General features: G+C 63.0%; 40 protein-coding genes. 16 read left to right on the top strand and 24 right to left on the bottom strand.

Annotated features, from left to right (window positions below; genetic code table 11):
• Positions 1 to 280 precede the first annotated feature (280 nt).
• Positions 281 to 1,156 (top strand): GNAT family N-acetyltransferase, encoded by an 876-nt coding sequence (locus tag RWT78_RS09005; RefSeq protein ID WP_314675425.1) that lies wholly within the window; start codon positions 281 to 283, stop codon positions 1,154 to 1,156.
• Positions 1,157 to 1,879: 723 nt separating this feature from the next.
• Here RWT78_RS09005 and RWT78_RS09010 read toward each other — a convergent pair.
• Entirely contained in the window at positions 1,880 to 2,113 is a 234-nt protein-coding gene (locus tag RWT78_RS09010) for a hypothetical protein (RefSeq protein ID WP_314675426.1), read from the bottom strand.
• 611 nt (positions 2,114 to 2,724) lie between these two features.
• Here RWT78_RS09010 and rsmG point away from each other — a divergent pair.
• The 4 genes from rsmG to RWT78_RS09030 all read left to right on the top strand — a co-directional run bounded on the left by rsmG (position 2,725) and on the right by RWT78_RS09030 (position 6,469).
• Entirely contained in the window at positions 2,725 to 3,405 is a 681-nt protein-coding gene (rsmG, locus tag RWT78_RS09015; RefSeq protein ID WP_019746204.1) for a 16S rRNA (guanine(527)-N(7))-methyltransferase RsmG, read from the top strand.
• An 81-nt stretch (positions 3,406 to 3,486) separates the two neighbouring features.
• On the top strand, positions 3,487 to 4,488 hold the full coding sequence (locus RWT78_RS09020; protein ID WP_003942510.1) for a ParA family protein: 1,002 nt from the start codon (positions 3,487 to 3,489) through the stop codon (positions 4,486 to 4,488).
• A gap of 1 nt (position 4,489) precedes the next feature.
• Positions 4,490 to 5,530: a ParB/RepB/Spo0J family partition protein gene (locus RWT78_RS09025; RefSeq protein ID WP_054188731.1), complete on the top strand. Its 1,041-nt coding sequence runs from the start codon at positions 4,490 to 4,492 to the stop codon at positions 5,528 to 5,530.
• A gap of 255 nt (positions 5,531 to 5,785) precedes the next feature.
• A complete protein-coding gene (locus tag RWT78_RS09030; protein ID WP_003942495.1) occupies positions 5,786 to 6,469 on the top strand; it encodes a hypothetical protein in 684 nt (227 codons plus the stop codon).
• 20 nt (positions 6,470 to 6,489) lie between these two features.
• Here the strand turns inward: RWT78_RS09030 and RWT78_RS09035 are convergent, their stop codons facing one another.
• From RWT78_RS09035 to nox, 4 genes are all read right to left on the bottom strand, one after another.
• Positions 6,490 to 7,680 carry an N-acetylmuramoyl-L-alanine amidase gene (locus RWT78_RS09035; RefSeq protein WP_003942558.1) on the bottom strand — a complete coding sequence of 397 codons (1,191 nt, stop codon included), beginning with the start codon at positions 7,678 to 7,680 and terminating at the stop codon, positions 6,490 to 6,492.
• Between the two features lie 128 nt (positions 7,681 to 7,808).
• Positions 7,809 to 8,132, bottom strand: coding sequence for a thioredoxin (gene trxA, locus RWT78_RS09040; RefSeq protein ID WP_003942530.1), 324 nt, complete (start codon positions 8,130 to 8,132; stop codon positions 7,809 to 7,811).
• Between the two features lie 38 nt (positions 8,133 to 8,170).
• On the bottom strand, positions 8,171 to 9,178 hold the full coding sequence (gene trxB, locus RWT78_RS09045) for a thioredoxin-disulfide reductase (RefSeq protein ID WP_166502879.1): 1,008 nt from the start codon (positions 9,176 to 9,178) through the stop codon (positions 8,171 to 8,173).
• 131 nt (positions 9,179 to 9,309) lie between these two features.
• Positions 9,310 to 10,521, bottom strand: coding sequence for a 4,4'-dithiodibutanoate disulfide reductase (gene nox, locus RWT78_RS09050; protein WP_314675428.1), 1,212 nt, complete (start codon positions 10,519 to 10,521; stop codon positions 9,310 to 9,312).
• A 98-nt stretch (positions 10,522 to 10,619) separates the two neighbouring features.
• On the opposite strand from nox, the gene RWT78_RS09055 reads away from it, so the two are divergent.
• Positions 10,620 to 11,186, top strand: a complete 567-nt coding sequence (locus RWT78_RS09055; protein WP_314675429.1) for a helix-turn-helix domain-containing protein — start codon at positions 10,620 to 10,622, stop codon at positions 11,184 to 11,186.
• 9 nt (positions 11,187 to 11,195) lie between these two features.
• On the opposite strand, the gene RWT78_RS09060 is transcribed toward RWT78_RS09055, so the two are convergent.
• The 5 genes from RWT78_RS09060 to RWT78_RS09080 are packed head-to-tail and all read right to left on the bottom strand — an operon-like array spanning position 11,196 to position 19,582.
• Positions 11,196 to 11,912, bottom strand: coding sequence for a hypothetical protein (locus RWT78_RS09060; protein WP_314675430.1), 717 nt, complete (start codon positions 11,910 to 11,912; stop codon positions 11,196 to 11,198).
• Positions 11,913 to 11,965: 53 nt separating this feature from the next.
• Positions 11,966 to 12,592, bottom strand: coding sequence for an RNA polymerase sigma factor SigM (gene sigM / locus RWT78_RS09065; RefSeq protein WP_007729129.1), 627 nt, complete (start codon positions 12,590 to 12,592; stop codon positions 11,966 to 11,968).
• Between the two features lie 47 nt (positions 12,593 to 12,639).
• Entirely contained in the window at positions 12,640 to 16,662 is a 4,023-nt protein-coding gene (locus tag RWT78_RS09070) for a lipid II flippase MurJ (RefSeq protein WP_314675431.1), read from the bottom strand.
• Entirely contained in the window at positions 16,659 to 19,013 is a 2,355-nt protein-coding gene (locus RWT78_RS09075) for a DUF6049 family protein (protein WP_208690014.1), read from the bottom strand. The genes RWT78_RS09070 and RWT78_RS09075 overlap by 4 nt, the downstream gene beginning before the upstream one ends.
• Positions 19,010 to 19,582: an NUDIX hydrolase gene (locus RWT78_RS09080; protein ID WP_314675432.1), complete on the bottom strand. Its 573-nt coding sequence runs from the start codon at positions 19,580 to 19,582 to the stop codon at positions 19,010 to 19,012. The genes RWT78_RS09075 and RWT78_RS09080 overlap by 4 nt, the downstream gene beginning before the upstream one ends.
• A gap of 111 nt (positions 19,583 to 19,693) precedes the next feature.
• Between RWT78_RS09080 and RWT78_RS09085 the strand changes: the two genes are divergently transcribed.
• The gene (locus tag RWT78_RS09085; RefSeq protein ID WP_003942535.1) at positions 19,694 to 21,145 is read left to right on the top strand and encodes a CCA tRNA nucleotidyltransferase; all 1,452 of its coding nucleotides are present in this window, start codon (positions 19,694 to 19,696) and stop codon (positions 21,143 to 21,145) included.
• On the opposite strand, the gene RWT78_RS09090 is transcribed toward RWT78_RS09085, so the two are convergent.
• Genes RWT78_RS09090 through RWT78_RS09105 form a run of 4 tightly spaced genes read right to left on the bottom strand, consistent with a single transcriptional unit; the run spans position 21,129 to position 25,700 of the window.
• Positions 21,129 to 22,436: an MFS transporter gene (locus RWT78_RS09090; protein WP_003942464.1), complete on the bottom strand. Its 1,308-nt coding sequence runs from the start codon at positions 22,434 to 22,436 to the stop codon at positions 21,129 to 21,131. The genes RWT78_RS09085 and RWT78_RS09090 overlap by 17 nt on opposite strands.
• Positions 22,437 to 22,459: 23 nt before the next feature.
• A complete protein-coding gene (locus RWT78_RS09095) occupies positions 22,460 to 24,097 on the bottom strand; it encodes an acyl-CoA dehydrogenase family protein (RefSeq protein WP_314675433.1) in 1,638 nt (545 codons plus the stop codon).
• On the bottom strand, positions 24,081 to 24,704 hold the full coding sequence (locus RWT78_RS09100) for a TetR/AcrR family transcriptional regulator (protein ID WP_314675434.1): 624 nt from the start codon (positions 24,702 to 24,704) through the stop codon (positions 24,081 to 24,083). Before RWT78_RS09100 ends, RWT78_RS09095 begins: the two co-directional genes overlap by 17 nt.
• Positions 24,705 to 24,758: 54 nt before the next feature.
• Entirely contained in the window at positions 24,759 to 25,700 is a 942-nt protein-coding gene (locus RWT78_RS09105) for an NAD-dependent epimerase/dehydratase family protein (protein ID WP_314675435.1), read from the bottom strand.
• Between the two features lie 134 nt (positions 25,701 to 25,834).
• Here RWT78_RS09105 and RWT78_RS09110 point away from each other — a divergent pair, with 134 nt between their 5' ends.
• Both RWT78_RS09110 and RWT78_RS09115 read left to right on the top strand, forming a co-directional pair.
• Positions 25,835 to 26,530 carry a TetR/AcrR family transcriptional regulator gene (locus RWT78_RS09110; protein ID WP_003942494.1) on the top strand — a complete coding sequence of 232 codons (696 nt, stop codon included), beginning with the start codon at positions 25,835 to 25,837 and terminating at the stop codon, positions 26,528 to 26,530.
• Positions 26,531 to 26,583: 53 nt separating this feature from the next.
• Positions 26,584 to 27,189, top strand: coding sequence for a YqgE/AlgH family protein (locus tag RWT78_RS09115; RefSeq protein WP_003942572.1), 606 nt, complete (start codon positions 26,584 to 26,586; stop codon positions 27,187 to 27,189).
• A 28-nt stretch (positions 27,190 to 27,217) separates the two neighbouring features.
• On the opposite strand, the gene RWT78_RS09120 is transcribed toward RWT78_RS09115, so the two are convergent.
• The 3 genes from RWT78_RS09120 to RWT78_RS09130 all read right to left on the bottom strand — a co-directional run bounded on the left by RWT78_RS09120 (position 27,218) and on the right by RWT78_RS09130 (position 29,610).
• On the bottom strand, positions 27,218 to 27,382 hold the full coding sequence (locus RWT78_RS09120) for a hypothetical protein (protein ID WP_181991988.1): 165 nt from the start codon (positions 27,380 to 27,382) through the stop codon (positions 27,218 to 27,220).
• 73 nt (positions 27,383 to 27,455) lie between these two features.
• Positions 27,456 to 28,436 carry a bile acid:sodium symporter family protein gene (locus tag RWT78_RS09125; protein ID WP_003942582.1) on the bottom strand — a complete coding sequence of 327 codons (981 nt, stop codon included), beginning with the start codon at positions 28,434 to 28,436 and terminating at the stop codon, positions 27,456 to 27,458.
• A gap of 4 nt (positions 28,437 to 28,440) precedes the next feature.
• On the bottom strand, positions 28,441 to 29,610 hold the full coding sequence (locus tag RWT78_RS09130; RefSeq protein WP_314675437.1) for an MFS transporter: 1,170 nt from the start codon (positions 29,608 to 29,610) through the stop codon (positions 28,441 to 28,443).
• Between the two features lie 162 nt (positions 29,611 to 29,772).
• Between RWT78_RS09130 and RWT78_RS09135 the strand changes: the two genes are divergently transcribed.
• Positions 29,773 to 30,468, top strand: coding sequence for a FadR/GntR family transcriptional regulator (locus RWT78_RS09135; RefSeq protein ID WP_314675438.1), 696 nt, complete (start codon positions 29,773 to 29,775; stop codon positions 30,466 to 30,468).
• Here the strand turns inward: RWT78_RS09135 and RWT78_RS09140 are convergent.
• Both RWT78_RS09140 and RWT78_RS09145 read right to left on the bottom strand, forming a co-directional pair.
• A complete protein-coding gene (locus tag RWT78_RS09140) occupies positions 30,437 to 31,396 on the bottom strand; it encodes a DUF1648 domain-containing protein (protein WP_314675439.1) in 960 nt (319 codons plus the stop codon). The two genes, RWT78_RS09135 and RWT78_RS09140, sit on opposite strands and share 32 nt — an antisense overlap.
• A 5-nt stretch (positions 31,397 to 31,401) precedes the next feature.
• Positions 31,402 to 31,893, bottom strand: coding sequence for an SdpI family protein (locus RWT78_RS09145; protein ID WP_314675440.1), 492 nt, complete (start codon positions 31,891 to 31,893; stop codon positions 31,402 to 31,404).
• 101 nt (positions 31,894 to 31,994) lie between these two features.
• Here RWT78_RS09145 and leuS point away from each other — a divergent pair, with 101 nt between their 5' ends.
• Positions 31,995 to 34,841 (top strand): leucine--tRNA ligase, encoded by a 2,847-nt coding sequence (gene leuS / locus RWT78_RS09150; protein ID WP_314675441.1) that lies wholly within the window; start codon positions 31,995 to 31,997, stop codon positions 34,839 to 34,841.
• Between the two features lie 426 nt (positions 34,842 to 35,267).
• Positions 35,268 to 36,773, top strand: a complete 1,506-nt coding sequence (locus RWT78_RS09155) for an MFS transporter (protein WP_042451764.1) — start codon at positions 35,268 to 35,270, stop codon at positions 36,771 to 36,773.
• 66 nt (positions 36,774 to 36,839) lie between these two features.
• On the opposite strand, the gene RWT78_RS09160 is transcribed toward RWT78_RS09155, so the two are convergent.
• The 5 genes from RWT78_RS09160 to RWT78_RS09180 are packed head-to-tail and all read right to left on the bottom strand — an operon-like array spanning position 36,840 to position 41,808.
• Positions 36,840 to 37,358: a hypothetical protein gene (locus RWT78_RS09160; protein WP_007729094.1), complete on the bottom strand. Its 519-nt coding sequence runs from the start codon at positions 37,356 to 37,358 to the stop codon at positions 36,840 to 36,842.
• 18 nt (positions 37,359 to 37,376) lie between these two features.
• Positions 37,377 to 38,840 (bottom strand): aldehyde dehydrogenase family protein, encoded by a 1,464-nt coding sequence (locus RWT78_RS09165; protein ID WP_314675442.1) that lies wholly within the window; start codon positions 38,838 to 38,840, stop codon positions 37,377 to 37,379.
• 31 nt (positions 38,841 to 38,871) lie between these two features.
• On the bottom strand, positions 38,872 to 40,248 hold the full coding sequence (locus tag RWT78_RS09170; protein ID WP_099696898.1) for a glutamine synthetase family protein: 1,377 nt from the start codon (positions 40,246 to 40,248) through the stop codon (positions 38,872 to 38,874).
• Positions 40,245 to 41,018 carry an SDR family NAD(P)-dependent oxidoreductase gene (locus tag RWT78_RS09175; RefSeq protein WP_063315354.1) on the bottom strand — a complete coding sequence of 258 codons (774 nt, stop codon included), beginning with the start codon at positions 41,016 to 41,018 and terminating at the stop codon, positions 40,245 to 40,247. The genes RWT78_RS09170 and RWT78_RS09175 overlap by 4 nt, the downstream gene beginning before the upstream one ends.
• The gene (locus RWT78_RS09180; RefSeq protein ID WP_314675443.1) at positions 41,002 to 41,808 is read right to left on the bottom strand and encodes a gamma-glutamyl-gamma-aminobutyrate hydrolase family protein; all 807 of its coding nucleotides are present in this window, start codon (positions 41,806 to 41,808) and stop codon (positions 41,002 to 41,004) included. The genes RWT78_RS09175 and RWT78_RS09180 overlap by 17 nt, the downstream gene beginning before the upstream one ends.
• Positions 41,809 to 41,994: 186 nt before the next feature.
• On the opposite strand from RWT78_RS09180, the gene RWT78_RS09185 reads away from it, so the two are divergent.
• From RWT78_RS09185 to RWT78_RS09200, 4 genes are all read left to right on the top strand, one after another.
• Positions 41,995 to 42,717, top strand: coding sequence for a FadR/GntR family transcriptional regulator (locus RWT78_RS09185; RefSeq protein WP_021332595.1), 723 nt, complete (start codon positions 41,995 to 41,997; stop codon positions 42,715 to 42,717).
• A gap of 98 nt (positions 42,718 to 42,815) precedes the next feature.
• Entirely contained in the window at positions 42,816 to 44,246 is a 1,431-nt protein-coding gene (locus RWT78_RS09190) for an APC family permease (protein WP_314675444.1), read from the top strand.
• Between the two features lie 54 nt (positions 44,247 to 44,300).
• On the top strand, positions 44,301 to 44,981 hold the full coding sequence (locus RWT78_RS09195; RefSeq protein ID WP_042924305.1) for a hypothetical protein: 681 nt from the start codon (positions 44,301 to 44,303) through the stop codon (positions 44,979 to 44,981).
• Positions 44,982 to 45,046: 65 nt separating this feature from the next.
• The coding region (locus RWT78_RS09200; protein WP_314675446.1) for a nuclear transport factor 2 family protein at positions 45,047 to 45,240 on the top strand (194 nt) is incomplete at its 3' end.

Here is a 45,240-nt window from a genome sequence, read left to right on the forward strand (position 1 = left end):
CGACGGCGCTGCGCCGTCGCGCCGAGTGGTTTTCCTCCAGCACTGACACTCCCCCCCTTATAGATTGCGGGCCCCGTATTTTCCGGGGCCCGCTTTTGTGTCCGAGAGTGTTTCACGTGAAACCGAATCCGGCGCCACGGTGAAGGTCAGGTGCCTATCGTTGTCGACACGGCCGATCTCTATTTCGGAACCTGTCGTCAATGAAGCGTCGTGAAGGGAAGCAATCTTGCTGATACGACCCGCGACACGGGCCGAGCTGGAAGAGCCCGTGGGGTTCGCGATGAACGATCCGGTCGGGTTCGTCGACGCTGACTCGCTCCGGGAAGAGGTGGCGGCCGGACGGCTTCGTCCGGAATGGAGTTGGTTCGCCGTTGACGGCTCCAGGATCGTCGCGCGTGCCCTGTGGTGGGGGCGTGAGGACAGTGAGCGTCCGCTCGCCCTTGATTTCCTGCACGTGCTGGCTGACGTGCCGGATCGTGCTGCGCTTGCCGCCGAACTCATGTCGCGGGCGCACACCGAGTTCCATGCGAAACCTGAGTATGTGCTGGTCGTGCCGACCGCCGGGCAGGACGCGAATTCCGCCGTCGCAGACGCCGTGTCCTGGCGTCGTGAGGCGGCCCAGGCAGCCGGACTGACCGAGATCATCGAGCGGCTGCGTTTCGAGTGGACGCCTGCGGCCGGTGTGCCCGCCCCCACCGAGCGTCTGATTTTCCGTCCCGCCTCCGATGAGGAGTTCCTTGCGGTGTTCCAGCGGGTCGTTGTCGGCAGCTTGGACGTCGCAACGCAACGAGGCATTGCGGCTACGGACATCGTCAGCCAGGCCCGGGATGATCTCGAGTTCTACCGGTCGTGCCCCGGCGAACGATCGTGGTGGCGGCTGGCGGAGACCATGGACGGGACGCTGGTCGGCTTCGCGATCCCGTCCGCGACGCCCTACCACCGCAACGTCGGATACCTCGGAGTAGTGCCCGAGCTACGCGGGTGCCGCTACGTGGACGACATCCTCTGCGAGATCACCCGCTTTCACGCAGCCGATGGCGCCAATCGCATCACCGCGACCACGGACGTACCCAACACACCCATGGCCGCGGCGTTCAAGCGGGCGAACTACCAGGTGACCGAGGTCAGGATGGTGTTCGAGGCCCCGGCGGGCTGATCCGGGCCTCAACCGGAGGTTCGCTGCCGTCGTGCCGGCGCGGGCCTTTCTGTCCAGCTTGTCCGACGGTGTACGGGGTGACGCGGAGACCGCCGTGTACCAGGGGGTAAAGGTGGCCAGGTTCCAACTCGGCCCACATATCCTGCTGCAACGGTGTCGTACGAAAATAGAGGTCTCCAGATCCGGTCACCCGGTCGAGGAAGTGCCACCATCGGTTGCGCGCGCACGGCCGACTTGGCGCATTCGGCGGTACGCTCGGTCACTTGCATCGTCACCGGAGCCACGGGGAAGTCGGAACAGAGGAGGTCGGCAGCGACCGAAACTTCGATCCCGAACGTCTCTCACAGGCGGGCGGCGATTCTTGAGAGGCGTCATGCTCAGCTTCATGATTGCCTTCTTGGCTGTCGGCGGGGCACTGTGCATGTTCGGATATTCGATCGACAACATGCCGTACTACATGTGAGCCCCTCCCCTCCCCCAGCGGAAATAGTCGGCCCTTCGTTTCACGTGAAACCGGATCGATGGTTGTTGCCCCGAGCCCTCGATCTCCATCCCAGATTGGTATTGGATGTCTACTGGATGGCGATCACGACCCAATGGCTTCTGGTGTGCCATCGTCAGCGCGAACCCCAACCTGACGGATGCGGTCGTGAACCAACTTCAGCCCGTCACCGTTTGCTTGCTCGATCATCGCGATCTGTGGGGCTTCGGCGCCTAGATCGCCTAGATCGGATCGTCTTCGGATATTTCGAATGTCGCGAACGGTTCGTCGTGCGCCGGAGTCGACGATCGTTCCGGAGATGCCAACTGGCGGATCTCGTGTTCGAGTCCCACCCAGTGTCGAGCCGGCATGGAACGACGGTGCAGTTCGATGAAGAAATTTATGTGGTGCGGATTGCTCAATGCATCTGCGACGGAGTCGAGGGCGAGCCCAATGCTGCGGAGTGCGTTCACCATCAGTCCACAGGAGAGGGTGAACTCTCCGATGCGCATCCTGTGGAGCGAAGCTTCTTGGATTGATTCGCGGTTTGTGATGCCAAGCCTCCGGCGTCCCGCAACAGGAGTGTCGAGCCGACGGATGTATGGCTCGCAACGTCCGGCGATGAGATACCGAAGCTGTCCGAGTTCTGGAATCGAAGTCTGTTTTCCGAGTCGACCTACAGAGAGGATCTGACTGACCGAGTCCGTTCTGCAGTCGGTCGCCGGCGATCTTTGCAACGACTTTTTTACCGAAAATTGGTCTTTTTGGGTCAGAATTCCATCCATATAACTACCCATGGCAGTTTCGTCACTGTGATGATACTAAGAATTGCGCTCCTATCTGCATTCGATCGCCCGGCTATGTTTCACGTGAAACGCGTCAGAATTGGAAGATTTTTCAGCGCAATGTTTCACGTGGAACGTGAACCCCTCCCCTCCCCCGCTTGAATTTTGGGCCGAATACTTCCCAAAGAATGAACGAGTCGGCAGACTCACAGCGAGTCGGTGTGCAGAAGCGAACACATGTCGGCTCCAGAGCGGATAATGATTTCGGTCTTGATTGTTGATTTCGCGGTTTACGCGGGAGGATGTTTCACGTGGAACAGAATGGTGCGGCGTCGGTTGACTGGGACGAACAAGAGACTGCGCGCGCAGTGTTCGGTGACAGATATGAGATCGCGGAACGGTACTACCAATCCCTTGCAACGGATGGTGTCGAGCGCGGGCTCATTGGTCCCCGTGAGGTTCCCCGACTGTGGGAGCGTCACCTTCTCAATTGCGCCGTCATCGGTGAGTTGATTGCCGAAGGCGAGTCGGTTGTGGACGTTGGAAGCGGCGCCGGCCTACCCGGTATCCCTCTCGCAATCGCCCGCCCGGACTTGAAGGTGACTCTGGTCGAACCGTTGCTTCGACGCTCGGTGTACCTCGCGGAGTTCATCGAGTCCAACGGTTTGGACGTATTGGTTGTCCGAGGGCGAGCCGAGGAATCGGGTGTTGTGAAGGAAGCGGGCGGCGCGGATGTAGTCACCTCGCGAGCTGTGGCGCCTCTCGAGAAGCTCGCACGTTGGTCCCTCCCACTCATTCACGAGCACGGCCGAATGTTGGCACTCAAGGGTTCGAGCGCCGCCGAGGAGATCGAGCGAGACCGTACGGCGCTCACCAAGTTGGGCGCAGGTAAGTTGGAAATACTCGAATGCGGAGCCAAGATTCTCCGCACCCCCACTGTTGTGGTGAAGGCCGAACGTCTCCCGAAGCGCCGCCAGCGTTGATGATTTACACGCATGCAATCGAGAGCAATGTACAGATGATGAGAGCACCTAGTGATCGATTCCCAATCGAAGGAGCAGTCAATGTCGGGTCGATCTGAATCCGCCGTTTCACGTGAAACACCGAAGCAGCACACGAGTGCGGGTGCGGATCAGATCGTCAACGACGACGACAATTTCACCGCCCCCTACGCGGCGATCTCCTCGGAGGAGACCCCCATCGGGGCGGCCGCGCATCGAGCGAGCCAAGTGCTTCATCCCCATTCGGTGACGCTGCCGAAGCCGGCGTTCCGCCGCGTGATCACCATCGCGAACCAGAAGGGTGGCGTCGGCAAGACGACGACCACGGTGAACCTTGCGTCGGCGCTCGCTCTTCAAGGGCTCACTGTCCTTGTGGTCGATTTGGACCCTCAGGGCAACGCCAGCACCGCTCTGGGCGTCGTCCATACCTCGGGCACCCCGTCGAGCTACGAGCTGCTCATAGGCGAAGTGAAGGCCCCGGAGGCGATCCAGACCAGCCCGCACAGTGAGCGCCTTCTCTGCATCCCGGCAACGATCGATCTGGCGGGCGCCGAGATCGAATTGGTCTCCATGGTTGCCCGCGAGAATCGACTCAAAGGCGCGCTCAACGACAAGGTTCTCGCAGAGCTTGACGTCGACTTCGTCCTCATCGACTGCCCGCCCTCGCTGGGACTGCTGACCGTCAACGCGATGGTCGCTGCCAAGGAAGTTCTGATCCCGATCCAGTGCGAGTACTACGCCCTCGAGGGGGTCGGTCAGTTGCTCCGCAACATCGAACTCGTCCAGGCTCATCTCAACCCGGATCTGCATGTCTCCACCGTCCTTCTGACGATGTACGACGGGCGCACCAAGCTGGCCGACCAGGTCGCCGAAGAAGTACGCAAGCACTTCGGTGAGGCCGTTCTGCGCGCTGTGATTCCGCGCAGCGTGAAGGTGTCCGAGGCTCCCGGATACGGGATGACAGTTCTCGACTACGACCCGGGTTCGCGTGGCGCCATGAGTTACCTCGACGCCGGCCGTGAACTTGCCGCCCGCTCTGCCACCACGACGACCCAGGAGCAGTGAGATGAGTCAAGCACGCAAAGGTGGATTGGGCCGCGGCTTGGCTGCTCTCATCCCCACTGGGCCGGCCACGGCGCCGGGTCTGGGATCGGCTGCAGCGGACGTCGTAATCGGCGTCGACAAGCGCAACCCCTCCCCTCCCCCACCGACCAAAGCGGCCCCGAAAACGCCGAAAGCCACCAAGGCGTCGGCTGCGAAGGCTCCGGTGGAAGCTGAGCCGGAGACCGAACTCGAGCCGACCGGCGCGGTCTATCTCGAGATCGAACCGAGCCTGATCGAGACGAACCCGAAGCAGCCTCGCAGCGTTTTCGACGAGGAAGCACTCGCGGAGTTGGTTCACTCGATCCGCGAGTTCGGCTTGATGCAGCCGATCGTGGTCCGTCGTCACGGTGACAAGTACCAACTTGTCATGGGTGAGCGTCGCTGGCGCGCGAGCCAGGAAGCCGGGCTGGAGAAGATTCCGGCGATCATTCGTGAAACAGATGACGACTCGATGCTGCGCGACGCGCTCCTCGAGAACATCCATCGAGTGCAGTTGAACCCCCTCGAGGAGGCAGCGGCGTATCAGCAGCTGCTCGAGGAGTTCGAAGTCACCCACGAAGAATTGGCCAATCGGATCGGACGTTCGCGTCCCGTCGTGACCAACATGATTCGTCTGCTGAAGCTGCCGGTGGCGGTTCAGCGTCGCGTTGCGGCCGGTGTACTTTCGGCCGGCCATGCTCGTGCACTGCTGTCCCTCGAGGCGGGTGCCGACGCTCAGGAGGTCATGGCGGCGCGCATCGTCGCGGAAGGAATGTCTGTTCGCGCGACGGAGGAAGCAGTCACTCTCGCCAACCGGGCGGATAATGAGATCGCTCCCCCACAGAAGCGCAAGCCCATCGTGATGCCGGGTCTGCAGGATGTGGCCGAGCGATTGTCGGACTCGTTCGACACTCGGGTGACAGTCAGTCTGGGCAAGCGGAAGGGAAAGATTGTGGTCGAATTCGGTTCGGTCGACGACCTACAACGCATCGTCGGAATGATGGAAGCACAGAAATCCAAGTAGAGAACTCGGATGCCCGTTTGGTGACGTAATCATGATGACCGGGCACACCACCTATTTTCGTCACTGTGACAAATCTAGGTGGTCCGAGCTTCTCGAAATCTTGAACCAGGACGAAAGATGTTGAACAGCAATACATTAGGGCGATCATCTCTCGTGCCACTGCCGACATGTCGTAGCTGGCCTATCCTGGAGAAGAGAAAAGCGGCGGGCGAGCATCAAAACCGCTTCGGGGACCTACGGAGAGTGAGTTAGTCAGTGTCGACTCACGTCATCACCTCTCTCACACTCGACAGCCTCGATCAGCTTTCCGCCCATGCGCGCCGATGCGTGTTCTGGGAGATGGACCCGGGCGCGCTTCACGACGCCCGAGGATTCTGTGATCAGGAATTCGAGAAGGAAGCCTGGCTGTCGATGGTCATGCTCGAGTGGGGTTCGTGCGGACAGGTCGCCGTCCGCGACGGAAAGCCGCTCGGCAGTGCGTTGTACGCCCCTCCCCGCATGATCCCGCGCGCGCAACTGTTTCCCACCAGCCCGGTCAGCTCGGACGCAGTGCTTCTCACAAGCCTTCGCCTCGAGCCCTCGGGCATAGAGGAAGAACTAGGGCCGAGCCTGCTGGCCGCTGTCGTGACAGATCTGGTCCGACGAGGAGTTCGTGCGCTCGAGGCATTCGGTATCCGTAGCGGCGACTTGGGGCCAGCTTCCGACGTGGCCAGTGCAACGGCAGCTCTGGAATGTTCACCCGCAGAATGCATGATCAGTGCCGAGTTCCTCGAGGACTACGGTTTCGAGGTCGTGGCACCGCACCATCGTTATCCGCGCCTTCGTCTCGAACTCAATCGAGATCACGAATGGAAAGTCGACGTCGAAGAAGCCCTCGACCGTCTACTGAAGGCCGCAGCTCTCGAAATGGTGGAGATCAGCGAACTCGCCAGAGTGTGAGCAGGTGCCGACCGCAGGACCTACGAAATGCGGTCGGCTACCGAAAGTTCTTCTGCGAGAAGCTCGGCGAAGGTGAAGGTGCCGGTCGGCTGATCGTCTTGACCCAGTAGGTACAGCCGCTTGACCGAGATCAAGATGGCTTCGGCGATGGTGTCACGCATCCGCGGATTCGTCAGTACCGCAACGTCGGACGCGTTGGACAGGTAGCCGAGATCGATCTGTACCGTCGGCATGTTGGTCAGGCGCAACAACTCCCACGTTCGACCGTGAGTTCTGCAGTCCCGCAACGGAGTTCGCGCAACGATCTCGCGCTGAACGAAACCGGTCAACACCTGCCCGATCATCGAGACCGAACCGTGCGAATTTCCGAAGTGGAAGCTCGCGACGCCGTTCGCCGACGGGCTCGAGTTGCTGTCGCAGCGCAGGGAGATCATCAGATCGGCGTCGAATGCGTTGGACGTCAGCGCGCGCTCGGCCTCGCTCGGATCGGCGTTGTGCGGGCGGGAGAGGAAGGTTTCCATCCCGGTTGCTGCCATCCGCCCCTCGAGGCGCATAGCCAGATCCCACAGGATGTCGGCTTCGGAGATGCCGTTGACGATGGTGCCGGTGGACGGACCACCGAGGCCTGGATCGATGACGATGCGCTTGCCGCCCAGTTGCGGGCCCTTGCGCCGCACTAGTTCCTCTTCGCTGATCGCATGTGGGGAACCACCGGTGACGCGGGTTCCCAGAAGTTCCAGCGAACGGAGTGTCTGCGGTCCGCAGATACCGTCGGCGGCGATCCCGATTTCACGCTGGAAAGACGAGAGAGATTCGTGGGTCTGCGGGCCGAAGAAACCGTCGACCCGACCTGCGTAGAAGCCGAGGTCCTGCAGTTTGGCCTGCAGAGCTGCGACGTCGTCGCCGTACAGCGGCGCAGAAAGCTGGTAAATCAACGTACGGGCGCCCAGGCGGTACGAGGCCTCGCGAAGTGACCGATAGGTGGCCGGGCCCACGATGCCGTCGACAAGTAGCCCACGCTGCTGCTGGAAGGCGCGAACGGCGCTGTCGAGTTGATGATCGAAGATGGCGTCGGGTGCAACCCAGTGGGCACCGTCGGCGCTTTCACGTCGAATACCGGAAGTTCCGTGATGGAGGTATCCCAGCTTCGTCAATGTGCCCCGAATCTCGGCGACGGCCGGGCCGTGATCGCCGTGTCGGAGTCTGTGCATGCGTGAAAGCCTCTCGGATCGGTTAACGAATTCGATCGATGTGCCTGGTCGTAGACCCGATCAGGCACATCGATCGATTATCTCAGAAATTCTGTGGATTGCGAGAATCCACGATGCTCATCCAGCCGTCAGAGAACGTCTGCGAGGTCCTTGAGCAGTGCGGCCTTGCCCTTGGCGCCGACGATCGTCTTGATCGGCTTGCCGTCCTTGAACAGGATCATCGTCGGGATCGACATGACCTGGAAATCGCGGGCGGCCGCCGGGTTGGCGTCGATGTCGAGCTTCGCGACGGTCAGCTTCTCGCTGTTCTCACCGGCGATCTCCTCGAGGACCGGGGCGACCATCTTGCACGGGCCGCACCAGGTTGCCCAGAAATCGACCAGAACGGGCTTGTCGCTGCCCAGGACGTCCTGCTTGAAGGAATCGTCGGTGATGGTGACGGTATTCGACACTGTTACTCCTCGAGGGTTGGGTACGACAGCTTGATGAATCAGGGAGCGCCGACGACGTCGACCGTGTGGCCGGCAGCGTCGAGCGTGTTGGCGGTGATGTCGCCGCGGTCGGCCAGCCAGCGTTCGGCGTCGATTGCTGCGGAGCATCCGGTGCCGGCAGCGGTGATCGCCTGACGGTACGTGTGATCGACCAGGTCACCGGCAGCGAAGACGCCGTCGACGGAGGTCGCGGTGGAACCGGGAGCGACGCGCACGTATCCGGCGTCGTCGAGATCGACCTGGTCCTTGACGAGCTCACTGCGCGGGTCGTGGCCGATGGCGACGAACATGCCGGTGATCTCGAGTGTGGAAGTTTCACCGGTGACGGTGTCGCGCACGACGAGGCCGGTGACGCTGTTCTCACCGAGCACCTCGACGGGCTCTGCGTTGGTCAGGAAGCGGATCTTCTCGTTGGCCTTGGCGCGCTCGAGCATGATCCGTGAGGCGCGGAATTCCTCGCGGCGGTGCACCAGGGTGACCGAGCGAGCGAAGCGGGTCAGGAAGGTTGCCTCTTCCATCGCGGAGTCGCCGCCGCCGACCACGACGATGTCCTGGTCACGGAAGAAGAAGCCGTCGCAGGTGGCGCAGGCGCTGACGCCGCGGCCGAGGAGGCGTTCTTCACCGGGAATGCCCAGGTAGCGGGCTGCTGCGCCCATGGCGAGGATGATCGCGTGCGCGGCGTAGGTTTCGCCGTTCGCGACGACCGTCTTGATCGGGCCGCTGAGATCGATCTCCTCGACGTCCTCGGTGCGGATGTCGGTGTCGAAGCGCAGTGCCTGCTCGCGCATCTGTTCCATCAGATCGGGGCCCATGATTCCTTCGCGGAATCCGGGGAAGTTCTCGACCTCGGTGGTGGTCATGAGGGCGCCACCGAACTGGGTTCCCTCGAAGAGCAGGGGCTGGAGCTCAGCGCGCGCGGTGTAGACACCAGCGGTGTAGCCGGCCGGTCCGGAACCGACAATGATGACGTCATGGACCGCGGGCGTGTTTTCCAGCTGGGTGGTCATGCGAGCCTTCCAATAGTGAGTGCAGACCCTCCGCTTCTTGGAGAGCCGTACCGATCAACACCAGGATAAGGGGTGTTGTTCCCGCACTCGGCTGGAAAGTGGCTCACAGCCGGCAGCTCACAGCGCGGGACTCACTGGGCGGGGCGCGGTGCCTCCCGAACCACCAGCGCGTCCCGAACCACACAGCGCGTGCCGGTGTAGATGGTGGGCATGCACTTGTTGCAGTGGATACACAACCCCTCGTCGACGCTCTCGGCTTGGAATTTGTTGACCAGTTGTGGGTCCCTGAGGAGCGCACGCGCCATGGCGACGAATTCGAATCCTTCATTCAGTGCGTGCTCGATGGTGTCGACGCGGTTGATGCCGCCGAGCAGGATCAGTGGCATCCTCAGCGCCTGTCGGAACTGACGGGCGAAGGGCAGGAAGAAGCCCTCCTCGAACGGGTACGTCGGAAAGAGTTTGGGACCGTAGAACTTCAGCCCGTACCCGACGAGTTTGGGTTGGGAGGCGACAAACTCAGCCAGTGGGACCTCGCCGCGGAAGAAGTACATTCCGTTGAGAAGTGAACTGCCACCGGTCAATTGCATCGCGTCGAGGTGGCCGTCGGCTTCGAGGATCTGGGCGATCGGCAGGCTCTGGTCGAGCCACAGACCTTTCGGCACCCCATCGGACATGTTGAATTTCGCGGTGACCGCCACGCTGGATCCAGCGGCCCGTCGCACCGCTTCGACGACTCGACGCGGATACTCGGCGCGCTTGGCGACGCTGCCACCGTATCGATCGTGGCGCTTGTTCAGATTGGGGCTCATGAACGAACTGAGGAGGTAGTTGTGGCCGAGATGGACCTCGATGGCGTCGAATCCTGCGTCCACGGCGACGTGAGCGGTCCGTTCGAAGTCGGAGACGACACCGTCGAGTTCGGCGAGTGTCGCGCCCTTGACGAGGCCCATCGCGGGCGGACTCAGCCGGGTCGACGGCGCCAGAGTCTTCGTCTTGTTGGAGAGCGTGTTGGCGACCAGTCCCGCGTGGCCGATCTGTGCCGCAGCAAGTGCGCCTTCGGCGTGGACGGCGTCGGTCAGTCTGCGTAGTCCCGGCAGCGCGCGCTCGTCCATGACAAGGGTGTCGCGGTGGACTCGTCCACCTGGTGAGACGGCGCAGTAGGCGACAGTGGTCATCGCGGCCCCGCCGCGGGCCACCTCGGCGTGGAAGTTGATCAGATCGTCCGAGACCGCTCCCCGGGGCATGACGCCCTCGAACGTTGCAGCTTTCACGATGCGGTTGCGCAAGGTCATAGGGCCGAGACGTGCGGGTTCGAATATCGACGGTGTGGGCGCTGTGGTCATTTTCAACTTCCTGCGGCGGCCTGATCTTTACGATGCCAGTGGACTCGTAACTACGACGATATAGCGCCTACTCCCAATCTGTCCGACAATTCGACACGATGAATGCCACAGGATCAGGTCGCCCACGAGACCCACGCATCGACGACACAGTCCTCGAGGTCACCCGAGCGATGCTCCTCGAGGTCGGTTGGGATCAACTCAGTCTCCGGGCGATCGCGGCACGGGCAGGGGTCAGCCGAGCCTCGATGTCGCGGCGATGGCCGTCGAAGGCACATCTTGTTCTCGGGTCGATCCTGGGGGCGACACCGGACCTGACACCGTTCGAGGGCACCGATCGCGACGGCTGGATCCGTTGGGTGGTGGAGGGAAGTGCTCAGCTCTTCTCCCGTCCCGAGGTTCGCGCCGCGTCGCCAGGATTGCTGGCGGCCCTGCGCGACCACGACGACCTGCGCAACGAATTGTGGCGCGGGTTCAGTGGACCGAGTACGCAACTGTTCCTTCAGAACGCCGAAGATCCTGAATCGGCACTGCTCGATGCCAAGGCCGTGCTGGTATTGGCGGCCGGGGCAGCGATGTTTTCGAGTCTGATAGCGGTCGAGGATGATACAGATGCGCTACGCGAAAGAATCCTCGAACTCTTACTCCCGGCGGCAACACCGCGCTGACCGTCGACGTCAGCCGATGTTCTTGACCGACAACGTATTCGGATTCCCGTCGCTGCAGTTGATGCCAACAGTCAGTGCAGTGATCTGACGCGGCTGCGATCCCGTGAAGAGTAGGACTATCGCCGGCGCCCCGTCGATGCGAATCTCGCCGGAACCGAGCAGAGGCCGGCCCTCGCCGATGCCGTTGGCGCGTAGGCATCCGGCAAGTTTGGATGGATCATCCAGTGGTCCAAGGTTTTTGGATCCGACGAGTGAGAGCAGGGACGCCGAATCCGGATCGTCGACAGCAGACGTCGCCGGAGTGCTCGGTTGAGCGACAACACTTTCGGCAGGTTCGGAATCTCGGGTTCCGATAACAACGATCACGAAGGCTGCCAACACGGCTGCTGCGGCACCGAGAACCCACGCTTGTGGGCGCCGCCGGAACGGCACGACAGCTGCCTCAGCTGGCGGCTCCAGCTGTTCCGACTGTAGATCCAGTGCCGAATTGATTCGCTCGGCAAGCGAATTCGGAATCCGTTCGTGAGTGGCCTTGCTCGAGTTCAGTGTCGCGAGTGATGCCGTGACGCCGTCAAGGGCGGTGACAAATGCATGGGCGTCAGGGTCTGCGTGTACCACCGGCCACAGAGCCGCACTCGTTTCGGAATCGAGAACCCCGGCGTGAAGATCTGCGAGTAGGTCTTCCGAAAACGGAGGCGACGGAACGCGAACAGACGGATCTGTCATGAACCCTCCCTCGGCAGTCGGTGCGGACCCTTACAAGATAGGACGCGGCCGGTTCACGAATGGTTCCCGCCTTCGCGAAAGTCCTCCAACTGGGCGGCGAGACGCTTGCGCGCGCGGGCGCAGCGACTCTTCACGGTCCCTACGGGCACTCCCAACCTCTCGGCGGCCTCGGCTACCGGATACCCCTCGACATCGACGGCGACGACGGCAGCACGCTGCTCAGGCGGCAGCGATGCCAGTGCCTGTTCGACGGTCAGGCTCATGTCCACTGTCGCCGCATAGTCGCGGTGATCGCGGGGTTCCTCTGCGTTCTCCGAAGACAGAGAGAACGCCGCCCGTGATTTGTTGCGTCGGATCCGGTCGAGGCAGGCATTGACCACGATGGTGTGGAGCCAACTACGCACCGCCGCGTCGCCGCGGAACTTCGCGGCCTTGCGGTGCGCGGAGAGCAGACCCTCCTGGAGTGCGTCGGCCGCGTCCTCGTCCGAGTAGCTCGTACGCCGGGCAACGTGCCATAGATGATCCTGATGCCTGGTCAGTAGTTCACGGAACGCATGCCGATCGCCCTCGACATGAGCAGTCAACAATTCGAAATCCGTCGCCTCGAGATTCTTGTTCTCGAAACTTCTGGATTCGAATTTTCCGGCTCCGCCCCCGGTGCCCCCCCGATAACTGTGCACGGGCGGATATTAGCCCAGTCGGTAGGTTTCAGAAGGGCCAAGGGCGATCACTTTGCGGCAGTGAATGCAATCTCCGAGATGGATGTCTGGTTTTGTCCGGATTCGGTGCTGAGCTGCGTAATCCAAACCAGGACATACTGACCCGAGCCGTCCGACGTGACTGGAATGTCGGTCACGCCGTTCTTCAGGACACCCGATCCGATTTCCTTGGTCTGATCCAGCGAAGTATTCGCAGAAGGGGCAGAACGGATTTCAACGACGGTTCCCGGCGAATCAGACGTGATCGCAACGTTCTTCAGGTTGGCGGCATCGGCAAGCGTCACCATCAGGCCGACACCGTTCTTCAGCGACGGGAACGGCTGGAAGTACGAATCCGACGACCATGCGGTGGCCGGATTGCCGTCGATGGCGTTCTTCGCTGTTGCCGGCTGATCCGGCGTTCCCTGGGGTGAGAACACCGTTACGGCCGAGGCAGCTACCGGCACGGTTGCCGCCGCCGGTGCGGGCGCGGGTGAATTGTTCTCGGGCGCAGTGGCTTCGGTGGTCAATCCGAAACTCTGCTCGCTGAGCGGGGTGTCGTTACTACCACCCGAGAGGAAGCTCGCTACCCACACCACAAGGAGAATCAGGACGATCACGGTGAAGACGCCGAGTGCCGTCAGTGCCGCGAGCATCCGCGTCGACTTCTTCTTCTCGGCCTCGATGGCTTCGGGGTCGTTCAGTGCATGACCGGACGCTCCCTGTTCGCGGTGGCCGAGACGAAGTGCCGGAATCATTTCCGTCTTGTCGTTCACGACGGATGCCTGATCGAGGATGTGCTGCACGGTGGCAGCAGTGCGGATTCCACTCTCCGACTGCAACGCTCGAACCGCAACGGCCGAGATGTCGAACGGAACCTCCGGACGGACGACCCGAGGCTCGACGATGTTCCCGTCGGCGCCGCGGCCGGCGGGAAGCAAACCACCGACGGGACCGGCGGACGGTTCGGCCAGCGGCCAGCGAGCCGTGATGAGCGAGTACAGCATGGCGCCGAGGCCGCGGACGTCGCTGGTGGAATCGGCGTCGGCAAGCGTCGCCGGGAACGCCAGTACGGCGTCACCGTTGATGCTGATGCGAACGCGGTCCGGGTGATCGATGGACAGCGCACCGCCGGTGCGGTGAGCAGCTTCGGCAGCCGCCGCGAGGGCGCGGATGGCGCGGGCTGCACCGATCGGCGACGGCGTCGTCTCGGCCATCTCACGCAGCGAACGGCCGGGAGTCCATTCGGCGACGACGATGCCGCCCGAGCTTCCGCGGACGACGTCGAGGACGCGAGCCAGACCGGGCGAGTTGATTCGTCCCAGGCGCAGAGTGCGTGAGAGAACTGCCTGCGGTCCGGACTGGCTGTCGTCGTCACCGCGCTGATCGGCGTCGACGAACGTCAGGGCTACTTCACGGTCGAGCTTGACGTCGAGAGCTTCCCAGAACTGCAGTCCGCGGGTTCCGCCGTGCGGCGCGAGCAGACGGTAGCGTCCGCCGGCGACAGAGGCGCCGGGAATGAGCTTCGGTCCACGTGGCATCGGTCGCTGGGCCGGTCGTGATGCGGATCCGGCGGAAGGTGTGCGAGGTGCAGCGGGCGGTGGTGTCTGAGCGGCAGCCGTCTTCTGAGATTCGGGTGCCTTCTTGTCCGGAGCAGGCGTCTTCGGCGCGGGTGTCTTCGAGACAGGTGCTGAAGGTGTCTTCGACACGGGCGCCGAAGGTGCCTTGGACACACTGACCGGAGGTACCGGCGGAGCGGCCTTCTGCACCGGCGGCTGCGGCTTCTGACCCTGCGGGCTTTGGCCCTGCTGCGGTCGCTGTGCGGGCTGCTGTGGTTTCTGACCCTGCTGTGGCTTCTGGCCGGCAGATGCGGAGGAACTCGTGGATGCAGGTGTGCCCGACGATGCCGTTGACTTCTGTTCGGACGCTTTCACGGCAGAAGTCCCGGCACTCTTGTTGCCGGAAACGTTGTCGTCGCTCACCCTCGCTCCTTCTCCATCGATAGCCCGTCCCCGAATACGCGCGGGTTGCGATCCTGTACGCCCACGACCAGGGTACGGGAGCGCACCCGGTCGTTCTTGCTCGTTTGATTCCGTTCTGATTGCAGGAATCAGCTCGGTGACGTCGTCGTCGGTGTTGTTACGTGTGTCCGGTTCGGCGCGACCTGTCAGTGAACGAATCTTGCGGGAGACCGCAACCGTTACCGACAGGACTTCCGGAACCTTCTTGAAGTAGAGAATCGTGAAGGTGATCGCGAGCATCAGGATGCCGCCGACGGCGACGCGAACCATCGAGCCGGGTCCGCCGAAACGCTCGGTGAGTTGATCGAATCCGAGGACGCGGTCGACCGCGAGCATGGTCAGCGAACCGGCCAGCGAGGCGAGTACGACGGACCAGACTGTCTTGCCCACGTTGGCCATCTGCAGGTTTCCGAGGCTGCGGTGCAGGAGGTACCCGCCGATGACGGCGCCGGTGATGTATCCGAGACCGTTGGCCGCACCGAGCAGGATCACGACCTGATCGCTGTTGGATGCGAAGACCGGAGCGAGCGCCGAGAAAGCGATTTTCACTGCAGTGATGCCGAGAACGATCCACGTCGGCGTCCAGGCCTGTTCGCGGGCGTAGAACACTCGAAGTTGGATCAGGACCAGCGCGTACGGAATCAACGTGAATGCCGACCAGCTCACGGCGGTGCCGAGTCGTTCGGCCTGTTCGGGTCCGAAGCGGCCGTAACCGTAGAGCGCTTCACCGACCTGCGGACCCATGAAGGTCAGGAACATGATGATCGGAACCAGCGTGATCATGGTCAGACGCGTTGCGACCGACAGATCGTCCACGACGGCCGGGGTGTCGTCGGCAGCAGCGTTGCGGCTCAGGCGCGGCATGATCGCCGTCAGAACCGTCACTCCGAGCACGCCGTACGGGAGCTGCAGGAGCAACCAGGCCTGGCTGTAGATGGCAGGGCCGGCTTCGTCGGCGTGGGAGGAGATCTTGGTCGCGAAGATCATGCCCATCTGGCTGATCAGGACGTACAAGACGATGGCGACGGCCATGCCGCCGAACTGGCGCAGGCGGTCGTCGAGACCCCACAGCGGCTTGAGCGAGATCTTCTCGCGGCGAAGCGCGGGGATCAGGCTGGCTGCCTGCACGATGACGCCGATGGTGATGCCGATGCCGAGGGTGAGCAGCTTTGCATCGCCCATCGAGACCGGATCAAGCGAGATCTCACCCGGAGTCAGGCGATAGACCACGAGCACCACGAGGACGACGACATTGTTGAGTACGGGAGCCCAGGCTCCGGGCTTGAAGATCTGTCTGGTGTTCAGAAACGCTGTGAACAGCGCCGACAGCCCGTAGAACAGGATTGCAGGCAGAAGCAGATAAGAAAGCGCAGTGGTCAGGTCGGTGCTGACTTTGCCGTCTTCGGACAGGAAGACGTATTTGGTGAGTACGGGTGCTGCGAGGGTCGCTAGCAGCGCGGCCATGCCGAGTAGAACGAGCGACGCCGTGAAGAGGCGTCGGACAAACGCTTCGCCGTGATCGGCGTCCTCCCGCTCGGCGCGAACCAGCACGGGGACGACGATGGCGGTCAGCACGGCGCCCAGAACCAGTTCCGCGATCATGTTCGGAATCTGGCTGGCGACTGTGAACGAGCTGGCGATGGCGGGGCCGAGGACCATCAGGATCATCAACTGCTTGGCGAATCCCGTGATACGGCTCGTCAGCGTCGCGATCGCGATGGAACCCGTTGCCGCGAGGAGTCGAGAGTTCGTCTCCTTGCGTTCCCCGACCTGGACATGGGCGTCGGTGTCGAACTCGTCCGACGTGGTCGTCGCCCGGTCGGCAAACTCCATCTCGGCTTCGCGGTACCGGGGGTAGTCGCGGATCACCGGGATGGTCATGGTGGGTGCGTCGTCGAAACGTGCGTCCGGGTTGACCGGCTGGATCGGGTAACCGCGCTCCCACGGTGGCATCCGAGGATGCGAGCGGGTCGTGGCACTCTTGCGGGTGATCGCCGAGCGGCGACCCTCCTCGGGTGGATTCCCGGTCATGAGCGTTCGTACCCTTCATCTGCTGGGTCCGGCTGACCCTTGAATCGATGCCACAGCCGTCGCCCTGCCAGGAACAGCAGCAACCCTCCCGCTGTCGCCGTCACGGCGGCCAGGGGACGACCGTACGCATTCGACCGTACGGTCACGCTGGTCGGCGTACCCAATTGGCGGCCATCTGTCGTGGTCAGCGAGAAGTTGACTTCCAGCTTGCGAGAATCGTTCATTTCCGCGGGCACAGTCAACTGTCGGCTACCTCGCGGCGGAAGCTGTTTGGGACCGATGTCACTGATCTGCATCTCGGGTGGGGCTTCCACACGCAGGTCGACGTTGATGGCGATGGGCAGCTCGTTGCGCGCCACCAGCAGGAGCGGACTCTGCCCCGACGCGAGGGTGTAGACGCCGCCCGGAGACACCACACTGACGGCCCGGTACATCCCGTCGACGGCTTCGGTGACGTTGTCGGCGCGGATGGTCGCGGCCCGCTCCGCCCGATTGACCGACGCGGAGTCGACGTTGCGGCGATCGGCCAAGGTCATCGAACGGAGTAGATCTTCGCGGAGCGGCGCCGTGAATCCCCGGGGGGTGAGCGAAGCCGCCGGATCGTCCACGAGCGAAGCTTCGAGCCCGTCGATACGCGGAAGTTGGGTGGTTGCGGTCTCGACGACGGACGTCTGCGGACCGTCCTGGGTAGCCCGGTCCGGGTAGTCGAGCGTGGCGGCGTCCGTCGCGCCCGGTTGCCTGCCGAGCAGTGCCGGCAGGGCCTGAGGTGAGGCGAGCCCGGACCGGATGAGGGTCGCGAGCATCGAGAGCACCGCCGTGGCGTCGTTGCTGTCGGCGGTCCACAGTTGCGGCGGCGCGAAGATCTGATTGCGCGGCAGCGACGTCGGCGTCAGCGCGGCCCAGGCCATCGCCCCCAGCGCGTCCTGACGTCGGGCGCTGCGCGATTCGATGTCGATGGTCGGCGCGGTGTCGTCGGGGATGTACGACGGGACCTGCGGCTCCGAGCCGGTGGCGGCCAGCGCCGCTGCCGCCGAGGTGTCGAAGGCAAGCGCGTCGAGTGAGCCGGTTATCCGCGACGACAGCTGCGGAGCTGCCGAGTCGACGGAAGTGTCAGCCACCATCGCTGTGGTGGGATTCACGCTCAGCACCTCTGCGGTGGCCGAGTCGAGGACACCCGAATCCGGCCAGACGAAATCTCGCAGTGAGGTCACGCCGAGGATGTTGTCGACGATGTCCGCCGGCCGTGTGAGCGCGGTAGCCGTCAACTCCGGATTGGCCACCGAGGTGACCGCGGCGAGATCGGCCTGGGCGAACGGAACCGCCGTCGTGCACATCGAGGACGCGAGGGTCTTCACCCGGCCGAGCCACTGGTTGGCGGCGTCGCTGCCGCGGCCTTCGTGCGACGGCCCGGTGGGGTCGGACGAGTTGTCGGCCACGAGGTATCCGCGAGTCATGTTCTCGACGGTGATCAGAAGGTCGGGGTCGATTGCCAGGCAGAGCGCATCCGTGACGCGGCGATCGGAATCGCTCTCGGGCTTGGTGGCGTTCTCCACCGCATCGACCAACGCGTCCAGACGGCCGCCGTCGGAAAGTTCGGTGGCAAGTTCGTCGTCGATCAGGCGTACGGGCTCGTTGACCGCGCCGGGGATTCCGCCGACGAGGCGTGGCGCATCGGCCAGCGGCCACATGAGCGTGACGCCGATCGGGGCGGACGTGTCGGGGGGAACGACGGCCGTGGCGGACGAACTGGGGGTTCCGGCTGTGGCGTTCGATTCGGCTGCGGCCGGCACACCGAGGACGGGGAGCAGGAAGCGTGCGTCGTCGAGTCGGGCGGCACCGCCGTACTCCGGGGTGCCGTTCACGTTGACGAGCATCGGGTAGACGCCCGGTTCGGTGATGTCGAGAGACAACCCGGTAGTGCTCCGCAGCGGCAAGGTGAGCGTGAACTGCTTGGACTGGCCGGTGTCGAGGGTGGTGGCGACGGTGTCGAATTCGCCGACCGTGTCGAAAACGGCCTGGTCGAAGTCGAGTGCGGCGCGCACGTCCGAACTGGAGTCGATCGCGGGAGCACGTTGCAACCTCACCCCGACGTCCTCGACGGGACGGTCACCGACGTTCTTCACCGTGCCCTTGACCACGACGTTGCGGTCGCTGGTGGTCGTCACCGTGGTCGGTGCGGTGGAGTCGATGGTCAGCTGCAGAAATTTGGCATCGTTGGTGTTTCGCGCCGGGGCGCGCTCACTGGGCTGGCTGGACGGCGCTGCACCTGCGACGGCCGTCGTTGCAGGCCCGAAACCGACAGCGGCCATCACCAGAGCGGCCACACCGGCCCGCCGCAGAGCCATTCTCATCCGGCGTCCGGTTCCTTCGGTTGCTGTGTTCGCAGAATCTCAGGTCGCGGCATTTCGGCGATCATCTGCGATGCAAGTTCGGCCAGCTTGCGCTCGTCGGCGTATGCGAGTCGCTTGTGCAGTTCCGTCAGCGGTACCCAGGCGACTTCGGTGACCTCGATGTCCTCGTCGGAGAGTTCACCGCCGAGAAAGCGGAGGAGATAGTGGTGCACGGTCTTGTGGACGCGTCGACCTTCGGTCACGAACCAGTAGTCGATGCTGCCCAGCGGTGCCAGGACGGTTCCCTGGATACCGGTTTCTTCTTCGACCTCACGCATCGCGGTCTGCTCAGCGGTCTCACCTTGTTCGATATGGCCCTTCGGTAGCGACCAGAGCAGGCGTCCGCGGCGGTCGGTTCGGCCGATCAGTGCAGCGCAGAGGCGTTCCGGGGGTCCTCCCCAGCCGTCGACGACCAAGCCGCCCGCAGAAGTTTCACGGACGGTTCGCATCAAAGGTTTATCGGGGTTGCCGACGGCAGGTCGACGCCGCGGGTTGCGGCGACTCCTGTTTGTTCGTTCGGCACCAGACACCTCATCGATACTAGTTGGCGTTGCAGCGTTGCCCGGTAACCCGCGCAAAGCGGTCTATCGCGTTCGTATGCGCGTTCTGCTATTTGCGCACCTTAAGTAAGCTCCTTTCACGTGACTGTCCCTACCTCCGACGCTGATCGCCGCCTACGACTGCTTGCCGACGCCACTGCAACGCTCGGCACGTTGTCCGACGTGTTGAACCCGCTCGGTGAGCGTTTTGCTGCGGCCGGTCACGAGCTGTTCCTGGTGGGTGGCAGTGTTCGCGACGCGATCCTCGGCCGCTTCAGTGGCGATCTGGACTTCACGACGGACGCCAGGCCGGAGAAGGTTCAGGCTCTGCTCAAGGGCTGGGTGGACAAGCAGTGGGACACCGGCATCGAGTTCGGGACCATCAGCGCCATCAAGCACGGCCAGGAGATCGAGATCACGACCTTCCGGGCCGACGCTTACGATCGCGTCTCTCGTAATCCGATAGTCGAGTACGGCACGACGTTGGCCGACGATCTGGTGCGCCGCGATTTCACCGTCAACGCGATGGCGATGAAGATCGGCGCGGACGGTTCCTACACGTTTGTCGATCCGCTGAACGGCATGGACGCGCTGTTGGCCGGAGAGCTAGATACGCCGTCGGCGCCGGAAAACTCGTTCAACGACGATCCGCTGCGGATGCTGCGCGCAGCCCGGTTCGTCTCGCAGCTTGGTTTCACGTTGAACAATCGCGTTTTCGAGGCCATCAAGGAGATGGCGTCGCAGATCGAGCGGATCACCGCTGAGCGTGTGCAGGTCGAGCTGAACAAACTGATGCTCGGCATGTACCCGGTGGACGGCATCAACATGATGGTCGACTCCGGACTGGCCGCATACGTGCTGCCCGAGGTTCCGCAAATGAAGCTCGAGATCGACGAGCATCACCAGCACAAGGACGTCTACCAGCACTCCCTCACGGTGCTCCAGCAGGCGATCGATCTCGAAGAAGGCGATCCGGACCTCGTATTGCGTTGGGCAGCACTGCTTCACGACATCGGAAAGCCGGATACCAAGCGTAACGAGCCTGGCGGTGGGGTCAGCTTCCACCACCACGAGGTGGTCGGCGCCAAGCTGGTGCGCAAGCGCATGCGGGCACTGAAGTTCTCGAAGCAGATGGTCGACGACGTTTCGCAGCTCGTGTTCCTGCACTTGCGTTTTCACGGCTACGGCAAGGGACAGTGGACCGACTCGGCGGTGCGGCGGTACGTCACCGACGCGGGCGAGCTGCTCCCCCGCTTGCACAAGCTCGTGCGGGCCGACTGCACCACACGCAACAAGCGTCGCGCCGCGCAGCTGCAGGCCACGTACGACGACATCGAAGAGCGGATCGCGCGTATCGCGGAGCAGGAAGACCTCGCTCGGGTGCGTCCGGACCTCGACGGCAACGCCATCATGGAGCTGCTGAACATCCCGGCCGGCCCGCAGGTGGGCAAGGCATGGACGTTCCTCAAGGAACTACGTCTGGATCGCGGCCCGCTCGAGCGTGACGAGGCCGAAGCCGAACTGCTGAAGTGGTGGGCTACCCAGCAGGGCTAGTTTCTCGTTTCTTGCGGTTGATCAGCACCGCTGACAATCCGGCGGCATAGACACCCGCGCCGGCAAGGGCCAGGCCGACGCTCTTGCCGTCGGGTGCGATCACCGTCGACGCTGCCGCGATCGCACCGATGAACGCGACGTTGAACACGGTGTCCTGCAAGGCGAATACCTGGCCACGACGGTCGTCGTCGATGTCGATCTGCATGGCCGCGTCGCCGCTGAGTTTCACGGACTGGCCGGCGATGCCGAGCAGGAAGGCGGCGATCAGCAGCGATCCCTGCGTCAGGGTGGTCACGAAGACGAGCTGGACGAGAACCGCGCACACCAGGGCGTAGGTGATCGTCCGTGAGCGACCGATCCGCGGGATGAGGAACGGTGTGATCAATGCCGCGATCAGCATTCCGATGGCCGTTGCGCCGACGGCGACGCCGAATCCGGCCATCCCTCCAGGTAATTGGGAGCCGTTCGAGGTGTCGCGTAGGACCAGCACCATGATGAGGGTGTTGACGCCGAAGCAGATGCGGTGCGCTCCGATCCCGAGCATTGCCGTGGTGACGCCAGGCGCCTCCCAGACAGCGGTTGCCCCGGTGCGCAGTCCGGCCGTTACCGAACGGACGGCGCTGGCACGAATCACTTCGTCGGCCACGGGACCAAGTGAGCGGGCGGTGAACCTGGCCGCGGCGAGGGCTGCGATCACCGATCCCAGTGCTGCGATGGCCACGGCGGCGCCTGACGCTCGATCGCCCGCGCCGATCACACCGATGATCGCCACCGCCGCCGAAGCACCCAGGGCCGCTATCACCGAACCAGCGGTTGTAAGAACGGAATTGGTTGCCACCAGCCACGATTGCCGGACGACCTTCGGCAGGGCTGCGGATACGCCTGCCCCGACGAAGCGACTGACTCCGATTGCAGCAAGCGCACAGGTCAACAACAGAGTGTCACCGCCGCCGGCGACCAACAGCACCGCAGTGGTCAGGATGAAGAGCCCGCGGAGCACGCTCGCCCACAGGAGCACCAGGCGGCGGTCCCAACGATCCAGCAGAGCGCCGGCAAAGGGGCCGATCACCGAATAAGGAAGGAGCAGTACGGCAAAGCCGGCCGCTATCGCCACCGGATCGGTTTCGCGTTCCGGGTTGAAGAGGATTGCGCCGCCGAGCGCGGCCTGGAACATTCCGTCGCCGAACTGGCTGGAAAAGCGGACGAGCGCCAGCCTTCCGAGGCCGGGTGATTCACGCAGGGTGTGCAGTACGCGCTGCCAGGCCTCGCGGCGGTTCGAGGCTCGGTTCATAAGCGGAAACTGTAGTGGGTGGGTCAGGCGCCGATCTTGACGGTGGCCCGCTCGAGGATCGGCGCGACGTCGACGCCCCTCGGCAGCGTTCCGAACACAATCCCCCAGCTGTTTCCGAGCCGACTCGCGCAGAACGCGTCGGCCACCGCGGGGTGCCCGTAGCGGAGCAACAGCGAGGCCTGCAGCGCGAGCGCCATGTCGCCGACGATCTTTCGTGCCCGGTATTCGATGTCGTCGAAATCGCCGAAAGCCGCCTGGAGATCCCGCACGGCCTGATCGAAGTGGCCGTCCACTCCACTGGCTCGTTTCAGCTCGTCGAAGAACACCTGCAGTGTTTCGGGTTGCTTGGCCATCGCCCGCAGTGTGTCGAGCGCCGCGACGTTGCCGGAACCCTCCCACACCGAAAGCAGCGGAGCCTCGCGATAGAGGCGCGGCATCCGGGATTCCTCCACGTATCCGTTTCCGCCCAGACACTCGAGTGCCTCGGCAGCGTGGATCGGTCCGCGCTTGCAGACGAAGTACTTACTCACGGCCAACGAAATGCGTCGTAGTGCGCTGGCGTGGGCATCGCCTGCGGTTGCGTGGTCGGTCAGAGCGGCCAGCCACATCGCGACGGTGGTCGACGCTTCCGATTCCACCGCCAGATCTGCCAGAACGTTTCGCATCAAGGGTTGGTCGATCAGGTTGGCGCCGAAAGCACTTCGATGCGTCGCGTGGTGAACTGCCTGCATGGTGCCGACGCGCATGCCGGTGGCCGTGCCGATCGTGCAGTCCAACCGGGTCATGTTGACCATCTCGATGATGGTGCGCACGCCCCGGCCTTCTTCGCCGACCATCCACGCGAGAGCGTCGCGGTACTCGACCTCACTACTCGCGTTGGAATGATTGCCCAACTTGTCCTTCAGACGCTGCAGGTACATGTTGTTGAGCGAGCCGTCCGGCAGGACCCGAGGCAGGAAGAAGCACGACAGACCACCCGGTGCCTGGGCGAGGACGAGGAACACGTCCGACATCGGCGCGGAGGTGAACCACTTGTGGCCCGTCAGCAGGTAGCTGCCGTCGGATTGTGGCACTGCCCTTGTGGTTCCGGCACGAACATCCGAACCGCCCTGTTTTTCTGTCATCGACATACCGGCGATCAATCCGGGTTTGGTGAGGGGAGCTTTCAGCGCCGAATCGTAGTGCCGCGTGGTCAGGAGGGGTTCGTACTGCGCGGCCAGATCCGCGTTGTGCCGCAGCGCGGGGATCACGGCGTACGTCATGGAGATGGGACAGCCGTGACCGGCGTCGGTTTGACCCCACACGGCCATCTTCGCGGCGCGGACGAGGTGTGCGTGTGGATTCGGGTCAACCCACGGAGCGCCGTGCAGTCCCAATTCCACTGCGGTGCTCATGAGTTGGTGATAGGCGGGGTCGTAGCGGACCTCGTCGATACGGTTGCCGTAGCGATCGTGGGTTCTCAGGACGGGTGGGTGCTCCTCGGCCAGATCGCCCCACTCCTGGGCCTGAGCACTGCCGGCGCGGATCCCGACGCGATGAACCCCCTCGAGTGCGTCCGATGCTCCTTCGCGGTGTAGTGCCTTGAGGATCGGCGCGTATTCGGCTGCGTCGTAATCGATCAGGGGCGGAACCTGATTGGTGACTTCATGCGTGGGTGTCATCGAAGCTCCCTAACGATCGAAGGGTGAAGGCGAGAATGGCGTCGATCGCAGCGGGATCGGTGGTGCCGCCGCGCAGTGGAAGGATCAGGGCCTCGCCGATTGCCCCGACGATGCACGCTGCCGTCAGAGTGGCGTCCTGTGGCGGTATCTCACCGGATTCGACTGCCGAACGAATTGCGGTGGCCAGGCAATCGCGGAACGATTCGCGAAACATGAGACGCTGTTCGTCGACGAGTGGGTCCACCGGTTCCACCAGCAGGGCATAGGCGAGAACCGGTGCGCGCATGGCACGTTCGGCGAAGGTCCGAACCGACGCCGATACCGCGGAGCGGTGGTTGCCTTCCAGACTTCGGGCATTGTCTCCGGCCTCCCGGGCCGCGGATACCTCACGGCTGCAGACTGATTGGAACACTTCGGCGAACAATTCGCCCTTGCCGTCGAAGTGTCGATACAGCGTCCCGGTGCCAACGCCGGCGTTCTTGGCCACCGCGGCGATGGAACATCCCGCATAGCCGTGAGTTGCCACTGCCGTCGTGGCGGCCTCGAGCAGTCGGGCGCGTTGGGCGTCCAATCTTTCCTGTACTGCCGGAGTGCGGCGATAGGCCATGTGAAGAAGTGAACACCCGTTCCGTTCTTGCGTCAAGAGCCCCCACCTGCAGGTTCAGGCAGCAGCGGCGCGAGCCTGTTCCTCGCGCCACCACGCGACGGTCGCTTCGGCGGCCTGATCGAGCGGCGTCGGCGAGAGTCCGAGCAGCACTTCGCTGGCGCTCGAGTCCATGACAAACGGCTTGGTGAACTGGTAGTTCATCTCCGCGAGTTCGCGGCTGTCGGTGTTGATCTTGCCGACGGCGTCGAGCACCCAGGCGGGGAGTACACCCACCTTGGCGGGGGATGCCCCGGCGGCGCGGGCGAAGGCCTCGGCGATCTTGCGCTGAGTGAGCGCGGGGCCGGTGGGTGCGTGGAGGACGGAGTTCCAAAGCTCGGGGTTGTGTGCCGCCGCGATCATCGCTGCTGCGAGATCGGGGATGTAGGTGAAGGAGTGCGGCTGATCTGCGGAACCGATGACACGAATCTTCTTACCTGCCATGACCTTCGGAACCATGCGCTCACCGGCGTGGGCGGTGCGGACGCGGGGGCCGAAGAAGTCCGAGGCCACGACGCTGACGGTGGGTGTTGCGGAGGCCTCGCGGGCACGCAGCAGCGCGGTGTGCACTCCGCGCTTGCCGCCGGTGGCGTTGCGTGGATCGGATTCGGTCATCAGGGTGTCGGAGTTGTAGGCGTAGAGGCTTTCGGGGAAGACCACGACGGCTCCGATGGATGCGGCCGCGTCGAGCACAACCTTCTCGGCCGCCGGGAGTTCCCGCTCCCAATCGGCTGCGTTGTAGGCGGCGTGGATGCAGTGGTAGATGGCCGTGGCGCCCTCGCTGACCGAGCGCAGGGCCTCGGCATCCGAGACGTCGACGCGTCGGCGGTCGATCAGCGGGTGCTCGGGCCCGCTGCCGGACCTGGTCAGGAGCCGGACGTTGATTCCCTGCTCGGCGAGCTGTAGCGCGACGGCGGATCCGACGGGTCCTGCTCCGGTGACGATTTCGAGGTTCGACATGGTGTGCTCCTTCTCGTTTCGGGTGAACTGAGAGCACTGCTCTCGTTTTCAAGAATGCACCTGCACCCGAGCGCTGTCAAGAGCAGTGCTCTCTTTTGTTGATACTGCTCTCGGGAATGGGGCAAGATGGACTCATGGTTGGAACTCCCCGTGAGCGGGCGCGCGAACAGACGCTGCAGGACATCACCCGTATCGGACGCGAGCATCTCGCTGCCGTCGGCGCTGCCGCTTTGTCCCTGCGCGCCGTCGCGCGTGACCTGGGAGTCGTGTCCTCAGCGGTATACCGCTATGTCGCCAGTCGGGACGAACTGCTGACCTTGCTGGTGGTCGACGGGTACACGGAACTGGGCGCGGAAGTGGACGCCGCCGTGAATGCCGTTGCAGCAGAGGATTTTCGCGGACAGTTCATTGCTCTCGGGCGCGCCGTTCGCAGCTGGGCGATCCGGGAGCCGGCCCGCTACGGTCTGTTGTTCGGCAGCCCCGTCCCCGGCTACGACGCTCCGGGCGAGCAGACCACCGGCCCCGGCACCCTCGTCGTAACCCGGCTGATCGGGATCATCGACGCCGCCCATCGCGCGGGTTCACTGACGGTGCGAGAGGGTCCGGGCCTGAGTGACACGTTGGCAGCGGACCTCGAGGGAGTGCGGAATGAACTGGGTACCGACCTGCCGCCGGATGCCGCGGTGCGCGCAACTCTCGTCTGGGTATCGCTGTTCGGTTCGGTGAACTTCGAGGTGTTCGGGCAGTACGGAAGCGATACGTTCACCGACGCGAGCGAGATTTTCGAGCGGCATTTGGCACTACTTGCCGATGTGGCGGGTCTGACCTGAACACGCTTGTGTCTCGTTCCTCCGCGCGCAGTTGTCGGTGAGATGATGTCCTTGTGGCGCACGCAGAAGAACCCGAGGATCGAATGGCCTGGATAGAACCGGAGGTTCGTCCGGGCAGTTTGTTGGTGTCGTCGACCGATCTCACGGAACCCGCATTTCGCCGCACCGTCATCTACATGATCGAGCACAACGACGCCGGGAGCCTGGGCGTCGTCGTCAATCGGCCGAGTGAGACGGCCGTGCAGAACGTGTTGCCGCAGTGGTCACCGCTGACCGCGCATCCTTCGGCCCTGTACATCGGTGGACCAGTCAAGCGTGACTCGGCGCTTTGCCTGGGCATCGCTCGCAACGGTGCGCGGATCGACGGCGTCGCCGGCCTGCGGCGGGTGGACGGCAAGGTAGTCATGGTGGATTTGGACTCGGACCCGGAGGTCATTGCTCCTCTGGTCGAAGGGATCCGCATTTTTGCCGGGTACTCGGGTTGGACTCTGGGCCAGCTGGATTCGGAGCTCGAGCGTGAAGACTGGATGGTGATCAGCTCGCTGCCGTCGGATGTGCTGACGCCGCCCAGAGTCGATGTCTGGGCACGGGTGCTACGACGCCAGCCGCTACCCGTGGCGATGCTGGCCAGCCACCCCATCGAGGTGGAACGAAACTGACTTGTCGGAGGTCGATGATATTCCTGTGTCATCGTTTTCGAGAGAGGTGGCAGTAATGATCGCTGAGCGTCAGATCCAGTGCGCGGATTGTGTTTCGGATGTCGATCACTGCCACGATTCCTTGCTGCGACATGCCGACGGATCGCTCGAATGCACCGGCGTGAACTGCGTCGACCTGGCATCGAGTCGCCATGCGTTGTCCATCGATTGTGCTGAACTGCAGGGCGGTTGTGGCTGCGTCGACGCGACCCGAGGCGAGTTGCTCGCTAGCTGACGCTCACCGGATCCCGATTCGCGAAGCGTTGCGCCATCGCAGCACAGACGATCAGTTGGATCTGATGGAAGATCATCAGCGGCAACACGATCAGGCCGACGGGCTGGCCCGCGAACAGTACAGCCGCCATCGGTAGGCCTGTCGCCAAGGACTTCTTCGACCCGCAGAAGATGATGACGATCTGATCGGGAAGGTCGAACCCGAGCTTGCGCCCCGCGAGAGTGGTCACGCCGAGAACCAGCGCGAGGATCAGGCAGCACACGATTGTGAGGATCACGATCTGCCAGATCGTGATGGTGCTCCAGATCCCCTCTTTCATGCTCTCGCTGAAGGCGGCGAAGACAACGAGGAGGATCGATCCGCGATCGACGTACTTGGTGGGCTCGGCATACTTCTGCAGCCATCCGATCACCAGCGGGCGGATCAGCTGGCCCACGATGAACGGGATCAGCAGCTGCACGACGATGTCGAGGATCGACGAGAAGTCGACCGTCGCCTGGCCCGTTGTATTCATCAGCAGAACCACCAGCAACGGGGTGACGAAGACGCCGATCAGGTTGGAGAACGACGCACTGACAATCGCGCCGGCGACGTTTCCCTTTGCGATCGAAGTGAACGCGATCGACGACTGAACCGTCGACGGAACGAGGCACATGTAGAGGATGCCGGTGTAGAGCTCGTCGCTGATCAGGGTCGGCGACAGGAATCGCAGTGCTAGGCCGATCAGCGGGAAGAGCACAAACGTCGCGGCAAGGACGACGGTGTGCAGTCGCCAGTGCTTGACGCCCTTCCAGGCTTCCTGCGGCGAGAGCCGTGCTCCGTAGAGCAGGAACAGGAAGCCGATGGCGATCTTGGTGGCCCAGTTCAGAATGCTCTCCGCGGTACCCGATACCGGGAACACACTTCCGAGCACGCCGGCGATGATGATGCCGAGGATGAACCCGTCGATGTAGAACCTACTGAGAAACTTCACCTGGCTAAGGATAACGGCGTGCGTCGACGGGCTCTCGAGCCCCACGAAGGTTGAAGCCCATCACGGCCAGGCACAGCAGCGTCCCGACGATCGACAGTTCGATGATGGCCGTCTGCATTCCCTGGAGGGTGATGGCGATACCCGCGATGATCGACGGGATCGCCAGTCCCGCGTAGCTGACGGTGAAGAATGCCGCCAGGACTCCGCCGTGGCTCTCGCGGGCGTGGATTCGGGCGGCGGCGTTGACGCGTTTCATGCCGCCGGCAAACGCCAGACCGTGCCCGGCGCCGACCACCACGGTGATGACGCCCAGCAGCGCAAGGCTGGGGACGAGGTCGACCACGAGTAGGCCGATCATTCCTAGAGCGAGGATTCCCAGGCCGGCGGTGACGGACGTCCGCGGGTCCATACGACTCCCGCCGAGCTGCGCGATCACCGAGCAGATCATGACCAGTGCAGCTGCTCCGCCGCCGAGTAGGAGGTTGTCGATGTTCAGCAGGCTGGTCATCCACGACGGGACCACCGACTGGAAGAGTCCGACTGCGCCCCACGACAGCGCGACGGCGAGCGAGCTGAGCCAGAACGTCTCTCTGATGGTGGCGGGAACATGCGGCATCTGGAAGAACCGCTTCGGGCGTGTGATGTCCCCGATCCGCGGCAGTAGCAGCAACACGATCAGTGCCGGGATGAACGCGACGAGGAAGATCAGATACGGCAACCGCAGCGGTTGCGGAAGGTACTGGGCGATCGCACCGGACACGAGTGGTCCGAGTGCACCGCCCAACGCGCCCGTCACCGTCGATACGAGCGCTGCCCGTCGGTGATCGAAATTCGGTTCCTGCTCCACCAACGCGGCGCTGCCCGCCGCACTGGCCGCGCCCACCGCGATTCCCTGAGCAACGCGTCCGACGAACAACCACACCGTCGCGTCGGCGAATGCCAGAACGAGTGTGCCGACGACGCTCAGCGCGAGTGCAGTCAGAAGCACGGTGCGTCGGCCGAGGGCGTCGGACAGCGGTCCGAAGAACAGCAATGCCGGAACGAGGCCGGCGACGTAGACGCCGTAGATGAGCGTCTGGATGGTGGGCGTGAATCCGAACTCGGTCCGGTACAGCCCGTAGACGGAGGTGGGCATGTTCGCGCCCAGAAGGATCACGGTGAGGACGTAGCCCACGCCGTAGAAGTGTCGATTGGTGCGGCGTGTGCGTACTTCGGTGGCGACAGCTGTGGCGGACGTGGGAAGCCCCTCCTGATGACAGTGTTCGAAAATACATGGGTCGTCCTACGTATCGTAGGTGAGTGGAATGATCGCCGCTAATGCTGTGAGGATGAGCTGATGACCGTTGTTCGCAAAGAGTCCGCGTACGAGCAATCCCTCGATTGGATGCGCGCGCAGATCTCCGACGGCGTCTGGACAGTGGGCAATCGTGTTCCGACCGAGCCGGAGCTGATGAGTGTTCTCGGCGTCGGCCGGAACACCGTGCGCGAAGCGATCAAGACATTGACCTCGACGGGAGTTCTCGAGATCCGTCGCGGATCAGGGACCTTCGTTCGGGCACGGACCGACATCGGCGGACTGCTCGGCAAACACGCGTCGGTCGACGAGATGAAATACGTCTTCGAAGTGCGTCGTGCGCTCGAGATGGAAGCGGTCCGGTTGGCGTGTGAGCGTCGCAGCGACGACGACGTTCGGATACTTCGTGAACTGGCCGCCAAGCGTGATGTCCCAGCGGAGAACTTCGTCGACGTCGATCTCGCGTTTCACATTGCCGTTGTCGATGCCGCCCACAATCCCGTGCTGAAAGATCTGTTTGCCGGAATCCTCGAAACAGTTCGAGCCACCTACGAGGTGACCGAAGGGGTGCATCCGCCGTCGCTGACGTCTTCGCATCATCAGGGAGTTGCCGAAGCCATCGCCGAACGCGATGTCACCAAAGCCAGGGCTGCGGCGTGTGGGTATCTCGAGAAGACTCAGGAAGCGATCGGTTCAGGCTCGGCGGTTAGCGAGTCCGGGCGTCGGCCAATCGATTGAGTGACCCCGCGATGTCTTCGGCTTCGGGTGTCGTGATCGTGAGTCGGTCGCCACAAGCGAACGTGATGACCACCGCTGGTCCGGTGCGGGTGACGACGCCGTAGTTGCGACGACCCTTGGTCTTGAGTCCCCAGCCGCCGAAGTCCGCGAACGGTTTGATCTCCGCGACGTCGGCTCCGACAACTTCCTCGATGCCGTAGGTCATCGCAGCCATCCCCATGTTGATCACCCGGATTTCCCGTTCGTCGACGATCACCCGGAAGCGAACCAGGCTGACGACAAGCAGGCCGAGTGCTCCGAAGATGAACAGCGGCCAGAGTGACCGCGTCGCCAACGCCATGACGACTCCGGGCGACAGAGTGATCGCAGTGAGGATCACCGACCCCTTGGTGCTGAATCCGACGTCGTCGGAGATGGGGAGAGCGCAGCGGCTTCGCGGCAACCCGGCCGAGGGTTCGATCGTGGCAAGAGTGCGGACGCGGTAGTCACGCAGGAACGAGGCGCCGATCCACCCCAGCACCCCGCCGACTGCAAAGCCGACACCGATAGACCACAGCGGGAGTGACGTCGTGGATGGATCGGTGACATCGAGTTGGGTGTAGAGCAAAGCGAAGTTCACTGTCGTGATGAGCCCGACCACGCTCAGCCCGACAACCAACATGAATCGGCGCATCATCAGCATCGCGGGAGCAAGAGCAGCAATCGCACTCAGGCCGCCACCGAAGAGCAGCGTCAGAAGTGCAATGGTCCAGGCGTTGGCCGACGGGGTGGAGAATCCGTCCGGCGAGGTGGTGGTCCAGTGAGTCGCGATCTGTTCCGGGAGGCGGGGCTCCCAAATTTTTGTCAGGACGAAGCCGAAGACCGCACACAGCAGCGGAACCACTAGCCCGAATACGACCCCGGCCGGGTCGATCACGCGATGTTTCACGTGAATCAATGAGCCGGCTGGCAAGCATCCTTGAGCGCGCAGGCACCGCAGGAAGCGGTACCGCAAGCGGCAGCGTTCGCCTTGGCCTCGGGGGTCTCCGCCACCGGCTCGGCGACAGGCTCGGAGTGTCCGCCGCAGTTGCAGTCGTTACCGCATCCGCTCTGCTGCGGGAGTGCGGCGGCAGCGCGGGCGCCGATGCCTCCACCGAAACCGGCAGTGAGGACGGCGACGACGACGGCGATGATCGCGACTGCAATGCCGAAGACTCCGCCGATGGTCAACGCAGCGACTCCGCCGATGACGAACATTCCGGCGGCCGCGAGCATGGTCGGACCGGCCACCTTGTTGGCGAGGGCGAACGACTCCTCGCTCCGCAGGGAATCCTCGGTGCGGACACCGGCCCAGCGGTTGCGCGGGAGTTTGCCGATCAGTCCGGCGACACCAACTCCACCGACGGCGACAGCGAGCACGAATAGCACCACAGCGACAACGATCACCCATACAGGATAGGCGCGAGTGGAGTTGATGGTATGCCCGGGTCGCACAGGCTCTACCCTGGTTATCGGTATTTCCGTCAGCCAAGTAGATAGCGACCACAGTGACCGAGTCTCCGCAGTCCCCCGATTCACCAGCCGACGCAACTCCGCAGCACCGCTACACCGCGGAGCTCGCCGGCCAGATCGAGCAGCACTGGCAGGACCGCTGGAGTGAGGAAGGCACGTTCAACGCGCCCAATCCGGTCGGTCCGCTCTCCTCGCCCGACGGTGTTCCCGCCGACAAGCTCTTCGTTCAGGACATGTTCCCGTACCCCTCGGGTTCGGGCCTGCACGTCGGTCACCCGCTCGGATACATCGCTACGGACGTCTTCGCGCGCTTCCATCGCATGCAGGGGCGCAATGTCCTGCACACCCTCGGCTACGACGCCTTCGGTCTCCCGGCCGAGCAGTACGCCGTGCAGACGGGTACCCACCCACGGACCACCACCGAGTCCAACATCGCCAACATGAAGCGCCAGCTGCGACGCCTGGGTCTGGGCCACGACGAGCGTCGTAGTCTCGCGACGACGGATGTCGACTTCTACCACTGGACGCAGTGGATCTTCCTGCAGATCCATGGCGCCTGGTACGACAAGGAAGCCGGCAAGGCGCGCCGTATCTCCGAGTTGGAAGCCGAGTTCGATTCCGGTGAGCGCGCTCTGGAAGACGGACGCGAGTGGGCTTCGTTGGACGTGGCCGCGAAGGCCAAGGTTCTGGACTCGTACCGCCTTGTCTACCAGTCGGATTCGATGGTCAACTGGTGCCCCGGTTTGGGTACCGTCCTGGCCAACGAGGAAGTCACCGCCGACGGTCGTAGTGACCGCGGAAACTTCCCAGTCTTCCGTAAGCACCTCCAGCAGTGGATGATGCGCATCACCGCGTACTCCGATCGCCTGGTCGACGACCTCGAGTACCTGGATTGGCCGGACAAGGTCAAGGCCATGCAGCGCAACTGGATCGGACGCTCCTACGGTGCCGAAGTTACCTTTGCTGCAGGCGAGTACGGCGTCGATGTGTTCACTACCCGTCCGGACACGCTGTTCGGCGCCACCTACGTGACGCTGGCTCCTGAGCACGACTTGGTGGACAAGCTCGTCGCGGACGAGTGGCCCGAAGGTGTCGACGCGCGCTGGACTCGCGGTGCCACGACTCCGGCGGAAGCTGTTGCTGCATACCGTAAGTCGATTGCCGCCAAGACCGACCTGGAGCGCCAGGAAAACAAGGAGAAGACGGGCGTCTTCCTCGGTTCCTACGCGGTCAATCCGGTCAACGGACACAAGGTTCCGATCTTCATCGCCGACTACGTTCTGACGGGTTACGGCACCGGTGCGATCATGGCAGTTCCGGGACACGATCACCGTGACTGGGAGTTCGCGAACGCGTTCGGTCTGGATATTCTCGAAGTTATTGCCGGTGGCAATGTTTCGGAGGCTGCGTACTCCGGTGACGGCCCGCTGGTGAACTCCGACTACCTCGACGGGCTGGACGTTGCCGAGGCCAAGGCGACCGTCATCAGTCGCCTCGAGGAGAGCGGCCAGGGCAAGGGCACCATCCAGTACAAGCTGCGCGACTGGCTTTTCGCGCGTCAGCGTTACTGGGGCGAGCCCTTCCCGATCGTCTACGACGCGGACGGCAACGCACACGCTCTGCCGGATTCGGCTCTGCCCGTGGTGCTTCCGGAGGTCGAGGACTACGCACCCGTGTCCTTCGATCCGGACGACGCCAACTCCGAGCCCTCTCCCCCGCTGAACAAGGCGACCGACTGGGTCAACGTCGAGCTCGATCTCGGTGACGGTCTGCAGACCTACCACCGCGACACCAACGTCATGCCGCAGTGGGCAGGTAGCTCGTGGTACCAGCTGCGCTACATCGACCCCACCAACCAGGACGCCTTCTGCGACCCGCAGAACGAGGCGTACTGGACGGGCCCGCGTCCGGAACTGCACGGCCCCAACGATCCCGGTGGAGTCGACCTGTACGTCGGCGGCGTCGAGCACGCAGTGCTGCACCTGCTGTACTCGCGCTTCTGGCACAAGGTTCTGTTCGACCTGGGCTACGTGTCCTCGAGCGAGCCGTACCGCCGCCTGTACAACCAGGGCTACATCCAGGCATTCGCGTACACCGATGCCCGCGGCGTCTACGTGCCGGCGGAAGAGGTCGTCGAGCGTGACGGCAAGTTCTTCTACGAAGGCGCCGAGGTCAACCGCGAGTACGGCAAGATGGGCAAGAGCCTGAAGAATGCCGTTGCGCCGGACGAGATCTGCGCCGAGTTCGGTGCAGACACTCTGCGTGTGTACGAGATGTCGATGGGTCCGCTGGACACCTCGCGTCCGTGGGCTACCAAGGACGTCGTCGGTGCTGCGCGATTCCTGCAGCGAGTGTGGCGCGTCGTCATCGACGAGGAGACCGGCAAGCCCCGTGTCACCGACGAAGCTCCTGGTGAAGAGACTTTGCGTGCGCTCAACAAGGCGATTTCCGGTGTCATCGAGGATTACACGGCGCTGCGCGACAACACGGCCGCCGCGAAGCTGATCGAGTACAACAACCACCTCACCAAGGCGTTCCCGGGCGGTGCGCCGCGTGCTGCTGTCGAGCCGCTGGTGCTGATGCTCGCTCCCCTGGCGCCGCACCTCGCGGAAGAGCTGTGGTCGCGTCTGGGTCACACGGAATCCCTTGCGCACGGACCCTTCCCGGCAGTCGAGGAGAAGTGGCTCGTCGAGGATACCGTCGAGTACCCGATCCAGGTCAACGGCAAGGTTCGTAGCCGCATCAGCGTCCCGGCGGATGCCGATCGCAAGGCTGTCGAAGAGATTGCGCTGGCCGACGAGAAGATCGTCGCTCTGCTCGAGGGCAACGCACCCCGCAAGGTGATCGTTGTGCCGGGCAAGATGGTCAACATAGTTCTGTAGGGCCTTCGGCCCCTGTGCGCCGTTTTGGTAGTTACCGCTACCGAAACGGCGCACAGTCGTTTCTGGGGGATGATTCCCGACGATGACAACCAGGGGGGAACCACAAATTCCGGCTAGTCAAGTACGGGGGGGTCGGTATTTCGAAGATGGGAATGGCTCCACGTTCAAGTCCGAACCGAAAATCGTTGCCGTTGCTCATAATCCAAGGCCAGGTTCGAGTTTGTGATGCCAATCAGTCGTTGTCCTGAATGTCCCGCTCCACGGAACATTTGGTAGCGCGTGTTCGATGTGAGGGCTGTGATGCACGTAACACGTTGCCGAGAGCGGTAGCTGTCGTTCCACTGCACTTCCCCGCAAGGCCCCCGTCGGCGGTATTCGACAGGGGGTCAATCGAATTTGTAGGTGTCCCGAAAGGATCTTCCAGCCATGGCGTCTCACGTCCACAGCTCCGGTTCGTCTCCTAGTGCGCCCGAACCGACATCGATACCGGAGCGTTGGACTCCGCGACTGGTGTTCTCTCTGGCGTCGATCGTTCTACTTCTCGAGATGCTCGCGGTGAGCTACATGATGATTTCCACTGCGCTGCCGGCCATCTCGACGCATTATCAGACGACGCAGGGAGCATGGCTGCTCACGTCGTTCTTGCTGCTGGGGGCGGTCGCGTCTCCTCTGCTCGGAAAGCTCGCCGACATGTACGGCAAGCGAAAAGTCCTGCTCTTGGCGGTCGCCGGCGCAGCGGTCGGATCCTTCATTTCGGCGGTTGCGCCGAGCTATGCCGTCCTGATTCTGGGCCGGTCATTGACGGGTCTGCTCGTTCCCTGCCTCTTCCTGAGCTACTCCCTCATTCGAGATGTCTTCCCGCCGAAAACTGTTGCGCTGGCAGTCAGTATCGCGACTTCCGGTATGGGTCTGATCGCGATTCCGGCGCCGTTCGTCTCCGGTTGGTTGATCGACAACCACGGGTTCCGGAGCATCTTCTGGTTCTTTGTCGTCGGGCTGGTTCTCCTCGGCGGCATGATCTTCGCTTCGACGGCGGAATCGACTGTCCGACTTCGCTCTTCGCTGGACCTGATCGGTGCGGTACTGCTCGGATCGGGCATCGCCGGAATTCTGATCGGCGTCAGCTTCGGACCGACCTGGGGCTGGAAGAACGGTTCGACACTGGCCTACCTGATCGGCGGCGTCGCACTGTTGGTGGCTTGGGTTGCCTCTGCCCGAGCCATCCGCGAGCCCTTGATCGACCTGCGCTACTTCGGCAAGCGTTCGGTGATGCTCACTGCCGTCGGTGCCGGGTTCTGCTACGGCGCGTCGGGAGTCTTCACGATTCTGCTGCCGATGATGGTGATGACCCCAGCAGTTCTCGGCCTGGGATACGGATTCGGCGTCACGGCAGAGGGATTCGCGATCTTCCAGGCGCCGCTTGGCGGCATGGTGGTGGTCGGTGGTTTGATCGTGGGCTTCCTCGTGGGGCGCAACATCCGGCCCCGTCTGCTGATGATCATCGGAATGATCCTCATGGCAGTCGGATTCACGTTGACGGCAACCATTCACGACAACAAGCCTCTGCTCATCATCTTTGCCGGAATCTTCGGTGTCGGTATGGGTATGGGCTACGCCTCCATCCCGAACCTGCTCATCGAGGCAGTGCCGCCGCAGTTGCAGGCAACCACGGCGAGCATGGTTGCGGTCTTCCAGAGCATCTTCCCCGCAGTGCTTCCCGTCATCGCCTTCACGGTCTTGAACTCGCACATCGCGATGGCGATGGAGGGCGCTGTCTTCTACACCGACGAGGGCATGCGTATCGCGTTCCTGATCGGTGCTGCTGCAGCAGTTCTCGGCGCGATCGCAGCCGTGTTCCTGCCGCGAAACATCGTCCAGATCGGCGCAGAAGACGGTGTGCAGCAGGAGACGTCCCTCCTCCCTGCTCACTGATCACACGATGATGTGCGGCTACTGGCCAACTTCCGTAGCCGCACATCGCCGTGGTGCACTTCGACGTCATGCAAGATGAATCTCCTGCAGCGAGATCTCACCCCGCAGCGGACGCTCTGCGACCTGTGCCAGATCAGATACGAATGTGTCCGCGATCGATCGGGTGGTGGTGAGTTGTACCGACAGAACATTGTTCGCTTGACTGCACACAGTTGCGCCGTGCCGGTACGCCACCAGCGCCACGGGATCGACGCGTTGGAAAGTCGCGGTGACGTGTAGGCCGACCTGTGGTGTCACCGGAACGAACGGGCCGTGGTCCGTCTTGATGCGAACTATCCCGATGATCTTGTTGAGACGCTTGATCAACATGGCGTCGGAGATCGTTGCCGGGCAACGGTACGCGATCGACATTCCGGTGACTCCCGGCGATGTCACGGATACCCATGTAGACAGGCTGACGACCTCGACGCCGAGCTTCCACCCCAGCGACGAAATACGTGCGAGAACCGCCGCGGTATCGTGGCATTCGACCACCATGGTGCCCACCCGACTCGTATCGGTGCCCACCCGAGCCGCTTCACCCATTTCCTCGACCTCCTCCGCCTAGAGAGGAAGTCCGGGCGCATCGACCCCGATGATTCTCGATCCCCGGAAGAAGTCGAGAAGCTCTGCGTCGCCGTGTGCGCCGATACCGCTTCCGCCCCAGAAACTCTGGGTCGAGTGGTCGTCTAGGTCCAGGAGGCTGGTGCTGTTGATCTTGTTCTCACCGCAATCGATTCGGGTCGCAAGTTCACGAGCGGCGTCGACGTCGGCGCCGAACACGTATCCGGCCAGGCCGGTATCGAGAGCGTTGGCCTCGAGCAGAGCTTCCTCGTCGGATGATGTTCGGTGCACCGTCAGGATCGGCCCGAAGGTCTCCGATTTGGTCTGCTCCGACGAGATTCCGTGCACCACTGTCGGTGGGAAGAACCATCCGGAATCGTCAGGCACGGGGGTGCTCGAGACGGCCGTGCCGCCCACGCCACGGAGGAACTCGACGGTATCCCGCATCCGTTGGAGTTGAGGCTCGTTCGCCTGCGGACCCATCGTGGTGTTGGCGTCATCGGTTCGGCCGAGTGCGATTTCGGCCGTGCGGTCGAGTATCGCGTCGACAAGCCGGTCGTGAAGGTGCGGCGGCACGAAGACGCTTCCCGGACTCTCACACCATTGCCCGTTGAGTTTGGTGAACCCGTCGACGAGTGCGGTGGCAGTCAGATCGATGTCGGCGTCGGCGCGGATGATCACGGGGTTGTTGCTGCCGAGCTCGAGTTGAAGAGCCTTGAAATCGGTAGAAGCTGCAGCGGCGATGGAACTACCGGCTGCTCGGCCGCCGGTGAACGCCAGTGCTCGGATTCGTCGATCGGAGGCCAGTAGATGCCCGACGTCCCCGCCTCCGTGAACGAGTTGAAACAGAGCTTTCGGCGCGTCGACTTCGGCGATGGCACGTGAGATCGCCTCGGCAAGCACGTTGGGACCCGACGGTGCCCAGTTGGAGGGCTTTGCGATGACCGGAGCACCTGCGGCCAAAGCGAATGCGGTCTTCTTGGCGGTGATGAAGCTCGGTGCGTTCCACGGTGCGATCACAGCGGTCGGGCCCCACGCCAGCCGATGTAAATGTGCACCTGACGGCAACTGCTCGAACCCGGAGGAGTTCTTCAGATGCGTTGCAGCACTGCGGAACAGATCGGGAAGTCCGCCGGCGAAAAGTGTGCTGATCGAAAGCGGAAGGCCGTTGTTCTTGGAGTCCTCACGAGCGATCGCCGCAGTCCGTTCTTCGACAAGTTCAGCCGTTCTCTCGAGTAGGCGCACCCGGTCGGCGACCGGTCGACGGGTCCAGACACCCGATCGGTGAAGTTCTGTCGCGGCGGTGATCGCCCTCTCCACCTGTTCGGTGGAGGACGAGAGTTGGGCTTGCAGTTTCTCTCCGGTGTCGGGATCGGTGAGAAATTCGCCGAGTTCGATAGCCGGTGTTTCGGCGTTTCCGTCGATCGTGTTGTTCTGGGGCACGAGTGAGCATGAAGTGGTCATGACTGTCCTTCGTGGCGAAATCGTTTGTAGGTCAGATGTTGTCGAGGTAGCGTTCGCGTTCCCAGTCGGTGACCGCGGACATGAAGGAATCCCATTCGTCCTTGGCGACTGCCGCATAGTGCGATACGACGTCGGCGCCGAACGCCGCGAGTGCGAACTCACTGGCCTCGAGCGCACGCGCCGCCTCGTCGAGTGTGCCGGGCAGCGGTTGTTGCTTCACCTTCTCGAGTGTGTCTGTGTCGCTGTACCCGTCGCGTCGTACCGGTGCGCCGGGATCGAGCTTTCGTGTCAGACCGTCGTTCATCGATGCCAAGACTGCGGCCAGTGCGAGATACGGATTTGCGTCCGCCCCTGGCAGTCTCATTTCGAGACGGTTGGCGGACGGTGCACCGGTGATGAGTCGGCAGGTGGTAGTCCTGTTGTCGAAACCCCAGGTCAAGCCGTTCCCCGAGAAATCGTGGCTGGCTCTGGTCCGGCGCATCGAGTTGATGGTCGGCGTGTAGAACAGCATGAGTTCCGGGCAGTGCTCGAGAACTCCGCCGACGGCGTGCAGCAGTTCGGCGCTCGCGGTGTTTTCTGCGCTTTCGTCGTGGAACGGGAAGGTGTCGTCGCTCCGCATGGACGCGTGAATATGACACGACGAGCCCATGCCGTCGGTGCTCGGACGTGCCATGAAGGTAGCAGTGAGCCCTTCTGCCGCAGCGACGTCGTGGACGACCTGCTTGAATAGCACATGGCGGTCGGCCATCTCGAGGGCGGTTCCGTATTCGAGGTTGATCTCCCACTGGCCCAGGCCGTATTCGACCTGAGAGACCTCCACGGGAATCGCGCTCTCCTCCAACGCGGTTCGTACCTTGCGGAAGAAAGGTTCCATCGCGTTGCCGGCGGTGATGGTGTAATCCGAGGGCACCAGGGTGGTGGGTTCGAGATCCCGATAGCCGCTGCGCCGCAATGCGTCGGGGGTACCTCGGTAGAGGTGGAACTCGAGTTCCGTTGCCGCGTAGACGGTGTGGCCGTCAGCTTCGAGCTTGTCGATCTGTTTGCGCAGGATCGTGCGCGGTGCGATCGGGACCATCTCGCCGGTATGTTCGTCGACCGAGTCAGCGATGACGATGGCAGTGGACTCGAGCCACGACGCGCGTCGCAGTGTTCCCAGGTCAGGTTGCAGGCGGAAGTCATGCCAGCCGGTGTGTCCGCCGGCGTAGTCGACAACGAGTTTGTCCATGCGTTGGCTGGCATCCCAGGCATACACACAGGTGCACACATGCAGACCCTCGTCGATGTTCGCGAGGAAAATTCGCGTCGGGACTCGTTTGCCGATCAACCGTCCGTAGAGGTCGATACCGGCGATGAGGACGGTGTCGATGTCGGACTCGGCGAGCTCGGCCGTGGTGAGCCGGCCTTTCATCGGGCAAGCCATCCGCCGTCGACGGGCAGCTGGACTCCACTGATGTAGGAGGCGTCGTCGGAGAGCAGGAAGGAGACTGCAGCACCCATGTCCTCGGGGCGGCCGACGCGCGGCACCAGGAGCCTGGACTTCATGAAGTCGAGAACTTCGCCGGAGGAGACGTCGATGCCAGGCAGGAAGGCGGTGGGGACCGGCCCGGGGGCGATCGCGTTGACTCGTACGTTGTACCGCGAGAGTTCGACGGCCAGAGCCTTCGTCAGCATCTTCACTCCACCCTTCGACGCGTTGTAGTGGACCTGTGCGAAGCCCTGGGAGGACACGACCACGTCCGCTTCCACCGTCGACAAGTTCACCACAGCGCCGCTGTTGCCGTCGCGGAAGTACGGGGTGGCGATCTGCGTGACGATGAACATGCCCTTGAGATTGACGTCGAGGACGAGGTCCCACTCTTCGTCGGTGAGGTTCTCGAGAGAACTCATCGTGATCAGGCCGGCGTTGTTGACGAGGTAGTCGAAGCGTCCCCATTCGGCGACGGTGGCTTCGAAAGCGGCGCTCACGGCGGCGCGGTCGCGCACATCGGCCTCAAGGGCGAGCGCGGTTGTGCCGTACTGCGATTCGATCAGTGCGACGGTCTCCTTTGCACTTTCGATGTGAAGGTCCACGACCGCGACGCGGGCACCGTCGGAGGCGAGGCGCAGCGCGATGCCGCGGCCGATTCCGGAGCCTGCACCGGTGATCAGGGCAACCTTGTTCTCATGCGTACGTGACATTGTTGTCTTCCATTCTGTGATGATCGATCTGGTGAGAAGAATTGGTCCGACGGGAGGTTGCAGCGTCGACGAGCCACGCGAAGAGCGGATCGATGTCGGCGAAGAATTCGGGGTGCCACTGCACGCCCACCACGGGGCGATCGTCGGCCTGGATGGCTTCGGCGACGCCGTCGAGCGCGCGTCCGACGATCCGGAGTCCGTTCCCTGGGGCATCCACTGCTTGGTGGTGAAGGCTGTTCACGTGAATGCTGTTGCCGTACAGACTATATGGGATGGAGCCGGATTCAAGGGCGACCTGTTGTGGTCGGTACGAACGCGGATAACCGAAGAAGCTGTGTGCCTCACCGGCGTCGGTCGGAAGGTCGGCAATCAGAGTGCCCCCGCGGGCGACGTTGACGACCTGGTGTCCTCGACATACACCCAGGATCGGCAGTCCGATTTCCCAGGCTGCATCGACCAGGGCGAACTCGAATTCGTCCCGAGCAGGGTCGATCATCGAGGAGTTTGGTCCGGGGGTGCGGCCGTATCGCCTGGGGTCCACGTCGGAACCACCGCTGAGGACGAGGGCATCGAGATGCTCGACGATTCGGCGCGGATCACTGTGGATGCTCAGCAGGATCGGTTGACCACCGGCAGCGCGGATTTTCGAGGGAAAATCGGTGAAGAACATTTCCATCAACGCGTCGCCGACGACGTTGGGTAGTGACGGCCCGCCGCGGTCGACGCGGCCGGTGACTCCGATCAGGGGCATGGCGGGGAGTGCCTCCGCCGTCATCGTGAGTTGGGTCATAGGGGCGAGCATAGAACCATTGAATGGCTTTTCGCTAGAGTTTGGCTTGTAAAGTTGGGGTAACGGGTTCGAAGTGCCGCGCGCTGCTGTATCTATTCAAGGACAGTTGCGAATGGGAGCGTTCGATTTCGTAGGTCAAGACGAAGCGTAAGTGTCGGTCCAGGCACCGAGTAGGGGGTACGAGACGTGCAGATCGACAAGCTGCCGGCCATCGAATTCATGGTCAGTGCACCGACGTTGGGGGAGGATATCGCTCGACGCTTGCGACTGCTCATTCACAGCGGCGCGCTCAGCCCCGGTGATCGCCTGCCGTCCGAGCGTGAACTGTCTCAGCAACTCGAAGTCGGTCGAGTCAGTGTGCGAGAAGCGGTCCGAATCCTTCAGGCGATGGGATACATCGAGGTGCGGCGAGGAGCCACGGGCGGATCGTTCGTTTCGGAGTTGACCAGGCCTTATGAAGACTGGGTTGGCCAGTTGAAAGCGCGAGAAGCAGACATCGACGAGATCGTCGACCTCCGTATCGGGTTGGAAATGCGCACGGCAAGCCTCGCGGCGGTCCGGCGAACCGATCGTCATCTTCTCGAGTTGCTCGAATCCATTGAGCAATTGGGGGTTTCCGGAAGTCGGGGATCGTTCCGGGCTTGTGACGCCAGGTTCCACGGCGGTATCGCCAGAGCGGCGGGAAACAGCAGGTTGGAGGCCGCTGTGGTCGAGGCTCGCGGCGAAATGTTCGTCCCCGTCGATCATCTCGTGTTCGAAGACCAGGTCGAGGCTTCGAGGGTGGAGCACAAGGAAATCTTCGAGGCGATCAAGCGGGGCGACAGCGCTCGCGCGGCGGAGGCAATGGAACGTCACATTCTGCACGCAAAAGACGAGCTCAAACGCTTGGCGCTGCAGGAAGAAGGCTGACGGGAGCGCGACGAACGGACGGTTCGTCCCGTTTTTCGCAAGTAAAAGTTTTGTGAATTGGGTCCCGAATCGACTTCAATGGTTCTAACATCGCCGGTATGACCCATACTTCCGTCAATGCTTCACATGATGCATCCGGCGATGACCGAACTCTACGAGGCTCGCTGGGTACCGGTTCGATAGTCCTCATGGTCGTTGCCGCGGCCGCTCCGCTGACTGTGATCAGTGGGCTTGTGCCGCTGGGCATTTCCGGTGGCAACGGTGCGGGCTTCCCCGTGACCTTCGCCGTGACCACCGGTGTACTTCTGCTCTTCGCCGTCGGATTCACCGCGATGTCGCGTTACATCCCGGGAACCGGCGCGTTCTATCTCTACGTCGGACATGGTCTCGGCCGTGGTGCCGGTGTCGGCAGTGCGATGTTGGCGCTTGTCAGTTACAGCACAGTGCAATTGGCGGTGTACGGCTACCTCGGCCCGGCAATGAGTTCGTTGATCACCTCCTACGGTGGTCCGGATGTGCCGTGGTGGATCTTCTCGCTCGCCTCGTTGGCTCTGGTAGCCGTTCTGGGATTTCGTCATATCGAATTGTCGGGCAAGGTGCTCGGCATCCTGTTGATCGCAGAGGTCGGGATCGTCGTCGTACTCGACGCTTTCATCATCGCCGACGGTGGTCCGGAAGGCCCGTCGACAGCAATGTTCTCTCCGTCGGAAATTTTCTCCGGATCCCCCGGTGTCGCATTGGTATTCGCGCTTGCCGGCTACATCGGGTTCGAGTCGACGGCGATCTTCCGCGATGAGGCGAAGGATCCCGCGCGGACTATCCCGCGAGCGACATACGCCGCCTTGATCCTCATCGGCGGCTTCTATGCTCTCTCCAGTTGGGCGGTCGTGACAGCCTGGGGCGACAAGGGTGCAGTGGACATTGCGGGTACTGACCCCGACGGCATGCTGATCACCACTGCCACCGACTTTGCCGGAACGGTGACAGCCCACCTGATTCAAATTCTGTTGGTGTCCAGTCTCTTTGCCGCAGTTCTGTCTCTCCACAATGTCTTGGCCAGATACATCTTCGTTCTGTCGAACACCGGCGTTCTGCCGGGCGCAGGTGGGCGGACGCACCGCGTGCATGGTTCGCCGCACATCGCGTCAGTGGTGCAATCCTGCTGTGCTCTGGTACTTCTCGGAGCTTGCATCGTCATCGGTCTGGATCCGGTGACACAGATCTTCGCGTGGTTCGCCGGCGTTGCAACGGTGGGGATCGTGGCTCTCATGTTGCTCACGTGCCTTGCGGTGCTCGTCTTCTTTCATCGTACGAAGGTCGATCAGCGATTCTGGCACACCAAACTTGCCCCGAGCTTGGGCCTTGTCGGGCTGATCGGATTCGCGATCGCCATTGCCGGAAACCTTCCGCTCCTACTGGGCGGCAACATTCTGGCCGTGGTGATGACCGGGGTGCTGGTGCTCGCGTTTGTCGGTGGATTCCTCTATGCGCGACGACGGAAGCAAGTGAGCTTCGAACTCCCGTCGTGAGAGGGCTTTCGGTGAAATGATGGGTGCACCCGCACTCGAGAAAGCAGGACTCCCATGACGTTCGCGGATCTGGACGGTGACGAACTGTGGAGTTACCTGACGGAGCGTTCAGGATTGCCCGGCCCGCGCGCGAACCTTGGGCTCATGCTCGAGTTCGCGCGCGGCGCCGATGACGACGACATCCTGCTGGCGGCGGAGTCCGAGGACGAATACATCCGCTGCTGTGGGATCGTCGGGCTCGGATTCATCCTTGTTCGTTCACGCGACAAGGCTGTTCTGAACAGTCTGACGGAGGCAACCACCAGTGCGTCGTGGCGTGCACGTGAAGCTGCCGCGATGGCCGTTCAGGCGATAGGCGACACGGATCCGCAATTATTGCGGGCGATCATCGAGCAGTGGTCACGCTCCGCTCATCCATTGACGCTGCGCGCAGCGGCTGCCGGGATCTGCGAGCCACGGTTGCTGAAGGACAAGACCAACGCTGCGCTGGCCGTTCAGGTGTGCCGAGACGCTACCGAGTGGATCGTCTCGCAACCGGCTGATTCCCGTCGTGATGCCGACACACGGACTCTCCGGCAGGCGCTCGGATACTGCTGGAGTGTCGCGGTTGCGGCGGATCCGGAGAATGCCCTGCCGGCATTCGTCTCCCTGGGGGCGTCGGACGACACCGATGTCGTCTGGATCGTGCGGGAGAACCGGAAGAAGGCTCGCCTGCGCAAGGTGCTCGAAAGCTGACCCGTGGAACAGAGTCGTAGGTTATCCTCAGAATTAGAACCTGTTCTAACTACGAGGGGTAGACCATGGCACCGTCCGCAGAGGTAATCCGCAAGACCGTCGACGCCTACATCGAGACCGTTGCGACGGGCACTGCTGCCCAGGTTGTGGCCCTGTACGCCGAGGGTGCAACGGTTGAAGACCCGGTTGGTACCGACGTGCGCACCACCCGCGAGTCCATTCTCGAGTTCTACTCCGTGATCGAGAATTTCGACCAGGA

It is taken from the genome of uncultured Rhodococcus sp. (genome assembly GCF_963525155.1).
Lineage (GTDB): Bacteria > Actinomycetota > Actinomycetes > Mycobacteriales > Mycobacteriaceae > Rhodococcus_F > Rhodococcus_F qingshengii.

Coding starts and splice junctions, on each gene's coding strand:
- RWT78_RS09005 (WP_314675425.1), top strand. CDS start 281: ATGAACGATCCGGTCGGGTTCGTCGACGCTGACTCGCTCCGGGAAGAG.
- RWT78_RS09010 (WP_314675426.1), bottom strand. CDS start 2,113: ATGGTGAACGCACTCCGCAGCATTGGGCTCGCCCTCGACTCCGTCGCA.
- rsmG (WP_019746204.1), top strand. CDS start 2,725: ATGTTTCACGTGGAACAGAATGGTGCGGCGTCGGTTGACTGGGACGAA.
- RWT78_RS09020 (WP_003942510.1), top strand. CDS start 3,487: ATGTCGGGTCGATCTGAATCCGCCGTTTCACGTGAAACACCGAAGCAG.
- RWT78_RS09025 (WP_054188731.1), top strand. CDS start 4,490: ATGAGTCAAGCACGCAAAGGTGGATTGGGCCGCGGCTTGGCTGCTCTC.
- RWT78_RS09035 (WP_003942558.1), bottom strand. CDS start 7,680: ATGCACAGACTCCGACACGGCGATCACGGCCCGGCCGTCGCCGAGATT.
- trxB (WP_166502879.1), bottom strand. CDS start 9,178: ATGACCACCCAGCTGGAAAACACGCCCGCGGTCCATGACGTCATCATT.
- nox (WP_314675428.1), bottom strand. CDS start 10,521: ATGACCACAGCGCCCACACCGTCGATATTCGAACCCGCACGTCTCGGC.
- RWT78_RS09055 (WP_314675429.1), top strand. CDS start 10,620: ATGAATGCCACAGGATCAGGTCGCCCACGAGACCCACGCATCGACGAC.
- RWT78_RS09060 (WP_314675430.1), bottom strand. CDS start 11,912: ATGACAGATCCGTCTGTTCGCGTTCCGTCGCCTCCGTTTTCGGAAGAC.
- RWT78_RS09070 (WP_314675431.1), bottom strand. CDS start 16,662: ATGACCGGGAATCCACCCGAGGAGGGTCGCCGCTCGGCGATCACCCGC.
- RWT78_RS09075 (WP_208690014.1), bottom strand. CDS start 19,013: ATGAGAATGGCTCTGCGGCGGGCCGGTGTGGCCGCTCTGGTGATGGCC.
- RWT78_RS09090 (WP_003942464.1), bottom strand. CDS start 22,436: ATGAACCGAGCCTCGAACCGCCGCGAGGCCTGGCAGCGCGTACTGCAC.
- RWT78_RS09095 (WP_314675433.1), bottom strand. CDS start 24,097: ATGACACCCACGCATGAAGTCACCAATCAGGTTCCGCCCCTGATCGAT.
- RWT78_RS09100 (WP_314675434.1), bottom strand. CDS start 24,704: ATGGCCTATCGCCGCACTCCGGCAGTACAGGAAAGATTGGACGCCCAA.
- RWT78_RS09105 (WP_314675435.1), bottom strand. CDS start 25,700: ATGTCGAACCTCGAAATCGTCACCGGAGCAGGACCCGTCGGATCCGCC.
- RWT78_RS09110 (WP_003942494.1), top strand. CDS start 25,835: ATGGTTGGAACTCCCCGTGAGCGGGCGCGCGAACAGACGCTGCAGGAC.
- RWT78_RS09120 (WP_181991988.1), bottom strand. CDS start 27,382: ATGGCGACTCGATGCCAGGTCGACGCAGTTCACGCCGGTGCATTCGAG.
- RWT78_RS09135 (WP_314675438.1), top strand. CDS start 29,773: ATGACCGTTGTTCGCAAAGAGTCCGCGTACGAGCAATCCCTCGATTGG.
- RWT78_RS09155 (WP_042451764.1), top strand. CDS start 35,268: ATGGCGTCTCACGTCCACAGCTCCGGTTCGTCTCCTAGTGCGCCCGAA.
- RWT78_RS09160 (WP_007729094.1), bottom strand. CDS start 37,358: ATGGGTGAAGCGGCTCGGGTGGGCACCGATACGAGTCGGGTGGGCACC.
- RWT78_RS09165 (WP_314675442.1), bottom strand. CDS start 38,840: ATGACCACTTCATGCTCACTCGTGCCCCAGAACAACACGATCGACGGA.
- RWT78_RS09170 (WP_099696898.1), bottom strand. CDS start 40,248: ATGAAAGGCCGGCTCACCACGGCCGAGCTCGCCGAGTCCGACATCGAC.
- RWT78_RS09175 (WP_063315354.1), bottom strand. CDS start 41,018: ATGTCACGTACGCATGAGAACAAGGTTGCCCTGATCACCGGTGCAGGC.
- RWT78_RS09180 (WP_314675443.1), bottom strand. CDS start 41,808: ATGACCCAACTCACGATGACGGCGGAGGCACTCCCCGCCATGCCCCTG.
- RWT78_RS09190 (WP_314675444.1), top strand. CDS start 42,816: ATGACCCATACTTCCGTCAATGCTTCACATGATGCATCCGGCGATGAC.
- RWT78_RS09195 (WP_042924305.1), top strand. CDS start 44,301: ATGACGTTCGCGGATCTGGACGGTGACGAACTGTGGAGTTACCTGACG.